40 protein-coding genes are annotated in these 47,728 nt (G+C 34.7%); 22 read left to right on the top strand and 18 right to left on the bottom strand.

What is annotated here, in order from left to right:
* Positions 1-228 precede the first annotated feature (228 nt).
* Positions 229-1,497 carry a chloride channel protein gene (locus ACFFU9_RS04595; protein WP_379860204.1) on the top strand — a complete coding sequence of 423 codons (1,269 nt, stop codon included), beginning with the start codon at positions 229-231 and terminating at the stop codon, positions 1,495-1,497.
* Between the two features lie 29 nt (positions 1,498-1,526).
* On the opposite strand, the gene ACFFU9_RS04590 is transcribed toward ACFFU9_RS04595, so the two are convergent.
* The 6 genes from ACFFU9_RS04590 to ACFFU9_RS04565 form a co-directional block, all read right to left on the bottom strand.
* Positions 1,527-2,258, bottom strand: a complete 732-nt coding sequence (locus ACFFU9_RS04590) for an NYN domain-containing protein (protein ID WP_379860203.1) — start codon at positions 2,256-2,258, stop codon at positions 1,527-1,529.
* A 262-nt stretch (positions 2,259-2,520) separates the two neighbouring features.
* Positions 2,521-3,069: a 1-acyl-sn-glycerol-3-phosphate acyltransferase gene (locus ACFFU9_RS04585; RefSeq protein ID WP_379860202.1), complete on the bottom strand. Its 549-nt coding sequence runs from the start codon at positions 3,067-3,069 to the stop codon at positions 2,521-2,523.
* Between the two features lies 1 nt (position 3,070).
* A complete protein-coding gene (locus ACFFU9_RS04580) occupies positions 3,071-4,153 on the bottom strand; it encodes an iron-containing alcohol dehydrogenase family protein (protein ID WP_379860201.1) in 1,083 nt (360 codons plus the stop codon).
* 68 nt (positions 4,154-4,221) lie between these two features.
* Entirely contained in the window at positions 4,222-4,926 is a 705-nt protein-coding gene (locus ACFFU9_RS04575) for an HAD family hydrolase (RefSeq protein ID WP_379860200.1), read from the bottom strand.
* On the bottom strand, positions 4,917-5,645 hold the full coding sequence (kdsB, locus tag ACFFU9_RS04570; RefSeq protein WP_379860199.1) for a 3-deoxy-manno-octulosonate cytidylyltransferase: 729 nt from the start codon (positions 5,643-5,645) through the stop codon (positions 4,917-4,919). The genes ACFFU9_RS04575 and kdsB overlap by 10 nt, the downstream gene beginning before the upstream one ends.
* A 183-nt stretch (positions 5,646-5,828) precedes the next feature.
* Complete coding sequence (locus ACFFU9_RS04565; RefSeq protein WP_379860198.1) at positions 5,829-7,256, bottom strand: ATP-dependent DNA helicase; 1,428 nt, start codon at positions 7,254-7,256, stop codon at positions 5,829-5,831.
* A 146-nt stretch (positions 7,257-7,402) separates the two neighbouring features.
* Between ACFFU9_RS04565 and ACFFU9_RS04560 the strand changes: the two genes are divergently transcribed.
* The 6 genes from ACFFU9_RS04560 (at position 7,403) to ACFFU9_RS04535 (ending at position 12,699) form a co-directional block, all read left to right on the top strand.
* A complete protein-coding gene (locus ACFFU9_RS04560; RefSeq protein ID WP_379860197.1) occupies positions 7,403-8,146 on the top strand; it encodes a hypothetical protein in 744 nt (247 codons plus the stop codon).
* On the top strand, positions 8,130-8,951 hold the full coding sequence (locus ACFFU9_RS04555) for a DUF3822 family protein (RefSeq protein WP_379860196.1): 822 nt from the start codon (positions 8,130-8,132) through the stop codon (positions 8,949-8,951). The genes ACFFU9_RS04560 and ACFFU9_RS04555 overlap by 17 nt, the downstream gene beginning before the upstream one ends.
* On the top strand, positions 8,951-9,505 hold the full coding sequence (gene rsmD, locus ACFFU9_RS04550; RefSeq protein WP_379860195.1) for a 16S rRNA (guanine(966)-N(2))-methyltransferase RsmD: 555 nt from the start codon (positions 8,951-8,953) through the stop codon (positions 9,503-9,505). The genes ACFFU9_RS04555 and rsmD overlap by 1 nt, the downstream gene beginning before the upstream one ends.
* A gap of 266 nt (positions 9,506-9,771) precedes the next feature.
* A complete protein-coding gene (locus ACFFU9_RS04545) occupies positions 9,772-10,101 on the top strand; it encodes a 2Fe-2S iron-sulfur cluster-binding protein (RefSeq protein WP_379860194.1) in 330 nt (109 codons plus the stop codon).
* Positions 10,102-10,105: 4 nt separating this feature from the next.
* Complete coding sequence (locus ACFFU9_RS04540) at positions 10,106-10,444, top strand: cupin domain-containing protein (protein WP_379860193.1); 339 nt, start codon at positions 10,106-10,108, stop codon at positions 10,442-10,444.
* 26 nt (positions 10,445-10,470) lie between these two features.
* A complete protein-coding gene (locus ACFFU9_RS04535; RefSeq protein ID WP_379860192.1) occupies positions 10,471-12,699 on the top strand; it encodes a nitric-oxide reductase large subunit in 2,229 nt (742 codons plus the stop codon).
* Positions 12,700-12,897: 198 nt separating this feature from the next.
* Here the strand turns inward: ACFFU9_RS04535 and ACFFU9_RS04530 are convergent, their stop codons facing one another.
* The gene (locus ACFFU9_RS04530; RefSeq protein WP_379860191.1) at positions 12,898-13,482 is read right to left on the bottom strand and encodes a DUF4202 domain-containing protein; all 585 of its coding nucleotides are present in this window, start codon (positions 13,480-13,482) and stop codon (positions 12,898-12,900) included.
* A gap of 257 nt (positions 13,483-13,739) precedes the next feature.
* Here ACFFU9_RS04530 and ACFFU9_RS04525 point away from each other — a divergent pair, with 257 nt between their 5' ends.
* The gene (locus ACFFU9_RS04525) at positions 13,740-15,212 is read left to right on the top strand and encodes an SLC13 family permease (protein ID WP_379860190.1); all 1,473 of its coding nucleotides are present in this window, start codon (positions 13,740-13,742) and stop codon (positions 15,210-15,212) included.
* Here ACFFU9_RS04525 and ACFFU9_RS04520 read toward each other — a convergent pair.
* From ACFFU9_RS04520 to ACFFU9_RS04505, 4 genes are all read right to left on the bottom strand, one after another.
* Complete coding sequence (locus ACFFU9_RS04520; RefSeq protein WP_379860189.1) at positions 15,199-16,164, bottom strand: YheT family hydrolase; 966 nt, start codon at positions 16,162-16,164, stop codon at positions 15,199-15,201. The two genes, ACFFU9_RS04525 and ACFFU9_RS04520, sit on opposite strands and share 14 nt — an antisense overlap.
* Positions 16,165-16,242: 78 nt before the next feature.
* Positions 16,243-17,871, bottom strand: a complete 1,629-nt coding sequence (gene ade, locus ACFFU9_RS04515; RefSeq protein WP_379860188.1) for an adenine deaminase — start codon at positions 17,869-17,871, stop codon at positions 16,243-16,245.
* A 25-nt stretch (positions 17,872-17,896) separates the two neighbouring features.
* On the bottom strand, positions 17,897-19,237 hold the full coding sequence (tilS, locus tag ACFFU9_RS04510; protein ID WP_379860187.1) for a tRNA lysidine(34) synthetase TilS: 1,341 nt from the start codon (positions 19,235-19,237) through the stop codon (positions 17,897-17,899).
* A gap of 166 nt (positions 19,238-19,403) precedes the next feature.
* Positions 19,404-20,720 carry an anthranilate synthase component I family protein gene (locus ACFFU9_RS04505; RefSeq protein WP_379860186.1) on the bottom strand — a complete coding sequence of 439 codons (1,317 nt, stop codon included), beginning with the start codon at positions 20,718-20,720 and terminating at the stop codon, positions 19,404-19,406.
* A gap of 82 nt (positions 20,721-20,802) precedes the next feature.
* Between ACFFU9_RS04505 and ACFFU9_RS04500 the strand changes: the two genes are divergently transcribed.
* The 6 genes from ACFFU9_RS04500 (at position 20,803) to ACFFU9_RS04475 (ending at position 28,205) form a co-directional block, all read left to right on the top strand.
* The gene (locus tag ACFFU9_RS04500) at positions 20,803-21,696 is read left to right on the top strand and encodes an aldose 1-epimerase family protein (RefSeq protein WP_379860185.1); all 894 of its coding nucleotides are present in this window, start codon (positions 20,803-20,805) and stop codon (positions 21,694-21,696) included.
* Between the two features lie 38 nt (positions 21,697-21,734).
* Positions 21,735-23,087 carry a DEAD/DEAH box helicase gene (locus ACFFU9_RS04495; RefSeq protein WP_379860184.1) on the top strand — a complete coding sequence of 451 codons (1,353 nt, stop codon included), beginning with the start codon at positions 21,735-21,737 and terminating at the stop codon, positions 23,085-23,087.
* 594 nt (positions 23,088-23,681) lie between these two features.
* Positions 23,682-24,401: a tetratricopeptide repeat protein gene (locus ACFFU9_RS04490; protein WP_379860183.1), complete on the top strand. Its 720-nt coding sequence runs from the start codon at positions 23,682-23,684 to the stop codon at positions 24,399-24,401.
* Positions 24,402-24,675: 274 nt separating this feature from the next.
* Entirely contained in the window at positions 24,676-25,668 is a 993-nt protein-coding gene (locus tag ACFFU9_RS04485; RefSeq protein WP_379860182.1) for a hypothetical protein, read from the top strand.
* A gap of 3 nt (positions 25,669-25,671) precedes the next feature.
* Positions 25,672-26,001, top strand: coding sequence for a nucleotide pyrophosphohydrolase (locus ACFFU9_RS04480; RefSeq protein ID WP_379860181.1), 330 nt, complete (start codon positions 25,672-25,674; stop codon positions 25,999-26,001).
* A complete protein-coding gene (locus tag ACFFU9_RS04475) occupies positions 25,998-28,205 on the top strand; it encodes a DNA/RNA helicase domain-containing protein (protein WP_379860180.1) in 2,208 nt (735 codons plus the stop codon). Before ACFFU9_RS04480 ends, ACFFU9_RS04475 begins: the two co-directional genes overlap by 4 nt.
* A gap of 230 nt (positions 28,206-28,435) precedes the next feature.
* Here the strand turns inward: ACFFU9_RS04475 and ettA are convergent, their stop codons facing one another.
* Positions 28,436-30,127 carry an energy-dependent translational throttle protein EttA gene (gene ettA / locus ACFFU9_RS04470; RefSeq protein ID WP_379860179.1) on the bottom strand — a complete coding sequence of 564 codons (1,692 nt, stop codon included), beginning with the start codon at positions 30,125-30,127 and terminating at the stop codon, positions 28,436-28,438.
* A gap of 41 nt (positions 30,128-30,168) precedes the next feature.
* Positions 30,169-30,351: a CAL67264 family membrane protein gene (locus ACFFU9_RS04465; protein WP_379860178.1), complete on the bottom strand. Its 183-nt coding sequence runs from the start codon at positions 30,349-30,351 to the stop codon at positions 30,169-30,171.
* 445 nt (positions 30,352-30,796) lie between these two features.
* Here ACFFU9_RS04465 and ACFFU9_RS04460 point away from each other — a divergent pair, with 445 nt between their 5' ends.
* A complete protein-coding gene (locus ACFFU9_RS04460; protein WP_379860177.1) occupies positions 30,797-31,978 on the top strand; it encodes an MFS transporter in 1,182 nt (393 codons plus the stop codon).
* Between the two features lie 29 nt (positions 31,979-32,007).
* Here the strand turns inward: ACFFU9_RS04460 and ACFFU9_RS04455 are convergent, their stop codons facing one another.
* The 4 genes from ACFFU9_RS04455 to ACFFU9_RS04440 all read right to left on the bottom strand — a co-directional run bounded on the left by ACFFU9_RS04455 (position 32,008) and on the right by ACFFU9_RS04440 (position 34,117).
* Positions 32,008-32,730, bottom strand: coding sequence for a pirin family protein (locus ACFFU9_RS04455; RefSeq protein ID WP_379860176.1), 723 nt, complete (start codon positions 32,728-32,730; stop codon positions 32,008-32,010).
* Between the two features lie 71 nt (positions 32,731-32,801).
* Positions 32,802-33,239 carry a MarR family winged helix-turn-helix transcriptional regulator gene (locus ACFFU9_RS04450; protein ID WP_379860175.1) on the bottom strand — a complete coding sequence of 146 codons (438 nt, stop codon included), beginning with the start codon at positions 33,237-33,239 and terminating at the stop codon, positions 32,802-32,804.
* Between the two features lie 54 nt (positions 33,240-33,293).
* Entirely contained in the window at positions 33,294-33,575 is a 282-nt protein-coding gene (locus ACFFU9_RS04445) for a GNAT family N-acetyltransferase (protein WP_379860174.1), read from the bottom strand.
* An 11-nt stretch (positions 33,576-33,586) separates the two neighbouring features.
* Positions 33,587-34,117, bottom strand: coding sequence for an NADPH-dependent FMN reductase (locus ACFFU9_RS04440; protein WP_379860173.1), 531 nt, complete (start codon positions 34,115-34,117; stop codon positions 33,587-33,589).
* A gap of 163 nt (positions 34,118-34,280) precedes the next feature.
* Here ACFFU9_RS04440 and ACFFU9_RS04435 point away from each other — a divergent pair, with 163 nt between their 5' ends.
* Complete coding sequence (locus tag ACFFU9_RS04435; protein ID WP_379860172.1) at positions 34,281-35,909, top strand: acyl-CoA carboxylase subunit beta; 1,629 nt, start codon at positions 34,281-34,283, stop codon at positions 35,907-35,909.
* A gap of 55 nt (positions 35,910-35,964) precedes the next feature.
* On the opposite strand, the gene ACFFU9_RS04430 is transcribed toward ACFFU9_RS04435, so the two are convergent.
* Positions 35,965-38,079, bottom strand: coding sequence for a DEAD/DEAH box helicase (locus tag ACFFU9_RS04430; RefSeq protein ID WP_379860171.1), 2,115 nt, complete (start codon positions 38,077-38,079; stop codon positions 35,965-35,967).
* A gap of 400 nt (positions 38,080-38,479) precedes the next feature.
* Between ACFFU9_RS04430 and ACFFU9_RS04425 the strand changes: the two genes are divergently transcribed.
* The 6 genes from ACFFU9_RS04425 (at position 38,480) to ACFFU9_RS04400 (ending at position 47,477) form a co-directional block, all read left to right on the top strand.
* The gene (locus tag ACFFU9_RS04425; protein ID WP_379860170.1) at positions 38,480-39,754 is read left to right on the top strand and encodes a ribonucleotide-diphosphate reductase subunit beta; all 1,275 of its coding nucleotides are present in this window, start codon (positions 38,480-38,482) and stop codon (positions 39,752-39,754) included.
* Entirely contained in the window at positions 39,755-41,545 is a 1,791-nt protein-coding gene (locus tag ACFFU9_RS04420; RefSeq protein ID WP_379860169.1) for a ribonucleoside-diphosphate reductase subunit alpha, read from the top strand. It begins immediately after the preceding gene.
* A 769-nt stretch (positions 41,546-42,314) separates the two neighbouring features.
* Entirely contained in the window at positions 42,315-43,724 is a 1,410-nt protein-coding gene (aspA, locus tag ACFFU9_RS04415) for an aspartate ammonia-lyase (protein WP_379860168.1), read from the top strand.
* 27 nt (positions 43,725-43,751) lie between these two features.
* Positions 43,752-44,831 (top strand): type II asparaginase, encoded by a 1,080-nt coding sequence (locus ACFFU9_RS04410; protein ID WP_379860167.1) that lies wholly within the window; start codon positions 43,752-43,754, stop codon positions 44,829-44,831.
* A gap of 107 nt (positions 44,832-44,938) precedes the next feature.
* Positions 44,939-46,279 carry an anaerobic C4-dicarboxylate transporter gene (locus ACFFU9_RS04405; protein WP_379860166.1) on the top strand — a complete coding sequence of 447 codons (1,341 nt, stop codon included), beginning with the start codon at positions 44,939-44,941 and terminating at the stop codon, positions 46,277-46,279.
* 31 nt (positions 46,280-46,310) lie between these two features.
* The gene (locus ACFFU9_RS04400) at positions 46,311-47,477 is read left to right on the top strand and encodes a porin (protein ID WP_379860165.1); all 1,167 of its coding nucleotides are present in this window, start codon (positions 46,311-46,313) and stop codon (positions 47,475-47,477) included.
* Positions 47,478-47,728 lie beyond the last annotated feature (251 nt).

Genomic DNA, 47,728 nt, shown 5'->3' with positions numbered 1-47,728 from the left:
TTTAAAACAGACTTATTTTCTTGATAGAGTCAAAATAAATCCCTGTTAATAGGGCTTAACAAGTAGTTTTAGCTAATATTTAAAAACTTTCGGATGGGAGTGGTTTTGAATCTATCAAAATGCTTTAGTTTTGTTTTTTGATAGATTTTTTGATAAAAAACAACCAAATAAAGGAGTCGCTTAGTTGTGACGGCCATAAGTGTTATATTTCTATAAAGCTAAAACACGTTGAAAACAAAGAAAAAAAGACAGTTAATAACCTATTTAAATATCTTAGACCAGCCGATTACATTTAATCCATTTGTATTTAACAGATCTTTTTTGCTATGGGCTTTATTAGGTCTTATTGGCGGACTTATTGCTGGTATATATTGGATTGTTCTGCAATATTTAACTCATAAAATCGCATTTTTTGAAGGTTGGGAAGTTATTCCTGTTATGGCTATTTGCGGATTTTTAGCTGGGTTGGTTATCCACTTTATTGGCGATCCTGGCGAAATTCACCTTATTGTAAACAATATTCGATTTAATAAAGGCAAATTAGACCCGAAGAATAATCCCTCCATGATATTGTCTTCGTTACTATGTGTAGCTTCTGGCGGTAGTCTTGGTCCTGAGGCCCCTTTGGTTCAAGTTACGGGATCTACAGGCACTTGGCTAGGTAAAGTGTTTAGGCTTAAAGGCGAAGAATTACGATCGTTGAGCATTGCCGGTATGGCTTCGGGATTTACCGCTTTATTTGGTGCGCCACTTGGTGGAAGTTTGTTTTCTTTAGAAATATTACACCACAAACACGCCGTAGAATATTACAAAGCCATTATACCGGCATTAGTGGCCAGTAGCTTTAGTTATATTGTTTTTGCTTTAATTATTCAATTGGGTATTGGTCCTACTTGGGATTTGTCCACCTATGAGTATTCCAATGTGTTCGATTTTGGATATGCCGTATTATTTTCCATTCTGGCCACTGCCACGGGTTGGGGGTTTATTTACTGTACCAAATTTTTTAAATACCTCTTTGAAAAACGTCCTATGCCTATTTACATAAAAACCCTGATTGGGGGATTATTATTAGGCTGTATTTCATTTTATTTTCCATTAACCAGATATTTTGGACATCATGAAATAAATGAATTATTGGAGGGAAGCTTACCAATAACACTACTATTTGCTGTGTTTATTTTTAAAATAATAGCCATTGCCATTACCGTAACCTCTGGTTGGAGAGGCGGTTTTATCATCCCTCTGTTTTTTGTAGGCGCTACGCTGGGATTGATTATCCATCACTTTTTTCCTTCCACAAACCTTACCTTAACCATTGTAAGTTGTATGGCTGGAATTAATGCCTGTGTAACAAGAACCCCCATGAGTACTACTATTTTATTAGCAACACTCACAGGGTTTTCCTATTTTATTCCTATTTTATTCGCCAGTTTAACCGGTTATTTTTTAGCTCCGAGAATTCCTTTTATAGGGTCGCAAATGGATAAGGACTAAACATTTAAAATCCTTAAACAATCTAAATATTATTTATTACGTACATATATTAACTTAAACCGGCCATTACTTTGGTCTCTTTGTTCCATTTCAAATTGATCCAGAGACTTAAATAAGGGAGTTAGTTTTTCAAATCCAAAGTTTCTGGAATCAAAATTAGGTTGTTTTTTAAGGATTATCGACCCCACATCTCCTAAAAAGGACCAACCATCATCGTCGGCCACATCATTAACAGAATTTTGAAGCATCTTGATAACTTTAGGGGTAATATTGTAAAGGTTTTTTTGTGGTGACTTTGTTTCTCCTTCTTTTGGATCTTCTGTATTAGATTTTAAAATTTCCAAATAAATAAATTTATCACAGGCCACAATAAAGGGATTTGGTGTTTTCTTTTCTCCAATACCAAATACCTGCATGCCGGCCTCTCGCAATCGTGTGGCCAATTTTGTAAAATCGCTATCGGAAGACACTAAACAAAACCCATCGACTTTTTCAGAATATAAAATATCCATCGCATCGATGATCATAGCCGAATCTGTAGCATTTTTACCTGTGGTATACCCATATTGCTGTATAGGCGTTATAGCATTTTCAAGTAAAATATTTTTCCATTTGGATAAATGTGGTTTGGTCCAATCGCCATAAATACGCTTTATGGTTGGAGATCCATATTTTGCAATTTCTTCCATCATCTCCGTGATGTACTTTGAAGGTATGTTATCGCCATCGATCAAGACGGCTATTTTAAGGTCTTTTTTCATAAGCTATAAAGATACAGAAATAAGCCAAATTCCGTAACCCATTATATAATTTTCACTTTAAAAATTTAAGGTTTAGCATGCTTTACAATCCTATTAGACGCTATAAACAGCCTGTAATAAGATTACAAAAACTGAGAGAATCCATGGTTTAAACAGTTTTATAACATTTCTGAAAAGAACAAAAAAGTTTTTATTAATTTGAAATCTCCAAAATTTACTTTTAGGAATAACAGCATGTCTATTTCATATTTTAATTATAAAATCAAGAATAGACCTCCTCTTTTCCTATCACGCCCTCATAAAATCGGTACATGTATTCAAAATCTGCTTTAACATCATCTGTTGGATAAAAAGGTTCTGATATATAATTTTGTTTATTTTTAAAATCAAGGGTAAACATGATTATAGGAACTTGGGCCGCTTTTGCTATATAATAAAAACCAGTACGCCATTTTTCTACTTTTTTACGTGTACCTTCTGGAGCCAACGTTAGTCTAAACTCTTTTTTTCCTTCAAAGAGTTTGGCTATTGCCGCCACTTTATTAGCTTTCGTGTACCGATCGATAGGGGCACCTCCCAGGCCTCTAAAAAACCAGCCTATAGGGAACACAAACAATTCTTTTTTTGCAATAAAATTTGTTTTAAGGGCTACTGCCGCCCTTAGTAAGACCCCGATATAAAAATCGTGCCAACTCGTATGAGGCGCAGCAATAATTATAGCTTTTTTAACCGAATCTTTAGAAAAATTCAAATTGCCCTTAATCTGCCATCCTAAAAGTTTAAAATAAATAAATTTAGCAAGCCCTTGCATATTACATCTTTTGGTAAAGTGATTTTAGCTTTTCTTTAGTGATGGTTTTTTTCCAATTTTTACCAATAGCATTTTCCCAAAGGGGTTCTAATCCCATAGCAGTATTTATCATGATATCTAAATCCTTATCACTTAAATCTGCACAAATCCCTTTTGGCAAGGTGATGTTATGTATCTTTTTCATCTTTTTGAACAGTTTCACCCCTTCAGGATAAAACTCTTCCAAGTGATCAAATACGATACAGTTACCAATACCGTGTTTTATTCCAAGTAAATAGGCCAAGCCATAGCTCATCGCATGTGCTACTCCTACTTGAGAGTAAGCGATGCTCATGCCGCCATGCCAAGAAGCCATCATTAATTTCTCTTGAGACTCCACCTCGGTTAAGTTGTGTTCTAAAAACACCTCTTTACACAATTCTAAAGCCATATTCCCGTAGGTTTGACTAAAAGTATTTAAATACGTGCCCGTTAAAGACTCCACACAATGGATGTAACAATCCATACCAGTGTAAAACCATTGATCTGTTGGGACGTCCTTAATAAGTTCGGAATCTAATATAACTTGATCGAAAGGTGTAAAATCGGAATTAATTCCTAATTTTCTAGTAGGTCCCGTAAGTACTGTTGTTCTAGAAACCTCGGCACCTGTACCGGAAATCGTGGGAATACCCACGTGATAGATTCCTGGGTTTTTAATTAAATCCCATCCTTGGTAATCTTTAGCGCCACCTTCGTTTGTTAACATTAAGGATACAGCTTTTGCTAAATCTAGGATAGTGCCCCCGCCAATGCCAATTATTCCTGATGGGCGTTCTTTAAATGATAAAATGATATCTTCTACCAAGTCATCTACTTGCGTTGTTTTGGGTTCTTCTTCTGAGGATACAAAAATTATCCTATCATCATAAGATAACGCAACACGGGAGGTTAACCATGCATCATTTTTAAAAACATCATCTATCAAATAAATGAAGGGTGCTTTAGTGTTCAGTCGTTTTGGGGATATTATTTCACTTAACTGATTGAAACTACCTCTGCCAAAAACAACTCTTGGCACCATGGGAAAGTTTTTATAATTCATTTAAATTTCTTTTTTAAGAAGGGTAAAAATACTACTTATTTAATTCCTAAATTAGTGTTTTGCCAAATTCATTTTAGTAAGGTTAAAACATCTTTTAAAGACTTTATTGTGTTGTAATGTTTGCCATTAATTTCCTTTTCGCTCACTTTCTCATGGGCCCACGTAGTATGGAAAGGAACGTGAATGGCATGTGCTTTTATATTCACTAATGGCAACACATCAGACTTTAATGAATTTCCTATCATTAAAAACTCGGAGGGCTTAACCTCTAAATGATTTAACAATCGAGAATAGTTGGTTTCTTTCTTATCGCTAAGCACTTCAATATGATGAAAGTAATCGGTAAGTCCAGATTTTTCCAATTTACGTTCTTGATCTAATAAATCGCCTTTCGTCGCTAAAATCAAACGGTATTTTTTTGACAATGTTTTTAACACCTCCTCTACCCCATCAAGGAGCTCTACAGGTTTATTTAACATGTTTTTTCCAATATTTAAAATAGACGCAATGCTTTTTGGGGAGATATTGTAGTTGGACTGCTCTAAAGCACTTTCTACCATAGAAAGCACAAAGGCCTTCACGCCATACCCGTATAGAGGTAAATTATCAATTTCCTTTCTAAACAATTCTTGGTCTAATTTATTTAAGGTTTCATATTCAGATAATAAAGAACCGAACTCTACCTCGGCCTCTCGAAAATAGGTTTCATTCACCCAAAGGGTGTCGTCGGCATCAAAACCTATAACTTTAATATTTTTATAATTTATTTCCATAATTTTTTAGCGCGCTCCAAATCTTCGGGGGTATCGATTTCTACACCCTGTACTGAAGTTTCTACCATTTTAATACGTTTTCCATATTCTAAATATCGAATACATTCTATTTTTTCTGAAGCCTCCAAACTCAGCATAGGCAGTTTATAAAAATCTAAAATGGCCTCTTTTCTAAAAGCATACACCCCTTTATGCTTAAAATATTTTGCACCAGCATCTTTATCTCTAGGATAAGGGATCGGACTTCTTGAGAAATAAAGCGCAAAGTTTGATTGATCGACTATCACTTTTACGGTATTGGGATCGTTAATTTCTTCCTCATCCGTAATATGTACCATCAAAGAGGCTAAATCGATTTGCTTATTGTTATCGCTTTTAAAAACATCAATAAGTTTGCTTAGAGACACTTCATCTGTAAACGGCTCATCGCCTTGCACATTGATAACGATATCAATATCCATAAAGGCTACCGCCTCGGCTATCCGGTCGCTTCCACATTCGTGCTCTTTTTTGCTCATAATGGCCTTGCCTCCATTACTTACAATTTCATTATAAATTATATCGCTATCGGTAACCACAAAAACATCGTGAAATAAGTTTGTGGCAACAGTGGCTTCATACGTACGCCTAATAACGGTCTTGCCTCCAAGGTCTTGCATTAATTTTCCAGGAAATCGAGAAGCAGCATAACGTGCTGGAATCATTGAAATGATTTTCATAGGTAGTTTCTATTATTTAACTAAGCATAATCCCGCTAAAAAACGCTAAGGATCTGCTTTCAAAAATAAGATTTTTATTCTTTGTTTTTAAGTATAATGCCCATAATATTTGCCTAGTATCTAAAAAGAAGTAAACAATGGCCCTATACTCATATCTTAAAGAAAGAGCAATGGTTTTTAAAACTATTGCTCTTCAAAAAAATCATCTGTAAAACCGATAAGGTATAATTTTTCTTTAGCCCGAGTTATGGCTGTATAAAGCCAGCGTAAATAATCCTTATCGATGCCGTTTGGTAAATACGGTTGCTCTACAAAAACGGTATTCCATTGCCCTCCTTGAGATTTATGGCAGGTTATCGCATACGAGAACTTAACCTGTAAGGCATTAAAATGCTTGCTGTTTTTTACTTTTAAGAATTTTTTATATTTACTGGTTTCAGATTCGAAGTCCTTCATCACTTCTTGATACAACCGATTAGAGTCCTCGTACGTTAGTGAAGGGGTTTCTGTTTCCAAAGTATCTAAAAGCAAAACGGTTTCAAACGGACTCATTTTCGGGTAATCCACCATTCTTATTTTTACTTCGGCAAAACGAAAACCATAAAGGTCTTCAATATTAAATATTTCAAGAACCTCAATAATATCACCATTCGCAATAAAGCCAGCTTCGGTAGTGGGTTTCACCCAAAAATAATTATTTTTAACTACCATTAAATAATCTCCGGCTGTTAATTCATTTTCGTTAAATAGAATCCTACTGCGTATTTGTTGGTTATACATATTGGCACGTTTATTACTCCGTACAATAAAAGCCGTTTCCTCGTTCCCTAAGTTACTGTAAGAGTCGTTAATGGCATCCATAATTTCATAACCATCAATTAACCTTACAATATCTTTAAAGCCCGTTAAATTAAATTTAAAGCTATCTAAAAAATCACTAGATAATGTTTCACGTAAAATCGTGGCATTTGCCAGAATTCCAGAATCTAAGCCCTGTCGCACCACTTCATCTAATTCCATTTTTGTAACCTCTTTATTGAAATTTAAAGCCAATGTATGCTCGTCTAAAGCAGGACTTAGGTCTAATTTCACAGGGGGCAACTGCGCCGTGTCTCCAATTAACAGCAATTTACATTGCTGCCCAGAATATACATACGTTATAAGATCGTCAAGCAACGATCCATTTTCGAATAGTTTGGAATCACTTGGAGCATCTGGAATCATAGATGCTTCGTCTACAATAAAAAGAGTGTTTTTATGTTTATTGGGTTGCAAAACAAAACTAACCCCGCCGCCTTTATCCTTTTTAGGAAAATATATTTTTTTATGTATGGTATAGGCTTCCTTTCCAGAATAGTTTGAAATTACCTTTGCCGCCCTACCGGTTGGCGCCATAAGTACTGCGCTTTTTTTAGCTTTCCATAAGTTATTTACAATAGTCCCTACGATTGTGGTTTTTCCTGTTCCCGCATATCCTTTTAATAGATAAAGTGCCCGGGGATCATTATTGAATATAAATTCTGATATTTGTTGTAAAACAATGCTCTGTTTTAACGTGGGTTCAAAAGGAAATTGTTTTTTTATAAGAGAATAAAATTCGGATGAAGTCATGTATTCGTGTAACAAATTATAAATTATTCAAATATAAGAAGGATTTTTGTCCTCATACGTTTTAACGATTGAAAAAAAATTGTAGATTTGCGAAGAGCATTAACAAATCTTTTAATAAATAACGTACTATTAATAAATAACGCACTATGTTAAAAATAATTCTTGTCGCAGTTGCTGTAATTTTGGTTACTTTCGGTTTAGTTAAATTAGTGGACAAATTCATTCCGTCTAAATTCAAACCCATTTTAAATATACTGCTATGGGTGCTGATTGCCTTTTTAGGATATCAAACCTACATGTCCATTTACACACCAATACAATTCAACAAATTAAAAAACAAACGCTATGTAGCGGTTATTGAAAGCTTAAAAGATATTAGAGATGCTCAATTAGCTTACAAAACTGTGACCGGTCAATTTGCTGGTGATTTTAATAGTTTAATTACATTTATTGATACTGCCGAATTTACCATTACCCAACGTAAAGACTCTAGTGTATTGGATGTAGAAATGACTAAGCGTTTTGGTGGGGTTGAAACCTATAAAGACATTGTGGTTATCGATACTTTAGGCTTTGTTTCTGTTAAAGACACCTTGTTTAAAAATTCCAACCGTTACAAAACAATGATGAACGTGCCCATTCCAGATAAGGACGACGCCAAATTTGAAATGAAAGCAGGTTTCATCAATCAAAATGAAATAAAAATACCTGTATTTGAAGCCTCTGTAAAAAAATCTGTTATTTTACATGATCAAGACCAAGACCTGATTGCCCAGGAAAATCAAGTAATTTCTGTAGATGGTGTTAATGGAGATGCTTTAAAAGTGGGCTCTATGACCGAGGTTAATACAACAGGAAACTGGCCAAAAACCTATGGCGCAAACGAATAATATTTCAGAAATATCAAACCATAAAGAACTGTCCATTCAAATAAGCTTGAGTGGACTTTCTTTTTGTATTCTGCAGAAAAGTAACCACACCATTTCTTTTCTAAAACATGTTGATTTTAAAAAAAAACAGAATCCTTTTGACGTATTGGATCGTTTAAAATTAACTTTTGAAACTGAAGTCTCCTTACAGGATACCTTTAGTAATATATCGGTTATTCATGTTAATGAACTTTCAGCATTTGTTCCCCAAGCTTTATTTAAAAAGGAATGTTTAGCTGATTATTTGATGTTCAATTCTAAATTATTAAAAACCGATTTCATTACTTATGATACCATTTCTAATAATGAGAGCGTAAATGTATATGTACCCTATGTAAACATCAACAATTACATCTATGAGAAGTTTGGGACCTTTACCTTTAAGCATTTTTCCACGGTATTAATCGAGCAACTTTTACTCATAGAAGAAAAATCTGAAGACCAAAAAGTTTATGCCCATATGGATTCTGGACATTTCGAAATTGTTGTAATCAATAAAGGAGCCCTTCAATTTTATAATACGTTTGAATATACCACCAGCGAAGATTTTATATACTATTTATTATTTACTACAGAACAGCTTAATTTAGACCCCGAGAGTTTACAGCTTGTTTTTCTAGGAAATGTGACTAAAAACGACCCGGTACATAGCATAGCATATAACTATATTAGGCACGTAAGTTTTGGCAATCGTTTTGATTCTTATACTTACAAAACAGCACCTAAAACAAATTATTCAGATTTCACACTTATAAAAAATTTCTAATGCGTATAATTTCAGGTATTTATAAAAGTAGAAGAATTGTAGCCCCAAAAAACTTGCCTGTAAGACCTACTACGGGTATGGCAAAAGAATCGCTTTTCAATATCCTGAATAATCTTTATTATTTTGAAGATCTTTCTGTTTTAGATCTTTTTGCAGGAACTGGCAACATTAGTTATGAGTTCGCCTCTCGTGGAACAGAAAACATCCATGCTGTAGATCAGGACCTGGGTTGTATTAAATTTATAAAACAAACCGTAGACACCTTTAAAATGCCCATACAGGTTATTAAAAGTGATGTTTTTAAGTTTCTTGAAAAATCCATATCTCCGTATGACGTTATATTTGCAGATCCTCCTTACGAGTTTACAGACGAACAGTTTTTCCATATCGTAGAACGGGTTTTTAAAAATGGTTTTCTAGAAGAAGCAGGGACTCTTATTGTCGAGCATTCCAAACACACCGATTTATCTGTACTGGAACACCATAGCTATTCTAAAACTTATGGAGGCAACACGTTTAGCTTTTTCGAAAGAAAGGCATTGATCATAGCTTAACCGCTCTCTTACAAAGCCATCGAAGTTGCATAGCGATAGCGCTATACAAAATATTCATGTATTAAGTCCGTATTTAAAACTTTTATACGAGCGTAGACATTTCTCAAATAACAGATTTTCAAACGCTTAGTATAATGGATGAAAAAAAAACAAATTTTAATTAGGATAATTTTGTCCTTTATTGATTTATCAATTAGATTTGCATCTTAATAATGACTCTTTTTTCTTAAAAAAGAGAAAAAGACCTTTTAGTACGTATAATAAAGATGAACTACTCTGTTAACATCATCACAACAAATAACCGTTGTATTGAGATTCCGTTTCGAAGGTATGAATACCCGAATTTAATGGAGCTTATTGTAGATACTTACTACGAAGATATTGGTGAGTGCCTAGGGCGCGGCCTATGTGGCACTTGCCATGTAAAACTTATAGAAGGTGTATTAAGAGACACTAAAGATCAAACCGAAAAAGAAACCCTTAGCAAAGTAACTGATTTGGACAGCACAAGCCGACTGGCCTGCCAAATTATGTTAGATGAAAAAATAAACAACTTAACTTTTAAAATAATAACGGATCATAACTTAAATACTTAAAACAATGAATACAGCTTCTTTGGTTGAAAATATAACCTATCTAGAAAACAAGCCAGCAATTACTGTTTTGCTTAAAACAAAAACCTCTAAAGAAATAAGGATTGTCATGAAAAAAGGACAAACGATGAAAGAACACAAAGCCCCCTACCCTATTGTTATTGAACTTTTTGAAGGCAGTATCGATTTTGGTGTTGAAGGCGAAAAAAAGAGTCTTAAAAAAGGTGATTTAATCGCTTTAGATGAAAATGTTCCGCACGATCTTACCTGTACTTCAGATTGCATCATTCGATTATCGCTTTCAAATTACGATAGTGTCGAGCGTGTTAACAATGTTAATAACTAAATAACGAAAACTACAAAATACTTATTATGAAAAAAATATGGATTGCATTTACTAGTGTTGTCGTACTATCGTTTATCGTACTCATCTGGGTAGGAACCGAAGTTTACCAAACACAACCCCCGATACCCCAAACGGTTATTACAAAAGAAACTCAAGAAGTTTTATATACCATAGAAGACATACAAATTGGTCAAAATGTATGGGAATCTATTGGTGGTATGGAAGTGGGCTCTATTTGGGGGCATGGAAGCTACGTAGCACCAGACTGGACCGCCGATTGGATTCACAAAGAAGCAGTATACATGCTGAACGCTTGGGCAAAAAAAGATTTTAATTCTGAATATGATGCCTTAGATGTGGAACAGAAAGCCGCCTTAAAAGCGCGTTTAATTAAAGATATTAAAACCAATACCTTTAATGAAACAGATAAGTCTATTACCATATCAGAAAGCAGGCTTGCCGCCATTAAAGAAAATATAAAACATTATACGTCAATTTTTTCTGAAGGCCACGAAGAATATGCCATCCCTAAAGGCGCTCTTGTAGATAAAGAGAAGCTAGAGCAGCTTAATGCTTTTCTTTTCTGGACATCTTGGGCAGCAAGTACAAACAGACCAGGCAAAGACTACACCTATACCTCCAACTGGCCTCACGAGCCCTTAATTGATAATAATATTACAGACGATTCTATAATTTGGTCTGGATTATCTATTGTTTTACTTCTGTTTTTTATAGGGCTTCTTACCTATTACTATTTGCTTAACCATGAAAAAGGGGAATTGTTGGACAAGCCAGAGACCGATCCTTTAAGCAACCTAAAATTATTCAAATCTCAAAAATCAGTATTAAAGTATTTCATCGTTATATCCTTACTTATTGCTTTGCAAGTTGTTTTTGGTATTGTTACTGTACATTACACCGTAGAAGGACAAGCTTTTTTTGGATTTGACTTGGCTAATTATTTACCCTATTCGATAACAAGAACCTGGCACACCCAACTCGCAGTATTTTGGATTGCCGCAACTTGGTTAGCAACTGGTTTATTTTTAGCTCCCATGATATCGGGTAAAGAAATGAAATACCAATCGTTTGGTATAAATTTCTTGTTTTTTGCCTTAATTATCATTGTATTGGGCTCTATGTTGGGCGAATGGTTGGGCGTACATCAATTTTTAGATTTAACAACCAACTTTTTCTTTGGACATCAAGGCTATGAATACATGGATCTTGGGCGCTTCTGGCAGATATTTCTAGCTATTGGTTTAGTCCTTTGGGTTATTATGGTAAGCAGGCATCTTTTATATGCTATTAGAAAAAATGATGCTTCCAAACACCTTATAATTATTTTATTATTATCGGTAATAGCTATCGGCATGTTCTTTTTCTCTGGATTAATGTATGGCGAAAACAGCAGCTTACCCGTTATAAACTATTGGAGATGGTGGCTAGTGCACCTATGGGTTGAAGGCTTCTTTGAAGTGTTTGCCACGGTAGTAATTGCTTATATATTTTCTCAAATGAAAGTTATTTCACTTAAAACAGCCGGCTATGTCTCTGTAGCATCTGCTTCTATATTTTTAGCGGGGGGTATTCTGGGCACTTTGCATCATTTATATTATTCAGGTACTCCTGTGCAAGCTATTGCTTTGGGTGCAACGTTTAGCGCTTTAGAAGTGGTTCCACTCACACTTATGGGCTTTGAAATAAGAGAGAACTGGAATCTTTTAAAGAGCAGACCCTGGATGCAAAAATACAAATGGCCTATATTTTTCTTTATTGCCGTTGCATTTTGGAACTTTGTAGGAGCCGGTGTGTTTGGGTTCTTAATCAATCCTCCTATTGCCTTGTATTATATCCAAGGTTTAAATACAACAGCGGTACACTCGCATACAGCATTATTTGGGGTTTATGGAATGTTGGGCATGGGATTCATTTTAATTTGTCTTCGTTTCTACTCTAATAGAGTGTGGCAAAACACAAAATTGAAAAGAGCGTTTTGGTTCTTAAACATCGGACTAATTGCCATGGTGCTGTTAAGTTTATTGCCTATTGGTATAATACAAGCTTACACCTCAATCACTAAAGGCTACTCTTTCGCTAGAGATACGGAATTATTATATTCTCCAACAATACAAACCCTTAAATGGTTAAGAATGATTGGGGATATCATATTCTCTGTTGGTATTTTCTATTTTTGTTGGTTTGCCATAGATGAAACTATTTACAATTTCAAAAGAAAAAATGTAAATAGTTAAACGCTAACCCTACCTTTATAACAAATCAGCAACCTATAAACGGTTGCTGATTTTTTTTATAGAAAATATTTCATCTCTTTTCTATTTTTAAAGGGATTTCTTTTAAAAAGCAAGCTTTTAATTCTAACTCACTGAAAAAATATTATTTAAAATGTACACTCAAGTTGTATTTTTAAAACACATCTATGGTATAGACTCTTATGAAATAGCCTGTTTTACTAAAGCTAAGCTTTTTTTAGAGAAATTAAGTTTCAAAGCCGCCGCATGCCCTTTAGCCGACATTTTTTTCCATGTTTTTTGAAGGATATCAATAATTTTATCATCACTATGTTTCTCTGCAAAATCTTCAAAATAGTACTCTAAAAACACCAAGCACACCACATCCTCTATCGTTTGGCTTTCTTCATTTTTTTTAATAAGCTTTTTGTTGATTAAAAAGGAAACTTTTTCAATAAATTCGGTGGTATATCCTAGTTTTTCCAAAATTTCAGAAGTAATATCTGCATGCATTTTCTTTAAGGTTTCACGCCATTTTAGATACCCAGTTCTATCCATAGGATATTCATTTCTGGCTATTTTCCATCTGCAAATATGTTGTGCCCTTGCAGCAATCTGCAACGCTTCAGATGCTTGCGGATCAAATTGCAATAACTTTTGGGTCATACGTTGCGAATACAATAATTCTTTAGAAAAATCTATACCCTGCACATTAAAGGCATTAGGGTCTTCTGCATTTTTTTGGTCAATCAAAAATATAGCACTCTCAAATTTTGTTGGTTCCATTCTTGCTTATTTATTTTTATCTTAACAGGCAATATACATATTTCTACGATGAATATTAAACACATATTTAAGAAAAAATTGCACCATGCATTTTTTAAATTAAAAAATATCTTAAGGTTTTAAGCAAATGCCCATTTCATTTCATTTCCAACACTTAATCTTACAAGGCACTCAGAATCAATGTCGTAAAAAAAAAATATATTTAATAAAAAATTCAATTAAAATCAGTATTATTACATTGAACTAACCATTCTTTAATGACAACCACAAAACGCATTGGATTATTTTTAGGCCCGATACTTTTTATTTTAATTCGTTTATTCTTTCATCCCGAAGGTTTATCAACAGAAGCTAATGGTGTTTTAGCATCCACGTTATGGATTGCTGTTTGGTGGATTACCGAGGCCATCCCTATTGCAGCAACAGCTTTATTGCCTATAGTTCTGTTTCCGCTTTCTGGAAGTTTAGATATTGGCGCTACAACAGCTTCATTCGGGCACAAATATGTGTTTCTATATCTAGGAGGGTTTATAATCGCCATTGCCATAGAAAAATGGGGCTTGCACAAACGTATTGCGCTTAACATTATCAACATCATCGGATCAAACATCAAAAGGATTATTTTGGGTTTTATGATTGCTACAGCATTTTTATCGATGTGGATTTCCAACACAGCAACCTCTGTAATGATGTTACCTATAGGCATTGCGATTATAAAACAGCTGAAAGACAATCCCGAAACAGATGAAGATGAAAACCTTATTTTCGGAAAAGCGTTGATGCTTGCCATTGCTTATAGTGCTTCCATTGGCGGCATCGCTACTTTAATAGGAACCCCTCCTAATTTGGTTTTGGCAGGTGTTGTGGCAGAAACATATGGCTACGAAATCACTTTTCTACAATGGTTTATCTTTGGTTTTCCCATTTCAGTGGTGTTGATTTTTATATGTTGGAAATATTTGGCGTCATTTGCTTTCAAGTTTAAACAAAAAGAATTTCCAGGAGGAAAACAAGAAATCAAACGGCTTTTAAAATCTTTGGGATATATGACGTATGAAGAAAAAGTAGTTTCCCTTGTGTTTGCCACTACAGCCTTCTGTTGGATTACCCGATCGTTTTTAATCCAAAAATTATTGCCGCAAATGGATGATACTATCATTGCCATATGTTTTGCTCTTATTTTATTCGTTATACCTTCAAAAACAAAACATAAAAAAGTAATGACTTGGAAAGATACTAGAGATTTACCTTGGGGCATCATCTTGTTGTTTGGTGGGGGGATGGCTTTAGCAAAAGGTTTTGAAACGAGTGGACTGGCCCTTTATTTAGGAAGTCAAATGACCTCATTTGCCGGTTTTACCACCATTATATTAATCGTCTTAATTGTAGCGGCGGTTAATTTTTTAACGGAAATCACGTCAAATCTTGCCACAACAGCCATGCTATTGCCGGTTTTGGCGCCCATGGCATTGAGTATAGACGTTCACCCTTTTATTCTTATGGTTAGCGCAACGCTTGCAGCCTCATGTGCTTTTATGCTTCCCGTAGCAACACCGCCCAATGCTGTTGTTTTTGGTTCTGGCTATTTAAAAATTTCAGATATGGTAAGTAAGGGGTTTTTTATGAATGTTATTTCCATTGGGGTCTTGACCCTCTTTATTTATATTTTACTCCCAGAGCTTTGGCATATTGTAATAGAAGGTTTTCCAGAAAGTCTTAAAGCGAAGTGATATCAGTTATAAATTCTAAAGCACGCCGCTCATTATAGTACACACCTTTCTTTTCTATAAACCCTGAATGGCCACCATATTTTGGCATTTCCAAGTATAGATTAGGATTGTTTTTCGCTGCTTTAATTGGGTAACATTCCGAAGACAAAAACGAATCGTTTAAAGCATTTATAATAAGTGATGGCGTAGTTATATTGGGCAAGAACTGTAAACAACTGGACTGCTCATAATAGTCTAAAGCATCCTTAAAACCATGTGCTTTTGCGGTATAAACATTATCAAAATCGATTAATCTTTTTATAGAATTAAGATCTTCAACACTTAATGCCTCTTGAAACCGTTTTTGTTTAAGTTTTAGCCTATCTACTAATTCCTTTAAAAAGCGGTCGTGAAATAATTTATTTTTCAAAGTGTGCAATGCTTTAGAGGAACCATGAAGGTAACAAGGAACAGAAACCGCAATGGCTGCCTTTACTTGCTTTGGAACCGTTTCTCTCTCTCCTAAATATTTTAAAATAATATTGGCACCCAAACTGATACCTTTTAAATAAATTTCAGAATAATTCCTTACCGAAACCACATGCTCAATAACCGCTTCTAAATCGCCAGTAGCCCCAGAATGGTAACTGCTATATTTTAAATTATCCTCTCCACTACAGCCTCTAAAATTAACACTTACGGCATCCATATGGTTTTTATTAAAAAGTCTGGCAGTACCCGTCATATAAGGGCGTTGCCCATTGCCTTCTAACCCATGAAGCAAAATAATGAGTGTATTGCTTTTTTCTTCGGAATAACTCCAGTCTAGATCCAGAAAATCGCCGTCGCTTAAACTTAAGCGCTCTCGGGTTTGTTTTAAGGCAACCCGCCTAATCAATCCCGAATATACCGTAGATAAAAATCCGTTTTTTAAATAGAAAGCAGGTTTGTAAGTAGATTCTAATAAAGGCATGTTTTAAATTTTAGTATGCTGTAGGTATGGACTGTTATTTAATTATAGAACGTTTTATATTTATAAAACACGTTATGTTCATGAAACTTGCAAAGATGCAAATTTAAAGTCTTTCCCATTAAAAAGACCTTTATCGCTTAACTTTAAAGCTGGAATAACCAACAAAGCCATAAAAGACAAAGTCATGTAAGGAGCATTTAGTTTGGAGCCCATTGTTTTTGCCATTTTATCAAGTTCGGCATATTGTCTTCCTACGGTTTCTCCATCTTTGTCACTCATAATTCCAGCCACTGGTAATGCAAGGGCCTTCTCTTGGACTGGATTAGAAGAAACAGCACAGATTCCACCTTTATTTTCTATCAAAACATTCACGGCTTTGCAAAGGGCTTCATCTGAAACACCAACGGCAATAATATTATGCGAATCGTGTGCTACGGAAGATGCAATGGCACCCTCTGTCAATCCGAAATTTTTAATAAACGCTATTGCAGGTGGGCTGTTATTATACCGATTAACAACCGCGATTTTTAAAACATCCTTTTCAATATTAGATATTAAATTTCCGTTTTCTACTAAAGCATCCTCAACACACTCTTGGGTTACTAACTCCCCTTCCAACGCTTCTATAACCCGAATCTGCTTTGTTAAAGCTTCCACTTTAAAATCTGAAACCTTTTTTTTGCTGCAATTGAAATGATTTAAATTTTTAAATGAAACAGGCGCAATAAGAGAGCGACCATTCTCAAAAACCAACTTTCCTTTTATATAGGTTTGAAGTGTATTAAAGTGTATTAAATCCTCGACCACAATACAATCTGCATCATCATTGGGCTGTAACAGACCCACTTCTAAACTGTAATGCTTTACAGCATTCAGACATGCCACCTGCAAGACTTTAAACACATCCATACCTTTCGCCACAGCTCTAGCGCAAAGCTGATTGATATGGCCAACCAACAAATCATCTGGATGCTTGTCGTCACTACAAAACATGAGATTTTCAAAATGCTCTGGAAGAAGTGCTATTAAAGCTTCGAAGTTTTTAGCGGCACTCCCCTCTCGAATTAATATTTTCATCCCTTTTTGAAGCTTCTCCAAAGCTTCTTCATAAGTAAAACATTCATGATCTGTAAAAATACCTGCATTTATATAAGCTGACACAGCATCGCCCCTTAACCCTGGTGCATGCCCATCAATAGGCTTATTGTAATGCTTTGCCCATGCTATTTTAGCCATAACGTCGCTATCATTAAAAAGCACGCCTGGATAATTCATCATTTCTGCTAAATACTTGATATCTGGGTTTTCAAGAAGTGTTTTTATGGCACGGGAATCGATAACGGCGCCTGCCGATTCAAACGCGGTTGCAGGCACACAAGATGGTGCGCCAAAATTAAATTTAAATGGGGTTTGTTTGCCATTCTCAATCATGAATTCTACACCTTTAACTCCCAATACATTTGCGATTTCATGTGGATCCGAAACGGTTGACACGGTACCATGCTTAACTGCCAATCGTGCAAATTCTGAAGGCACCAACATAGAGCTTTCTATATGAATATGCGCATCGACAAAGCCTGGAAGGATATAATGGTTTACATCATGATCCTTTTCTTCAATTGTTTTAATCTTACCCTGTTCAATAGTAATTTCTCCCTTATAGATACGCTTGTTTTGTATATCGACTATTTGACCTTGTAGTTTCATTTTTATACGAATATCTAGACTGTAATTAATATAACAGTCCTGTTTTTAATTGAATTTCAAGAACATCTCTGGTGTTTTCTGTAACTTTAAATCGGTTATCTGCACGTCTATTTACAACCCAGACAATGTCGTTTCCAGAACATAGTAACCATACGTTCTCTTTATCCAATATTGATAGCTTCTCATCTTTAAAATACTTACTAAGTTTCTTTTTTCCAGACATCCCAAACGGATAAAACACATCACCTTCTTCCCATTTTCGCAATGTTAATGGGAATTTAAGCAATGCTTTATCAACATAAGCAACCGTATGTTTTTTATTTACCGTAGCCTTTTCTCTGTTTGTTATAGCATCATCAAAAACCAGCATTCCAAAAGGGGTTTCAATCCACTTATCGTTTTCTGAAATTGTTATAGCAGGACTGTCGTAATCATGAATTTTACTCAATAATAAATGCTCCCTATTTTTTATCAATCGATAAGTAGATGAAAACACTTGTTTTCCAGATGCTGCATCCAATAAACTAAGGATGTCATGCCATTGTGTAAAACCAAATTCCTTAAACACTTCATATAAATAAGCTTTAGGGCTTGCTACGGCTTTAAATTCTGAAATTTTAAATCTAACTTCATTTCCACTTATATTTTCGATGGTTCTTGATAAAAACACATCCACACTTTCCGTAACGATCTCATGTGTTTCTTTTAAGTTACTAATGGTGTTTTGAAAGTTTTGCAACACCTTTGGATTAATCTCTTTTAAAATAGGAATAATATCATGTCGCAACTTATTACGCAAATATTTTGTGGACGCATTGCTGCTGTCGTTTCGCCATTTAATAGCATTCGTTTTGGCAAACTGTTTCATTTCTGCACTCGAAAAAGGCAACAGGGGCCTTACCAAACGATCATTAATTTCTGGAATTCCAGTTAAGCCTTCCAATCCTGTTCCTCGTGTTAAGTTAATCAAAAACGTTTCTAGGTTATCATCGGCATGGTGCGCCGTTAAAATAAAAGGACAGTTTAATTGTGTTGCTAATTCTTTAAACCAAGCATAACGTAAATCACGACAAGCAATCTGTATCGAGCACTTGTTATCCTGGGCATATTTATAAGTATCAAAATTTTCAACAAAAACTTCTAGATTCAGGTCTTCCGCCAATTTTATAACAAAACACTCATCACCGTCACTCTCTTCTGCCCTTAAATTAAAATTGCAATGTGCTAAAGCCACCTTTAATTTTAATTTATGGCATAAGTGCGTTAAAATAACACTGTCCATACCTCCCGAAATAGCAATAAGCAGTTTTTTTTCTTTTAGAAAAGGCAGGTTTTTATTAATATGATGTTCAAAACGTTCAAGCATGTTCAAAGTTAAGTTTTATTTTAGTTTTGCAAAGGTTTTTTCGGGTAAAGCCGTAAAGCTATAGGGGTAGAAAAACTCTACTATCAACGAAGATTAAAGGATACTAAAGGGAACTATAGAAGCTGAAAACTGTCATTTTTACTGTCACTTAAAATTAAAACGACTCCTAAGCTTCTAAAACCTTACGCATCGCTTTAGCCTTAATTAAACATTCTTCATACTCTTTATAAGGGTCACTTTTTGTTGTAATGGCACTGCCTACAGAAAAGGATACATATTTTTCACTGTCATTATATAAGATACTACGAATAACAACACTAAAATCAAAATCCTGTTCTGGTGTAATATACCCAACCGCGCCAGAATACAGGCCACGCTTGGCATCTTCTAATTCTTCTATAATTTCCATGGCCGAAATTTTAGGAGCCCCCGTCATACTCCCCATTGGAAATGTACTCTTCAAAATATCTACAGGATGAGTTTGCGCCGCTACTCTTGAACTTACTGTTGAAATCATTTGATGTACTTGCTGAAACGTATAAATATCACATAAAGCTTCTACTTTAACGCTTCCCCGGAGGGCTGTTTTAGAAAGATCGTTACGCACTAAATCAACAATCATAACATTCTCACTACGCTCTTTCGGATCTAAAAACAGATTGTTTTTTAATTGCTCATCTTCTTTAGCGTTAGACGATCGCTTTGATGTGCCTTTTATGGGCTGGGAAATAATTCGGTCTTGATCTTTCTTAATATAGCGCTCTGGAGACGCCGATATTAAATATTTATCCTGACACTTTAAAAATGAGGCGAAAGGTGGACGGGAAATGGCATTCAGTTTCCGATACGTCTCCAACGGATCGATTGTGGTGTTTTCTGAATAAAACTCCTGACAAAAATTAGCTTCATAAAGATTCCCACGATGGATGTGCTGTAAAAGCGTATCTACTTTTTTCAAATACCTCTTTTTATCTGTACGGGGCTTTATGTGAATATTATTCAGGGTGTTTTCTTCTGGCTGATTTTGAATTAAAAGAATGGTTTCTAAATCCGATTCTATCTCATCATCAACACAATTTAGATATTGAATTTCAAGCGTGCTCCCTTTTATTAAGAATAATTTTTTAGGTTGAAAAAAATATAGATCTGGAAATTGCAAGCCATCAAAATTATGCGATTCTAAGCGTTCCACATCATTTTTAAGATCATAAGTCAAATATCCAAAAATCCAATCTTTTGTATGGGACTGATACTCTTTTAACTTTGTAAAACCCTCTACAAAATCCGTTTGTATACCTGTAAAAGCGTCTACAGCCAAAACCGTATCGTAACTTGCATAATTTTGTTCTTTATAAGTATTTTCCGAGCCTAACAAAGTATTAGAATCTAACCAAACCACATCGTCAAATTGCTGCGCCCATATCAATAATTGATTATTAAATACTTCGGGATGTTTTACCGTATGGAATTGTTTAGTTCTCAATAAAAAAATAAATTTTACAACGCAAAGTTAAGGACATTACTTAAATTTTTAAGTATTTTGTGCGATAGTTTAAATCTTGATCATGATGTACACATTACAAAATAAAAAGCTTAAAATAAGTGTTAAAAAAACAGGCGCCGAACTTTGTGACATTAGTGCTATAAAAAACAAAACACGTTTTATGTGGCATGCAGATCCTGACATTTGGGAGGCCCATGCGCCTAACTTGTTCCCTATAATTGGTGCTTTAAAAAATAACACCTATTTCTTTGACAACAAAAGCTATACGCTTCCAAAACATGGTTTTATTAGAAATAATAATGACATGCAACTTCATGAACAAACCGAAAATAGTTTAACCTTTAAGCTTGCATCTAATGAAGCCCTTTTGGAAATTTATCCTTTTAAATTTGAGTTCCACATCACTTTCGCCCTTAAAGATAACTCTGTAGAAGTTCGACATACCATTATAAATAACGACAATAAAACAATGTTTTTTTCTGTGGGCGGACACCCTGCTTTTAAATGCCCCGTATTTGAAAATGAAAATTATGAAGACTACCTGTTAGAGTTTGAATATCCTGAACGTTCTAAAACGCACCTTATCAATATGGAAAAAGGCTTAATGTCCTCTAAAACGAAATCCGTTTTCCACAATTCAAACACCATACCCTTAACACATGATTTATTTAACCAAGATGCTCTTGTGTTTAAAGATTTAAAATCTAGAAAAGTAACGCTTAAAAGTAAATTAAAAGGCAATGTTCTTACAGTTCATTATCCCGATTTCCCTTATTTAGGAATTTGGGCGAAGCCTGCAGGCGATTATGTATGCATAGAACCTTGGTTAGGCATTGCAGATCATGAAGATACCGATCAAAACTTTACAGACAAAGAAGGGGTACTCGCTTTGGCTCCCGAAAAAACTTTTGAAGCCGCTTACACTATTGAAATACATAATACCCATTTAGTGTAAAATAATAAACTTAACTTTGCTAGCTAAAATGCAGCACCGTGAACTTTAACGATTTAAATTTAAACACCCCACTTTATAACGCCTTAAACGATTTAGGCTTTACAACCCCAACCCCCATCCAAGCCGAAGCGTTTAATGTAGTGGCATCGGGAAAAGATGTTGTAGGCATTGCACAAACAGGTACAGGAAAAACCTTTGCTTATATGCTACCCATTTTAAAGCATTTAACATTTTCCACCCAAGAAACCCCTAGGGTGCTGGTTTTGGTTCCAACACGGGAACTGGTGGTACAGGTTGTAGATGAAATCGAAAAACTCTCTAAGTACATTAACAACAGAGTTTTAGGGGTTTACGGAGGTACTAATATCAATACCCAAAAACAGGCTATTGCACAAGGTATCGATATTTTAGTCGCAACACCGGGCAGATTCTACGATCTTGCTTTAAGTCGGGTATTACAGCTTAAAACCATTCAGAAATTAGTTATAGATGAAGTAGATGTTATGTTGGACCTAGGCTTTAGACACCAACTGATTAATATTTTTGATATTCTACCTGATAAAAGACAGAACATCATGTTTTCGGCAACAATGACACATGATGTAGATGTTTTAATCAATGATTTTTTTAAAAATCCAGAGCGGGTTTCTATTGCTGTTTCAGGAACTCCATTAGAAAACATTTCACAAGAACGGTACCATGTGCCTAATTTTTATACTAAAGTTAACCTGCTAACACATTTACTTCAAGATACAGATCGGTTTAATAAAGTACTGATATTTGTAGCTTTCAAAAAAATGGCCGACCGTTTATTTGAAAAGCTAGAGGAACATTTTAAAGAAGAAATTTGTGTAATCCACTCCAATAAAACACAAAATTACAGATTGCGTAGTATCGAGCAGTTTAGAAATGGTGATAACCGTATTTTAATAGCTACAGACGTGATGGCACGGGGTTTGGATATTGACAACGTATCGCACGTGATTAATTTTGATACGCCCGATTATCCTGAAAATTATATGCACCGTATTGGTAGAACTGGTCGTGCGGAACGAGAAGGTGAAGCGCTTATTTTTTCTACGGAAGTTGAAAAAGAAGCTATTGAAAGTATTGAAAATTTGATGAAAATGACCATTCCTTTAATGGCATTACCTGAAGCGCTTGTTATCTCAACAGAATTGATAGAAGAAGAACGTCCGCAAATAAAAGAACGCTACAATCCTACCAAGCGAAATGATGAAGATGCACCTGGCCCTGCCTTTCACGAGAAATCTGAAAAAAACTCTAAAGAAAATTTAGGAGGGTCTTATAAATTTAAAATTGCCGAAAAATACAAAAAACCAAAAACTAGAGGCGACAAGAATTTTAATAAGCGGAATAAAGGGAAGTAGTGGTTTAGTCATTTTATAACTTTACAATATAGCTGAGACCCAGAACTTTTAATTAGTTGTCTAAATTTTCTAGATGATTAGAGAGAATAATTTAGTTAATGGATATTGATTGACTCAAATTTACGTGCAAAGAAAAAAGGACAGACTATCTTAATACGAGAATAATGCTACAATCTTAAGCAGTCTAAAAAAACTTAGAAATCACCATTTCAGAAAATATTGGAAAAGTAAATGCAACCTATCTAACTAGTCTTTCTCCAAACTTAAGAAAGCTATACGCTGGAAGCTTTTACATACTATATACGAGTTAACCAAAATACCAGATCTTTAAAAAACACCGTCTGCACTTTATAATGTTTTGCCTTTTTACAAGTGACTGCGAAATTTTCCCTATGTAAGGTGTGCAATCATATTATAAGATAAATTAACTTCATTACATTTGTGTTAAGAATTGAAAATCTAAAGTAAAAAGAAGTATTAGAAAAAAAAGACCATTATTAACGGGTATGCACAAATCAGTAGAAAAAACTTAAAATATACTTAAGCTAAATACTGTGTTTTCTAATTTTTAAATAAAAGATATAATAGCATAAAATGACAATAATACATCCATTAGATAATTTCATTTACGAACTTTTTCCAATTATTGAAAAGAATGAAGAAAGCTTAAAAAAAGCTATTACCGATTTCTATACAATGGGAAACATAAAACCCTCAATTACTTTCCATAGCACGTATATTAAGATATCAATTGATACAAAACGTATTCAAGTTGAAGCCACAAAATTTCAAAAACTAACCTCACTCTGTGAAAGCTCGCAATTTGAAGACGCAAAAATTTTAGCACAACACTTAATTGATTTAAACCCTAATATTTCTGAATATCATAGAATTTTAGGTCAAATTTATTCAGAGTTAGGAAACCAAGAAGAAGCTATCAACTCATTAATTTATGCCTTAAGATGGAATCCAAAAAATGAATGGGCATTATTGATGATGGGAAACATCTTTGCAAAATTTCGAGATGATATTGAAACAGCAATGAAATATTATGATCAAGTATTAATAATAAAACCGAATGATTGCATCACGCTAAATAATGTAGGTGCAAATTTAATGCAACTTGGTAAAAAAAAGGAAGCTTTAAAATACTTTAATAAAGCTTTAAAATCAGACCACACTTATCCCAATACGTACTACGCTTTAGCTCTAGTGGCTAACAAGGAGAATGATTATAAAAAAGCCTTCAACTACTCCCTTAAAGCCATAGAACACACACACACACACACACACACACACACACACACACACTAGAGAGCTTTACTCAAACGCCTTCCATTTAGCAATTGAATCTGCAAAAAGATTAAAAGCTGAAATAGACGCTAAAAAAGTAATTAATAATATTATAGCGAGACTCACTTATCTCACTGAAAAAGAAATTCGCATTGAAGAAGATAATTCTATACCAACGGCTGCTAAAATTGAATTTGCAGAAAATTATGATAGAGATTATCATTTTATAAAATATAAACCAAATTATATTGGTGTAGAACATTTAGTACTTCATGAGTTAATTCATTTAGAATTAGTGGAAGAAGCTAGAAGAAAAGATTTAAATGAACTTTTCATTAGTAATCAATCTAACAAATCAAAATTCTTTTTCTCTTTAGAGAAAGAAGCTTCTAAGCTACATAAAAACGGTGTTTCAGAAGAAAATATATCTAATTATTTTTCTGCATTATTTGAAGGTTTAAATAGACAGATTTACAATACACCTATTGATTTATTTATTGAAGACAGAATCTTTAATCAATTGGAGTCTATTAGGCCTATTCAATTTTTATCGTTGCTAACATTGCTACAAGAAGGAATTGAAGCCACTACGAAAAAAGAAATTGTAAAAAACTCTCCAAAAAATATCCTTTCAAAATCAAAAGTTCTAAACATTATAAATGCTTTACATTTTAAAAACTTATTCCATCTTGATTTAATTGATCAGTTTAAAGCTTCAAAGTTAGAGCTAACCCAAGCAAACGAACTATATGCTGAGTTTAATGAATATAGAAAGGACAAAGCTCCAGGTGAAGAATATGAATTAATAAATCATTGGGCAGAAGATTTAGATCTCGACAGCTACTTTACGCTTGTGTCCGAATCAGAATATCGTCAAAAAACTTTAGAATCAGTTCTAAAGGAAATTGAAGCCGACCCATTAGGTGCCAATTCTACCGATTCATCTGCAGATAGAAAAATGAAAAAATTCCTTAAGGAACATTCTTCGGGGGAAATAAATATGGGTGTTGCCATGTTCATGACAGATGCAATTCGTTATTTTTCTAAAACCTCTAATGAAGAAACAAAGAAAATTGCTTTTGAAATTGCAACTATTGGAACTCAGGGTATTGATCCAAACAAAAAGAACTACTCAATTCCATCCATAAAGAATAGTAATTTCTCTGGCTACAAAACGTTAGCGTATTACTATGTGAGCTGGGCAATAGCAATTCCAGAGATGTTAAAACAATTGCAACTTCCTTTTGATAAAGAATATGAGTTGGCAAATAAATACTTAAAACTATAATTCATGAATGATATTAAAAAAATCATTGAAGAGTTAGTTAAATTTAGAGATGATCGAGAATGGAGCCAATTTCACAATCCCAAAGATTTAGCACTTGCAATTAATATTGAATCAAGCGAGTTACTAGAGCTATTTCTATGGAAAAAAGCAGAAGAAGCCAATAAAGAAAAAATTAAAGAAGAACTAGCAGATGTGTTTTCCTTTGCTTTCCTACTTGCAGAAAAATATAATTTTGATGTTATGGAGATTGTTTTGGATAAAATGCAAAAAAACGCAAAAAAATATCCTATAGAAAAAGCAAAAGGAACTGCGAAAAAGTATAATGAACTATGAATTTGTCCTTTGAATTATCTGTGGAAATTTCTGAATGCTATGATTTTAATAAAAAATCATTAGATAAAATAAATGAAAACATATGGGTCAAAAACCAATGGCCTCTAGTTTACTTCCTTCAAAACGATTCCAAAAAGGTGGCCTATGTTGGAGAATCAACCAATTTTTCAAATCGAATAAAAAATCATTTAGCAAATCCAGATAAAGCAAAAGCTTTTAACCAAGTTTCAATAATTGGTTCTGATAAATTTAATAAATCTGTTGCTTTAGATATTGAATCAAAATTAATTCAATATCTATCTTCAGAAGGGTCTTATGAATTACATAATGGTAATTATGGATTAATTAATCACAACTACTACCAACAAGATTTATATAAAAATCTTTTCACAAGTATTTGGGACAAATTAGTAGAGAACAAAATCGTAAGCAAGTCCCTTCAAGAAATTGAAAATACGGAGCTATTTAAATATTCTCCCTATAAATCACTTAATGAAAACCAATACAATTCCGTAATTGAAATTATGGAATCACTCACACATAAAAAGTCAAATCAAATTTTCATTAAAGGAAGTGCAGGTACAGGAAAAACCATTCTTGCAACTTACTTAATAAAACTACTTATTTCCGATGTTTCAGAGTCTTATAAAGATGATTTCAATGAAAATGAAATCTATGAAATCACTTTAATAAAAGCTTTCAAAAAAAAATATCCTAAAGCTGAAATTGGATTTGTTGTAGCTATGAGTTCTTTAAGAAAAACATTGCAGAATGTTTTCTCTAAAACTCCTGGTCTGAAAAAATCAATGGTAATTAGCCCTGCTCAAACCTTTAAAAAAGAATATGATTTATTAATTGTTGATGAAGCGCATCGATTAAGGCAATATAAAAACATTAGTTGGAGAGGCGCTTTCAAACAATGTAATGAGAAACTAGGATTAGATGATTCAGGGAATGAATTAGATTGGATAATTGCAAATAGTAAACACCAAATATTTTTTTATGATTCTGCTCAATCTGTAAAACCATCTGACATAGACGCTTCTAATTTTGATAAACTCATCTCTGATAAAGAATCAATTATTATTGAACTTAAATCACAAATGCGCTCACAAGGTGGTAATGATTACATAACGTTTGTGGATAATATTTTACATGTTAAAAAGGATAAAAAAGACAAGTACATTTCAGACAAATATGACTTATTGGTCTTTGACTCTTTAAAAGATTTATATGCTCAACTTGAAATAAAAGAAGATAAATACAATTTATGTCGATTGATTGCAGGTTTCTCTTGGCCTTGGCTTTCTGATATAAGAGGAAAAACCCCTAACGCAATAGATATTGAAATTGAGGGGCTTAAATTTCAATGGAATAGGACTCCAGATGATTGGGTGAGTTCACCAAATGCTTTTAATGAGATTGGAAGTATTCATACAACTCAAGGTTATGATTTAAACTATGCTGGAATTATTTTCGGTGAGGAAATTGTTTTTAATCCAAAAACTCAACAAATCGAAATAATTAGAGAAAAGTACTTTGATAAGTATGGAAAACAACAAACAACAGATGAAGATTTAAAAACCTACATTATTAATATTTATAAAACAATGATGTACAGGGCTATAAAAGGCACTTACATCTATGCTTGTGATAAGAATTTAAGCGCATATTTTAAAAAACATATTCCTACTTATAAAAAAGAAAGTAAATTACGAATTCTTCCTTTTAGGGATGTTAGACCATACGTTAACTCAGTACCAATTTATGACATTTATGCTGTAGCTGGTGGATTTAGCGATTTGCAAATCCAGTCTGAGCATGAAGCATTTGACTGGGTTGAATTGCCTATGAATGTATCCGTTACCGAAGGGTATTTTGTTTGCCAAGTTCTAGGAGAATCGATGAATAAACGGATTCCAGATGGGTCATGGTGTTTGTTTAAAACGTATTCTGGAGGTACAAGAGAAGGAAAAATTGTTTTGGTCGAACACTATAATATTCAAGATTCAGATTTTGGAGCTGGTTATACAATAAAAACATATCACAGTGAAAAAACAACAACTGAGGATAGCTGGATTCACAAATCAATAATTTTAAAACCATTTTCTTCTGATTCTATTTATAAAGATATCATTTTGGATGAAAATGATTTGGAAGAACTTAAAGTTATTGGTGAATTTATTAAGATACTACACACTTAATATGTCAATATCACGAATACGATAGAAGATAAAAAAACATAACAACATACTTCATTTTCAGGATTTTGAAGCAACTTCTTATAAAATAATTGGTGTTCTAAAATACATAAGGTTTTAGTGAAAAAACAAAGAAATCCTAAAATTAAAACGCACACTCTTTTTAGGATAGAATTCCCTTTTAATGCTTTCAATAAAAAAACGCCCTCTTTACAGCGGGCGTCTTTAATAATTTATCGGACTAATTTTTTGTACTTTATACGTTTCGGCATTAAATCGCCACCAAGACGTTTCTTTTTATTTTCTTCATATTCAGAAAAACCACCTTCAAAGAAATACACTTGCGAATTTCCTTCAAAAGCCAATATATGAGTACAAATACGGTCTAAAAACCACCGGTCGTGACTAATAACTACGGCACATCCTGCAAAATTCTCTAAACCTTCCTCTAAAGCCCGTAGTGTATTTACATCGAGGTCGTTCGTTGGCTCATCTAAAAGCAATACGTTACCTTCTTCTTTAAGCGTCATGGCTAAATGTAACCGGTTACGCTCCCCACCAGATAATAGTTTCACTTTTTTATTCTGTTCACCACCAGAAAAATTAAAGCGACTTAAGTAAGCACGGGAGTTCACTTCTTTTCCGCCCATTAAAATAAGGTCTTGTTCATCACTAAAGTTTTGCCAAATGGTTTTTTCTGGATCGATATTAGAATGTTTTTGATCTACATAAGCTAATTTTGCTGTTTCTCCAACCACAAACTCACCCTTATCAGGTGTTTCTTCACCCATAATCATTCTAAAAATAGTGGTTTTACCCGCACCATTAGGCCCTATAACCCCTACAATTCCTGCTTGAGGCAGCTTAAAGTTTAAATCCTCATATAACAGTTTGTCATCATAACCTTTGCTCACGCCCTTAGCTTCAATAACATTTGTACCTAAACGCGGTCCGTTAGGAATGTATATTTCTAGTTTTTCGTCAAGCTGTTTTTGGTCTTGACTCATTAATTTATCGTAATTATTTAAACGCGCTTTTTGCTTCGTTTGACGGCCTTTAGCACCTTGTCGTACCCATTCTAGCTCACGTTCTAAGGTTTTTTGGCGTTTGGATGCCGTTTTGCTTTCCTGTGCCAAACGTTTTGACTTTTGGTCTAACCAAGACGAGTAGTTCCCTTTCCAAGGAATTCCTTCTCCCCTATCCAGTTCCAAAATCCACCCCGCTACATTATCCAAGAAATACCTATCGTGCGTTACCGCAATTACGGTACCCTTATATTGTGCCAAGTGATGCTCTAACCAATGTACAGATTCGGCATCTAAATGGTTGGTAGGTTCATCTAACAACAACACGTCTGGTTCTTGCAAAAGCAGTCGGCATAAAGCTACACGACGCCGCTCACCACCAGACAATACGCTTATTTTCTTGTCGCCATCGGGGGTGCGCAAAGCATCCATGGCAATCTCCAACTTAGTATCGAGTTCCCAAGCGTCGGCAGCATCAATTTGGTCTTGAAGCTCTGCTTGTCGGTTCATCAATTTTTCCATTTTATCAGCATTGGAATACACTTCTTCCAACCCGAACATATCATTGATTTTATTGTATTCATCAAGAATAGCAACGGTTTCTGCTGCTCCTTCTTTAACAATTTCTAAAACCGTTTTGTTCTCATCCAATTGCGGTTCCTGTTCCAAATACCCCACAGAGTAATCTTGTAAAAAGGTTACATCACCTTGAAAATTCTTATCAGTTCCTGCTATAATTTTAAGCAGAGTAGACTTTCCAGAACCATTAAGTCCTAAAATTCCAATTTTAGCACCGTAAAAAAAACTTAAATAAATATTTTTTAAAACCGGAGTATTTGCACCCGGAAATGTCTTGGTTAATCCAGACATTGAAAAAATAACTTTTTTATCGTCACTCATTTTTCTTAATCTTTAAATCGTAAATAAACAATTGTATCTCTTTAAACACGCCCTTTTAAGGCATTAAAAACCCAAGCAATGGCAAAAAAACCAATACCTACAGCTGCAAATCCCCAGCCTGCTACATCATCATATCGAAATGCGCCAAGCGCAATTAAAACTACCCCTACTAATATCATAACCCATGTTGCCCACGCTAACACGGTATTTTTATTCATTGCCATACTTTACATATTAAAGCGCTCCACTTTTAACAATCGTTATAAAGCGAGATTATGTCCTTATTTTCTTAATTGACTTTCAATTTAAAAAAAGACTTCTTTTTTTTTGCGCAAAATTCAAACAAATATCGTGTTTTTAGTAGTAAAAGTAAAGTATAAAAATAATAATATTTTAACAGCTAGTTTTAAGTCTCAAATTACCTATTAATGTGCTGGATCTATATCCCTATTTCAAGCTTTAAAAAAAAACCTCTAACTATTTCATCATAGAACCTATTTATACTACCAATTGTTCAAAACAAGCCCTATAAATCCAGATATCTGTAATAGAACACCCCTTCTTATCAAGACTGTTCAATTAACTTTTTTTTAATCGTATTATTATAAGATTTCAGTTCCTACTATCTACTTTTGCATTCTCTTTTTTAATAAAAAACGATACTGTTTAATGAACAAAGCTTTATTATCCCTAGCAGTTGGAGGATTTGGAATTGGGTTAACCGAATTTGTAATTATGGGTATTCTGCCTGATGTTGCTAGTGCTTTTAATATTAGTATACCAGAAGCAGGACATTTTATTTCTGCTTACGCATTAGGTGTGGTAATTGGTGCTCCAATACTTACTGGTTTAGGAAGCAAATGGCCTGCAAACCAAGTGTTACTGGTTTTAATGCTTTGGTTTACCGTATTTAACACTTTATCGGCTTTTGCCACTGGATATTCTTCTTTTATAGTTTTACGTTTTTTATCAGGTTTACCACATGGTGCTTTTTTCGGGATTGGTGCTGTAGTGGCCGGTAAATTATCTAAACCAGGAAAAGAAGCAAAGGGCATTGCCATTATGTTTAGTGGATTAACATTTGCTAATTTATTAGGGGTGCCTTTAGGAACTTATCTTGGAAAACACTTTAGTTGGAATGTTACCTTTTTTATGGTTGGTCTGGTAGGCGTATTGGCTGTTTTAAGTGTAAAGGTCTGGATGCCCTACTTTAAACCCTCTTTGGAATCTAATTTCTTTAAAGAATTTAGAATTTTTAAACGTTTAGAACTCTGGCTCATTATAGCGCTAACCACTATCGGTACTGGTGGTTTTTTCGCTTGGTACAGCTATATATCGCCTTTAATTACCGATGTAGCTGGACACCCAAAAGAGATGGTGGCGCTCGCTATGGTATTAGCAGGTTTAGGTATGGTAATTGGGAACTTTATTGGCGCCAAGTTGGCTGAAAAGTTTACTCCTATTTATGCTGTAATCATAACGTTGGTACTTATGGTGGTTTGTTTATCCTTAAATACTGTTTTAGCTTCTGATAAGGTGATGGTTTTAGTTATGACCTTTATAATAGGTACAGTAACCTTCTGCTTGTCCACCCCCATTCAAGTCGCGATAATAAATGCGTCGACAGGCTCTGAAACTTTAGGCTCATCATTAAACCAAAGTGCCTTCAACATAGGAAATGCTTCTGGAGCCTATTTTGCAGGTATCCCCATTGCCATGGGATATGGCTATACCGCTGCCGACTGGGTTGGCGCGGCTATGGCAGGAATAGGTGTGCTAATTGCAATAGGTATTATTATATTACGAAAATGGCATGCAAGCCAAGAAAAAACAAATACAGTTTATCCTTAATTTTTATTTAAAGAGACTTGTTATTCAGTTTAAAACGCCATAGGAACCTCTATAAACAAAAGGCTAGAATCTTCATTGGACATTATTGAAAACAATTTAGTTTCACTTATACCAATAGCATCTCGAGTGGTTAGATCTGTACTAGAAATAGTTACATGACCATGGATTACCATAACATAAACTCCATGAGTTTCACTTTTCAAATGATACTTAAAAGACTTGTCTTTATCTAAATCCATTCTAGAAATAAGGGCGTCTTGATGTATCTTTAAACTGTTTTCTTGATTTTCGTTTATGGATGATACTAGTACCTGTGTTTTATTTTTGTGATTTTCATCACGAAATAATTTTTGGTCATATCGCGGGGTTACATCACGCTTATTAGGTACAATCCATATTTGAAACAGGCTCAAATGCTCTTCTAACGAACCATTGATTTCTGAATGCTCTATCCCGCTACCTGCGCTCATAACCTGAACTTCCCCTGGCAAAACAGATTGCCAATCCTCATGCATAGAATCTCGGTGTTTAAGCACTCCTTTAAGAGGAATCGTTATAATTTCCATATTCTTATGTGCATGAGTTCCAAAACCCATCTTGGGTGCAATAACATCGTCGTTTAAAACCCTTAATGCTCCAAACTGTACTTTATCCTTATCAAAAAAACTTGCAAAACTAAACGAATGATGGGCTAACAACCAACCATGGTCTGCTACGCCTCTATTACTGGCTTTATGGATTATTATTTTCATATTATTTTGCTTTTTTACACTATTGAAGACGAAAATATTTTCTTTTAAGCCATTTTCGATTTCGCTAGAATTCATCTTATTTTGTCAAGCAGATTGCTCAATTGCTCTGCTTCTGTTTCGTTAATATTCTTAATTAAATCGCTATTAAAATTAATGGGAATAGAATCTAAAAGCGCCCTTCCTTCTTGGGTAATTATTATTTTAACCACCCGCCTATCCTGTTGCGAAGGCAGACGCTCTATGTATTTTTTTGCACATAACTTATCCATTAGTCGCGTGGTGTTTGGTGCACGTACTATCATTCTATCTTTTATAACCTGTACGCTTAAAGGTTTATTTGAACCTTTTAATATCCTTAGAATATTATATTGCTGTGGAGAAATGCCATAAGGTTTAAAAAATTCATTTTGATAACTCGTAATCCAGTTGGCTGTGTACAAAATATTAAGCATGGCTTTTATCTTGTTATTAGCAAATTCCGACTGAATATCTTTAGATAAATCTCCCATGTTCTGATAGTAATGTTATATATTGTAAATCGGTTTGAAAAGAAAACATCTATACTAAACCCTAAATGCTTTATAAATTGGGTTTTCATCAAATACTTTCTTAACATATGGACAAGTTGGAATAGCTTTTAAATGATGGGCTTTCATAAATTCTACAGAAGCTTTTATCAACTCTAAACCTAAGTCTTGACCTCTATAGGCTTTTTCAATAAACGTGTGATTTATATCGATATGCTTATCATTGACAAATACATACGTCATTTCCCCTATTTCTTCACCATCCTTTTTTAAAGAAAACGTCCCTTTATTATTTAACTTTATGTGGTTTACTTGCATTTCCTTAGTTTTTAAAGTTCTTTTTCAAATAACTGTACAGCATCCTTTAATTTAAGATTAAATTCGAAATCTGTTATTTTATCTTCTGAAAAATTATCATTGAAAAAAGGCAATGAAAATGTAGCAGCAATATGCGCATCATGGTATGGAAACCTTGCTTGTGCCATTTCTAAAACACTAATTCCGCCTCTAGCCCCTGGTGCAGTAGCCATTAATAATATTGGTTTGCCAAAAAATGTTTTACTTTCAATTCTCGAAATCCAATCAAAAAGATTTTTAAAAACAGCCGTATAGGCACCATTATTCTCTGCTAAAGACATGATAACCCCATCTGAATCTTTAATTAAATTTAAAAAAAGACTTGCGTTTTCCGGAATACCTTTTTCATTTTCTAAGTCAATACCATACATAGGCAACTCGAAATCATTTAAATCTAAAATGTTTGCCTGGGCATTTTCCATTAAGCTCGAAGCATAAACGGCCAGTTTTTTGTTAATTGATTTTTTACTATTACTGCCTCCAAATACTAATATTTTTTTCATCAAATTGTTTTTTGTTTACACAAATATACAAAAAAAACATTTAGTTACCATGGGAAATATTACCATGTAATACAATTAGATGTACTAATCCATTCTTAAAAGCCTTTAGCATATAAATTTAGATAGAATACTTTTGTATTTTAGCTTTAAATTTCACGGGAACATGGACATCAACTTCAACAAAAACGAAGATCATAATAAACTTTTAATTTCAGATTTAAACAAACGTTTAGCACAAGTAAAATTGGGCGGCGGAAAAAAAAATATTGAAAAACAGCATCAAAAAGGAAAAATGACAGCACGGGAACGTGTTGACTATCTATTAGATACTGGTTCAAAATCTATCGAAATAGCCGCTTTTGCAGGTGCAGATATGTACGAAGAACATGGCGGTTGCCCTTCTGGTGGCGTTATTGTAAAAATGGGCTATATAAAAGGGAAGCAATGCATTGTAGTGGCCAATGACGCTACGGTTAAGGCTGGGGCCTGGTTTCCTATTACCGGAAAAAAAAATCTTCGCGCACAAGAAATTGCTATTGAAAACAAGTTACCTATTATTTATTTGGTAGATTCTGCTGGGGTTTACCTACCTATGCAAGATGAAATTTTTCCAGATAAAGACCATTTTGGTCGTATTTTTAGAAATAACGCTATTATGAGCAGTATGGGAATTACCCAGATTGCTGCCATTATGGGAAGCTGTGTTGCTGGAGGTGCGTATTTACCTATTATGAGCGATGAAGCCCTAATTGTAGATAAAACAGGAAGCATCTTTCTTGCTGGTAGTTATTTGGTTAAAGCCGCCATTGGAGAAACTATAGATAACGAAACCTTGGGGGGTGCCACAACACATTGTGACATATCTGGAGTTACCGATTATAAAGCTAAGGATGATGCAGATGCCCTTAATACCATTCAAAATATTATCGATAAAATTGGAGATTACGATAAAGCAGGCTTCAACCGAAAGCCCGCTGAAAAACCTAAAGAAACCCCAGAAGATATCTATGGGATTCTTCCAAAAAGCCGCGCCGATCAATATGATATGTATGAGATAATCAAACGTTTGGTGGATCGCTCAGAGTTTGATGAATATAAGGCGGGCTACGGAAAAACGATTATTACTTGCTATGCTCGCATTGAGGGTTGGGCGGTTGGCATTGTTGCCAACCAACGAAAGTTGGTAAAAACCTCTAGTGGTGAAATGCAATTTGGTGGAGTTATCTATAATGACAGTGCAGACAAAGCCACACGATTTATAGCCAATTGCAACCAAAAGAAAATCCCTCTGGTATTCTTACAAGATGTTACTGGTTTTATGGTTGGCAGCAAGAGCGAACATGGTGGCATTATAAAAGATGGGGCCAAGATGGTTAATGCGGTCAGTAATTCCGTAGTGCCTAAATTCACAATAATTATTGGCAACAGCTACGGCGCCGGCAATTACGCTATGTGTGGCAAAGCTTACGACCCTCGACTTATTGTGGCCTGGCCCAGTGCCGAACTGGCTGTAATGAGTGGAAACTCTGCTGCAAAAGTATTGTTGCAAATTGAAAAGGCCTCTTTAGAAAAGAAAGGTGAGAAGATAACTAAAGAAAAAGAAGACGCTCTTTTTAATACAATCAAGGACAGATATGATAATCAGGTTTCTCCATATTATGCAGCAGCCCGTATCTGGACCGACGCGATTATCAACCCCTTGGACACCAGAACATGGATTAGCATGGGAATTGAAGCCGCGAACCACGCCCCTATTGAAAAGAAATTTAACCTTGGTCTTTTACAGGTGTAACCCCTATAAACCCTCAATTACATATTAAGAAGAAACCCCTTTCATTTTTTATACATTATCGTGGCATACTTTCTATACCAAGCTGATATGCAGACATTCTAAGTTCTACCATAAATGATCTTAGTTTTTTTGAAACTTCTTGGAGGTCATCTGTCATTGAAAAAACTTTAGGATCGCCAACAATTATTAATTTATGTTTCGCTCTAGATAGTGCCACATTTAATAAACGTTCCCCTTGAAAGCCTTTGTAAAGCATGCCTATATTTTTTTCACTATTATCTACAATATCATAGATAATCATATCAAATCCAGACCCTTGAAACGCATGTATGGTTCCTGTTTTCACTCTATGCAATTGCTCTTTTGATAGCCTTTTACTATTTAAAAGCCGCCTAATTTGCGTAACCTGTCCATTATAAGGGGTTATTACACCTATGTTTATATTGGTATTATTAATGAGAATATGCTCTACTATATCGCTAACAATTTGAGAAGTTCTAGCATTAACCCTAGACCTTCCTTCTGTAGACCTAACTACAGATCCCTCCTTTGGCCCTACAGGAATAAAACAATATGGGGTAGCGAGTGTGTGGTTAAAAAGGCCGATTTCTTCAAAATCTGAAGTATAGCACGTGGTTAATTTCCCAGAATAGAACCGAGTATTAACCAAATCACAAATTTCAGGGTGCATTCTTCTTTGCTCTGTTAACATCACCGTCATGTTTTCTTCAAAGCCCGCCACATCTTTAAAATATTCAAAAACATCTTTATTAAACCAATTATCAACCGCTTCAGTTCTCCCCATGCTAATTGGCCCTAACTGTTTATAATCTCCCGCAACAACCAATTTATCATTCGAAAAGCCTGCCATGGTCAAGGTTTGTATTAATGGCATCATCCCTACTTCGTCTATAACAACAAGATCATATGTTTTATTTCCAAAATCATCACCAATAAAACATTGTGCAGCAGTAGTAAAAACAAGTGTAGCTTCGCGAATGCGTTTTTGATTTATTTGTTTGATTTCATTTTTTAAAATAAACTGCTTATTCCTAGCCATAGCCTTTTCCTCAAGACTTAAACCATGGTCATTTCTTAAAACCTTAAGCACGGTCGCATAGTCCTTTCTCAAGTGATCTACTAACGCTTTATCGGGATATAACCGGTTATCATTAACAATTTCAGGCAAAACAGGATAACCAAACCGCAACAGTTTTCTTTCGTTGATTATCTTTTTTGAAGATGCGCTGTAATTATCAAATTCTCTAATAATTTCTAAGCCCAAAACATCAATAGAAGCATTAGAAATCCCTACTGCCAACACGCTTAAGCCTTGACAACACGCTTTAGTTATTAGTTTTGCCAATGTATAGGTTTTCCCAGTTCCTGGAGGCCCCCAAATAAAAGTTATATTCTGGTTAAATACGCGATTTACAGCTTCATTTTGAGATAAATTAAGCCTAGAATCCTCGGTGTTGATTTTATTAGAACTATACTCTAAAAAATCAGTTTTATAAAACAGTTTATGTGTTAAGTTAGACGGCATCATATATGAGGCTTTAAACCGATTCTTAACACCTTTAAGGAAATCTATAGGCTTTGGCTTAAAACGAAATACAGTGTTTAGATGCGCTTCAGACAACTCATGAGACAGCCTAAAAATCATAGTAGACTGTCTCCGATAATAAGCTAAGTAAACACCTCGAACATTATTATTTTGAGGCACGTCTTTCCACCATAAATTTATAGGAATCCCTTCTTGGCTAGGAGTTGAAATACCATCAGGTAAAGATATTACGGCTTCATATAAAAAACCATAATTTGAATTTTTAATGCTCCTTTTAACTTTAGCCATAATCCACAACTTCGCATTATCATCCTCTATGGCATGTGCTTCATCAATGAAAGCTTTTTCAAGTCCTTCCATCTTATTTTCTACAATATCAAACCATGATGGAAAATCTCGCATTAGTAGGTTCCACTTAGGAAAAAACAAGTACCTCTTAACCCTTTCAAAATACATATCGTACTCCTGTAAAGCATGCTCTACAAGCTCAAGTTCTATTTTTTGTTTGTATAATAGATTTGTAAGTTGCTTTTCATTATAAGACTTATCTTTATGATCATGCGTACTCCATTTTTTTATAATTTCTTTAAAAACAACGTCCATTAATAATGCTCTTATTTACAGCCAAAAGCCCTATCAAAAAAGAGCTGATCCTTATGTGATTTATAATTCCATATAGCTATACGAGGTGGTTTTTAATACCTTAAGATTTCTTGGAAAATCTTTAAAATCTAGAAGCCTATGATACGCTCTGCACCTGTTTGTATTTCTTGTGCAAATTTAAAGCGTTTCGTAAGGATGCACCATAAAAACCAACAAAAAAACTCCAACAAACTATAAAAGTCATTCTATAAAAACAACGGAGTCTTTTCTCTTTTTTTTCTATAAACAAACCAATTGTTAATAATTATTTGACAACAATATGATCTCGAAATGGAAAGATATTGATAAAGTTCACATCTTTGCATATCACATTTATTCATAATAATTAGTCCTTATTGCCATGGAGATTACCCACGTCATAAAAAGAGATTTTAATATAAAAATCTTTCATTTAAAAAATATTACAGAAGCTATTCTAAAGGCCATGACCGCGGCAAACCACGGTGGTCCAGAAGATGCTCAGCTTATTTCGGGAAAGGTTTACGAAGCCCTTCTGGAAAGAAAAGCATTGGACGGAAAATACATTCCTACCGTAGAAGAGGTACAAGATTTCGTGGAAACTAAATTGATGGAAAGTGGTTTTTTTGATGTAGCCAAAGGTTATATTCTCTATAGAAATCAACAAACCCAAAAACGCAAGCTCAATATATTTGAAAAGCGTATCAATTTAAAGCCTTATGAATATCCAGCCCTCTATGACTATGTGCCAGCCATTCGCCATTCTTACTGGATCCATACCGAATTTAACTTTACAAGTGATATTCAAGATTTTAAAACCCGCCTTTCTGAAGTGGAGCGTAGTGCCATAAAAAACACCATGCTTGCCATCTCTCAAATTGAGGTTGCTGTTAAAAGCTTTTGGGGCGATATTTATCACCGAATGCCTAAACCAGAAATAGGTTCTGTTGGCGCTACATTTGCAGAAAGCGAAGTGCGCCATCATGATGCGTATTCCCATTTATTAGAAATTTTAGGCCTTAATGAAGAATTTAAGAATCTAAAGAAAAAACCAGTAATCATGATGCGGGTTCATTATTTAGAAACCGCTCTTAAAAACGCCAAAAGTGATGACAATAAAGAGTATGCAGAGTCTATCTTATTATTCTCTCTTTTTATAGAACACGTTTCTTTATTCTCGCAATTTTTAATTATTATGGCTTTTAACAAGCATAAAAATATGCTTAAAGGAATTTCTAATGTTGTGGAAGCCACATCAAAAGAAGAACAAATTCATGGTGATTTTGGAATTGATATCATTAAAATTATCAAGCAAGAAAACCCAGGGTGGTTTGACGATAGCTACAACAGTGTGATCCAAGAAATATGTAGAGAAGCCTTTACCTCTGAAAGCCGAATAGTAGATTGGATTTTTGAAGACGGAGAGCTTGACTTCTTGCCTAAGGCCGTGGTTAATGAATTTATTAAAAACCGCTTCAACAATTCTCTTGAAAGCATAGGAATTGGAAAAATATTTGAGATAGACGAAAAACTATTAGCACAGACCGAATGGTTTGACGATGAGATAATTGGAACAAAACACGGAGATTTCTTCGTGAAACGCTCTATTAATTACAGTAAAAGAACCCAAAGTATAACAAGTGATGACCTTTTTTAAATGAACGATCAAAACAAAACCCTCGACACAAAGAATTCAAAAACAGTTTCAGAAACTGAAAATCTTTTAAACGCTCGTAAAAAAGCGCTCCATAAAACAGGAGAAAAGGAATCACAAGGCTTCGAATGGCTTAATGAGCACAGCCGAAATTTTTTAGCATCTGGCTATCTTTCACCAGGCGTTAATGCAGAAGAGCGCATTCGTGAAATTGCAGATAGAGCAGAAGATATATTGGGTATCCCTGGATATTCAGACAAATTTTTCAAGTACATGTCTGAAGGTTTTTTCTCTTTAGCATCACCCGTTTGGTCTAACTTTGGGAAGCGAAGAGGCCTTCCTATTAGTTGTTTTGGGTCGCATATTGGTGATGATATGGGTAATATTTTATATACCCAATCGGAAGTAGGTATGATGTCTAAACTAGGCGGAGGAACTTCAGGATATTTTGGAAAAATCCGTCATCGTGGCGCCGAGGTTAAAAATAACGGACAAGCTTCTGGAGCGGTTCATATCATGCAGTTATTTGAATCTATGGTCGATGTCGTAAGTCAAGGATCGGTGAGACGTGGACGCTTCTCCCCCTATTTACCTGTTGAACATCCAGATATTATGGAGTTTTTAGAAATCGGTACAGAAGGAAACCCTATCCAAGAGCTTACCCATGGTGTTACGGTTACTAATGAATGGATGCAAGACATGATAGATGGTGATGAAAAAAAACGTGCCATTTGGGCAAAAGTACTTCAAAGAAGAGGCGAAATGGGCTATCCCTATATTTTCTTTAAAGACAATGCCAATAACGCGGCGGCTGATGTTTATAAAGACAAGAGCCTCCCAATCTATGCCAGTAACCTTTGTACAGAAATCATGTTGCCTTCCAACGACGACTGGTCTTTTGTATGCGTGCTGTCCTCTGTTAATTTATTGCATTATGATAAATGGAAGGACACCGATGCGGTTGAAACTATGGTTTATTTCTTAGATGCCGTCATTACTGAATTTGTAGAAAAATTAGAGGCTTATCGCGATTCGGAGAGCCGAGAAGACAGGCAAACCTTCATGTTTATGGAGCGTGCCTATAATTTCGCCAAAGACAATCGCGCCTTAGGTTTAGGGGTTTTGGGTTGGCATTCCTTATTACAATCGAAAATGCTACCTTTAAATAGCCAAAAAGCGTATAATTTAAACAGTGAAATCTTTAAGGCTATCGAGGAAAAATCTTATAAGGCTTCTAGAGAATTAGCTGAAATGTTTGGAGAGCCAACCGTTCTTAAGGGATATGGAAGACGTAATGCAACATTAAATGCGATTGCTCCAACAACGTCATCTGCTTTTATTTTAGGGCAAGTTTCACAAGGTATTGAGCCCATCTGGTCTAATGTATACGTGAAAGATATTGCTAAGATAAAAACAACTATAAAAAATTCATTCTTAGAGAAACTACTTGAAGAAAAAGGGATGAATACAGTAGAGGTATGGCGAAATATTCGCGATTACGACGGCTCTGTACAGCATCTTGATTTCTTAACGCAAGAAGAGAAGGATGTTTTTAAAACCTATTCAGAAATAGACCAATTGGACCTTATTTATCAAGCCGCTAACCGTCAAAATCATATAGACCAAGGCCAATCTTTAAATATTATAGTCCATCCTGAAATGCCTGTTAAGGACATAAATAAAATTCATATTTCAGCATGGAAACTAGGCTTGAAATCTCTATATTATCAGCATAGCATGAATGCAGCCCAAAAATTTGCACAGAAAAAAGACTGCGCAAGTTGTGAAGCATAAGCCATGTTCTAAACCTTAGCTTAAATAAAATAGATCTTATAATAAGAACAGGACAAGCACATGTTTGTACCTGTTCTTTTTTTTTTGCTGTATTTTGAAAACCCTCTAAAAAAAGGATTCCAACTGTTACTGCATTGCAAAAACTTATAAACAACACTTAAGTCACCTTAAAACTGGAGGTATTAAAATAAACTCCAAAATAAGACCTAAATCAAATTCTTAAGCAGGATTATTCATGTAACTTTTTTATAAAATAAAACAGAATAACCTATTCATTTTATTTTTACGACTGGTATACTTAGCCTAAAATCAAGTTTTAATTCTAAAATTGTAATACAATCCATCAACTTCATAAACACACAATATTTTAACATTTATTTATGCTTTTCGTAAGCATAACTAAATTCTTACACCAACTTAATCTAAAACCATCAAATACTAGCGAAACTCCCTTCTTAAGCAGATCTCGTTTTTATCAATATTTACAGTCATATAGGACTTTTTTCATCATATTTATCTTCTTCCATAACAAAAAAAAGAACGCTTTAGTTTTTTACTACATCATATTTTTTTAGCTCTATTTAATTGCGAAATCCCGTCTGTTTTTTTTCATGACTTTTATCAGTTTTTTTTTTTATCCCCCAACCTAACTTTGTTTAATAATTACGAATTCAATATTATTATGCGCTTATTTTTTTAAAAAATATTTTTATTCAACAATATTTTGATTTAAATGTAATGTTATCAAAATAACTTTAAAGAATTTATTATGAAAGCTACAAGAAAAGAACACGATTTTTTAGGTGAATTAAACATTCCAAATGATGTGTATTATGGCATTCAAACGTTTCGAGCCTTAGAGAATTTCAATATTACGGGATTATCTATTTCGAAAGAACCCTTACTGATAAAAGCATTAGGTTATGTAAAGAAAGCTGCTGCATTGGCAAATAAAGACTGTGGTGTTTTAGATGGAAAAATTGCGGAAGCCATATCGTATGGTGCAGATCAATTAATTGCTGGAAATTTTGATAAAGAATTTGTTAGTGATTTAATTCAAGGAGGTGCAGGAACATCGGTAAACATGAATTCAAATGAAGTTATTGCAAATATTGGTCTTGAGTATTTAGGCCATAAAAAGGGAGAGTATAAGTTTTTGCATCCCAATAACCATGTAAACTGTTCCCAATCTACCAATGACGTTTATCCATCGGCCTTTAGAATTGCTCTATATTTAAAAATGGAACACTTTATTACCATTTTAGAACGATTGGAAACTGCTTTTCAAGAAAAGGGCGTTGCTTTTAATAATGTTTTAAAAATGGGCCGTACGCAGTTACAAGATGCTGTTCCTATGACTTTGGGCCAGGAATTCCATGCTTATGCAACAACAATAGGTGAAGATGTGAAACGCTTAAAAGAGGCACAAAGTTTATTATTGGAAATAAATATGGGCGCAACGGCTATTGGAACAAAAGTAAATGCTCCTGAAGGTTTCTCTGAGATTTGCCTAGATTATTTAGTAAAAGAAGTTGGAATTCCACTCTCATTGTCTCCAGACTTAGTTGAAGCCACTGTTGATACTGGTGCATATGTCCAAATAATGGGAACCTTAAAAAGAACAGCGGTTAAGGTTTCTAAAATATGCAACGATTTACGTTTGTTGAGTTCTGGGCCACGAACAGGTTTCAATGAAATTAATTTACCAGCACGGCAACCAGGCTCTTCAATCATGCCAGGAAAAGTTAATCCAGTAATCCCTGAGGTTGTAAATCAGACCTGCTTTTATGTTATCGGCCAAGATTTAACCGTCACCATGGCCGCAGAAGCGGGGCAATTACAATTAAATGTTATGGAACCTGTTATTGCATTTGCCATGTTTACATCATTAGAATATTTAGGCAACGCCATTACAAGCTTGGTAGATAAATGTATAAATGGCATTACCGCTAATACCGATCATTGTTTCAATATGGTTATGAATAGCATTGGAATTGTTACCCAATTAAACCCCATTCTTGGTTACGAAGAAAGTTCTAGCATTGCTGGAGAGGCGCTTAAAACTGGTAAAAGTGTTCATGATATTGTGGTGATTGAACGAAAATTGATTTCTCAGGCTAAATGGGATGAAATTTATTCATTAGAAAATTTAATAACGCCTAAGTATATAAATGCATAACTAATAATAATTTAAAACTAAATGATTATGAATACTAATTTGATTAGAAGAGGAATCGTTGTACTGATTTTGTTCGTTTCTACGTTGCAAATTCAGGCTCAAAACAAAAAAAATACAACTAAAGTATTACCAAGAGTTACTATCCTTGCTACTGGCGGTACTATTGCTGGGGCTGGAGAATCTGCAACAAAAGCTGCCTATACAGCAGGAAAGGTACCAATAGATATTTTATTGAGTGCTGTGCCCCAAATTCACGATTTAGCAAAGGTTAAAGGAGAGCAAATTGCCCAAATTGGCAGCCAAGACATGAGCGTTGAAGTATGGTTAAAACTCTCTAAAAGAATCAATGAAATTTTTGCAGAAAATGCTGCAGATGGAATTGTTATTACTCACGGCACAGATACCATGGAAGAAACAGCTACTTTTCTCGATTTAACCGTATTTTTTGACAAGCCTGTTGTTTTGGTAGGTGCCATGCGCCCCTCTACAGCAATGAGCCAAGATGGAAATAAAAACCTATTGGATGCCGTAATGGTTGCTGCAGATCCTAGCAGCCAAGGTAAAGGCGTTGTTGTCGCTATGAATGAGTTGGTTTTTGATGCTAGAGATGTAACCAAAACGATTACCACAAGTACAGCTACTTTTCAATCTCGTAATTTCGGACCGATAGGTTTAATATACGATGGTAAAGTAAATTACTACTATCAATCCTTACGTAATCCAGAAAAAAAATTCGATGTAAGCAAAGCAACCTCTTTACCTCAAGTTGAAGTTATCTATGGTTATGCCGATGCAAGCCCAGTTACAGTTGATGCTTTATTGAATACAAATGTTAAGGGAATTGTGTATGCTGGCATGGGTAATGGTAATTTTAATGCTGCTGTTGGTAAGTCTCTTGAAAATGCATCTAAAAAAGGCATCGTGGTTTGCCGATCTAATAGAGCAGGAGCAGGTAGAATTACATTATTTAATGAAGTAGATGATGCCGCACTTGGTTTTGTGGTTGGAGACGACCTTAATCCTCAAAAAGCTAGGATTTTATTGATGTTATCTTTAATGGAAACTAATAATCGCGATAAAATTCAAAGCAACTTTTTCGACTATTAATAATCATTCATAAAAAAAACTGGGCGCTACAATAAGTGGCTCTCAGTTTAAAACCTGCACTTGTGATTGTACATTTCAAGTGGTAACTAAATTAAATTTCTGAGCTTATGTTTTGGATTGAATTTGCCGTTCTTTTAGTTATGATCCTTATTGGATCTCGAATGAAAGGGATTGGACTTGGCGTAATGGGAATATTTGGATTGGTAATTTTTGTATTTGCCTTCCACATGAAGCCTAGCAACCCTCCGTTAGATGTAATGCTTATCATTATAGCCATTGTTACAACTGCGGCAACACTTCAGGCATCAGGGGGCTTAGATTATTTGGTGAGTTTAGCAGAAAAGGTGATAAGGAGCAACCCTTCAAACGTTACTTTTATTGCTCCTTTCGCAACCTATGTTTTGTGCTTGTTTGCCGGAACTTCTCATATTGTATATTCTATATTACCTATAATTTCTGAAGTTGCAACTAAAAAAAGAATCCGTCCAGAACGCCCCTTAAGCGCTTCGGTAATCGCTTCTCACTTAGCGTTAACCGGTAGTCCAATTAGTGCCTGTACGGCCGCACTTGTTGTGTTGTTGGGCTATCCTGGGGCTCTTTTTGATGTGATGATGATTTCTATTCCAGCAGGCTTATTGGGAACATTGGCTGCTTGTTTTGTGGTTAGAAAAAAAGGATTGGAATTAAACGAAGATCCCCTTTTTTTAGAGAAAATGAAAAACCCTGAGTTTGCAAAAACTATTGATACTAGCTCAGAAAGCAGTGGAAATAAAGTTAAAGCTGGTGCTAAAACATCGGTTATGATTTTTAGCATTGCCATTCTACTTATTGTAGTAGCTGGCGCTTTTCCAGATGTTCTGCCTAATTTTGGACCGGGACAAGAGGATTTAGTTGTTAAAAGCGACGGTACCGTTTCCATGGTTACAGTTATTTGTTTAATCACTTTAGCTGCGTCTGCTGCCATGATGCTCATAACCAAAACCAGTGCGGTTACCGTAACTCAAGTCAGTTTATTTAGTTCTATGGCATCTGCAACCATCTCCGTGTTTGGTGTGGTATGGATGGCTTCTACTTTTATGGAAAACAATTCTGAAGTTATTAAAGAATCGTTAGGAAGCATTGTAAATGCACATCCGTGGACGTTTGCCATAGCTTTATTTGCATTGGGAATTATTATGTTTAGCCAAGCTGCTACTGTTAAGACCTTGATACCACTGGGAATTGCTCTGGGGTTATCGCCTTTAGTCTTAATAGCCTCCTTTCCTACCGTAAATAGTTTCTACGTATTACCCGGCTACCCAACACTGTTGGCTGCCATTAATTTTGATAGAACAGGAAGTACCAAAATAGGAAAATACGTGGTTAACCACAGTTTCAACCGCCCTGGTTTTGCCTCTACAATTGTTGCGGTTTCCGTAGGCTTTCTATTGGGCTTCTTAATATTATAATGTATAGAACTATAAACTTAAAAAATTAAAGATGAAACGATATTTTATTTATTTAGCAGTTATTTTATTGCCAATTATTGCAGTTGCGCAATCCCAAGAAAACAAATCAGACTTGGAATACCAATCCTTAATCCCGATAACAAAACAATCTCTATTAAAGAATGTGAATGTTATTTTTAATACGCGTTTAGCATTTGATAATAGGTTTGAAGAAGGAGATTATGAAAGCTCTAACTTCTCTGCCAATCAATTTCGCTTGGAAGTTAAAGGTAAAATACATGAAAAGGTAAGCTTTAGATTTCGAGACCGATATACGCGCGAACATAAAGTGGGCGATCTTGATAATATGAGCCGATCAACCGATCTTGCCTATTTGGTGTTTGCTTTGTCCCCTCAAACGAACTTAACTGTTGGTAAACAATCTGCAGATTGGGGAGGATGGGAATTAGACTATAATCCGATTGATATTCTTGAATATAATGACCTTATTGAATATGCAGACAACTATTTGATTGGAGCAGGCCTCTCCCATACACTGAAGAACGGAAAAAACACCTTTGGCTTGCAAGTATTAAATACCAGAACAAAATCTTTAGAAACCCAATACGATGGCTATGATATTTCTGGAATTACAGCAGCAAGAGCACCTTTAGCATTTGTAGCATCGTGGAGAGGGAGTTTATTTAACGGAAAATTCCAAACAAACTACAGCTACAGTTACTTTACTGAAGCTAAAGACAAAGTGATGAACTATTTAGTGCTAGGAAATAAATTTAATTCAAAAAAATTCACACTTATGTATGATTTCCAATATAGCCTTGAAGATTTAGATAATAAAGGCATTGCCTCAAATATCGTGGCTACAGGGTTTCAGCGCCCAGGAGAGCATGTTAAATATGTGGAACATTGGGTACGAGCAGAATACCAAGTACAACCGAAAGTTAACTTGTTATTATCGCTTATGACCAATAATACATACTCTGAATTGAATGGTAGTTCAGAAAAATTAGTCACTACTTTTGGATTAATCCCTACCATCGAATACGCACCATTTAAAGATATGAACTTAAAGTTTTTTGCAAGTTATGTCGCTAGAAAGTACGATTACTCTAATTATTCAACAACGCAATTCTCTGCAATAGATAGAAATACCGGACGATTTAGTATTGGTATCATTGCACCTTTATTGGTTTTATAATTGAATTTTAAATAAAAAAAAACGGCTGTTTTCGAAGTAACCTGAAAGCAGCCGTTTTACTATTTAAATTTTTAATTTAAATCTAAATTTCTTCTTCTTGCTACAACATACTTTTCAGCCTTTAAATATAGCATGAATATGAAGGTCTAATACCAAAATAGATGTGTAATGCCGTATATTTTTTGTATATTTATAGATGGGAAAAAAAGCAGAAATACACATAAGGGAATCGGTTGAAGACCTAAAAAAAC

The sequence above is a fragment of the Mariniflexile ostreae genome, assembly GCF_042427585.1.
GTDB lineage: Bacteria > Bacteroidota > Bacteroidia > Flavobacteriales > Flavobacteriaceae > Pseudalgibacter > Pseudalgibacter ostreae.
This window is presented reverse-complemented; position numbering and strand designations above follow the sequence as displayed.

Bases quoted from the DNA above. Each gene is read 5' to 3' on its own strand.
- ade (WP_379860188.1), bottom strand. From the start codon at position 17,871: ATGAAACTACAAGGTCAAATAGTCGATATACAAAACAAGCGTATCTAT.
- ACFFU9_RS04590 (WP_379860203.1), bottom strand. From the start codon at position 2,258: ATGAAAAAAGACCTTAAAATAGCCGTCTTGATCGATGGCGATAACATA.
- ACFFU9_RS04445 (WP_379860174.1), bottom strand. From the start codon at position 33,575: ATGCAAGTAAACCACATAAAGTTAAATAATAAAGGGACGTTTTCTTTA.
- ACFFU9_RS04400 (WP_379860165.1), top strand. From the start codon at position 46,311: ATGAAACGATATTTTATTTATTTAGCAGTTATTTTATTGCCAATTATT.
- tilS (WP_379860187.1), bottom strand. From the start codon at position 19,237: ATGCTTGAACGTTTTGAACATCATATTAATAAAAACCTGCCTTTTCTA.
- ACFFU9_RS04575 (WP_379860200.1), bottom strand. From the start codon at position 4,926: ATGGAAATAAATTATAAAAATATTAAAGTTATAGGTTTTGATGCCGAC.
- ACFFU9_RS04530 (WP_379860191.1), bottom strand. From the start codon at position 13,482: ATGGAACCAACAAAATTTGAGAGTGCTATATTTTTGATTGACCAAAAA.
- rsmD (WP_379860195.1), top strand. From the start codon at position 8,951: ATGCGTATAATTTCAGGTATTTATAAAAGTAGAAGAATTGTAGCCCCA.
- ACFFU9_RS04425 (WP_379860170.1), top strand. From the start codon at position 38,480: ATGGAGATTACCCACGTCATAAAAAGAGATTTTAATATAAAAATCTTT.
- ettA (WP_379860179.1), bottom strand. From the start codon at position 30,127: ATGAGTGACGATAAAAAAGTTATTTTTTCAATGTCTGGATTAACCAAG.
- ACFFU9_RS04585 (WP_379860202.1), bottom strand. From the start codon at position 3,069: ATGCAAGGGCTTGCTAAATTTATTTATTTTAAACTTTTAGGATGGCAG.
- ACFFU9_RS04405 (WP_379860166.1), top strand. From the start codon at position 44,939: ATGTTTTGGATTGAATTTGCCGTTCTTTTAGTTATGATCCTTATTGGA.
- ACFFU9_RS04460 (WP_379860177.1), top strand. From the start codon at position 30,797: ATGAACAAAGCTTTATTATCCCTAGCAGTTGGAGGATTTGGAATTGGG.
- ACFFU9_RS04450 (WP_379860175.1), bottom strand. From the start codon at position 33,239: ATGGGAGATTTATCTAAAGATATTCAGTCGGAATTTGCTAATAACAAG.
- ACFFU9_RS04500 (WP_379860185.1), top strand. From the start codon at position 20,803: ATGATGTACACATTACAAAATAAAAAGCTTAAAATAAGTGTTAAAAAA.
- kdsB (WP_379860199.1), bottom strand. From the start codon at position 5,645: ATGAAAATCATTTCAATGATTCCAGCACGTTATGCTGCTTCTCGATTT.
- aspA (WP_379860168.1), top strand. From the start codon at position 42,315: ATGAAAGCTACAAGAAAAGAACACGATTTTTTAGGTGAATTAAACATT.
- ACFFU9_RS04525 (WP_379860190.1), top strand. From the start codon at position 13,740: ATGACAACCACAAAACGCATTGGATTATTTTTAGGCCCGATACTTTTT.
- ACFFU9_RS04580 (WP_379860201.1), bottom strand. From the start codon at position 4,153: ATGAATTATAAAAACTTTCCCATGGTGCCAAGAGTTGTTTTTGGCAGA.
- ACFFU9_RS04410 (WP_379860167.1), top strand. From the start codon at position 43,752: ATGAATACTAATTTGATTAGAAGAGGAATCGTTGTACTGATTTTGTTC.
- ACFFU9_RS04475 (WP_379860180.1), top strand. From the start codon at position 25,998: ATGAATTTGTCCTTTGAATTATCTGTGGAAATTTCTGAATGCTATGAT.
- ACFFU9_RS04480 (WP_379860181.1), top strand. From the start codon at position 25,672: ATGAATGATATTAAAAAAATCATTGAAGAGTTAGTTAAATTTAGAGAT.
- ACFFU9_RS04430 (WP_379860171.1), bottom strand. From the start codon at position 38,079: ATGGACGTTGTTTTTAAAGAAATTATAAAAAAATGGAGTACGCATGAT.
- ACFFU9_RS04465 (WP_379860178.1), bottom strand. From the start codon at position 30,351: ATGGCAATGAATAAAAATACCGTGTTAGCGTGGGCAACATGGGTTATG.
- ACFFU9_RS04565 (WP_379860198.1), bottom strand. From the start codon at position 7,256: ATGACTTCATCCGAATTTTATTCTCTTATAAAAAAACAATTTCCTTTT.
- ACFFU9_RS04545 (WP_379860194.1), top strand. From the start codon at position 9,772: ATGAACTACTCTGTTAACATCATCACAACAAATAACCGTTGTATTGAG.
- ACFFU9_RS04420 (WP_379860169.1), top strand. From the start codon at position 39,755: ATGAACGATCAAAACAAAACCCTCGACACAAAGAATTCAAAAACAGTT.
- ACFFU9_RS04540 (WP_379860193.1), top strand. From the start codon at position 10,106: ATGAATACAGCTTCTTTGGTTGAAAATATAACCTATCTAGAAAACAAG.
- ACFFU9_RS04520 (WP_379860189.1), bottom strand. From the start codon at position 16,164: ATGCCTTTATTAGAATCTACTTACAAACCTGCTTTCTATTTAAAAAAC.
- ACFFU9_RS04455 (WP_379860176.1), bottom strand. From the start codon at position 32,730: ATGAAAATAATAATCCATAAAGCCAGTAATAGAGGCGTAGCAGACCAT.
- ACFFU9_RS04535 (WP_379860192.1), top strand. From the start codon at position 10,471: ATGAAAAAAATATGGATTGCATTTACTAGTGTTGTCGTACTATCGTTT.
- ACFFU9_RS04555 (WP_379860196.1), top strand. From the start codon at position 8,130: ATGGCGCAAACGAATAATATTTCAGAAATATCAAACCATAAAGAACTG.
- ACFFU9_RS04440 (WP_379860173.1), bottom strand. From the start codon at position 34,117: ATGAAAAAAATATTAGTATTTGGAGGCAGTAATAGTAAAAAATCAATT.
- ACFFU9_RS04435 (WP_379860172.1), top strand. From the start codon at position 34,281: ATGGACATCAACTTCAACAAAAACGAAGATCATAATAAACTTTTAATT.
- ACFFU9_RS04560 (WP_379860197.1), top strand. From the start codon at position 7,403: ATGTTAAAAATAATTCTTGTCGCAGTTGCTGTAATTTTGGTTACTTTC.
- ACFFU9_RS04490 (WP_379860183.1), top strand. From the start codon at position 23,682: ATGACAATAATACATCCATTAGATAATTTCATTTACGAACTTTTTCCA.